The 56834-nt window shown below is 73.4% G+C and carries 50 protein-coding genes (1 of these 50 running past the window's edge); 28 read left to right on the forward strand and 22 right to left on the reverse strand.

The genetic code is table 11. The features are described from left to right. Positions 1-108: 108 nt before the first annotated feature. On the reverse strand, positions 109-1674 hold the full coding sequence (locus ACFY2K_RS36355) for a purple acid phosphatase family protein (protein ID WP_375883610.1): 1566 nt from the start codon (positions 1672-1674) through the stop codon (positions 109-111). A gap of 328 nt (positions 1675-2002) precedes the next feature. On the opposite strand from ACFY2K_RS36355, the gene ACFY2K_RS36360 reads away from it, so the two are divergent. Next, positions 2003-2716, forward strand: a complete 714-nt coding sequence (locus tag ACFY2K_RS36360; RefSeq protein WP_380521612.1) for a transglycosylase family protein — start codon at positions 2003-2005, stop codon at positions 2714-2716. A gap of 101 nt (positions 2717-2817) precedes the next feature. Here ACFY2K_RS36360 and ACFY2K_RS36365 read toward each other — a convergent pair whose 3' ends face one another. The 3 genes from ACFY2K_RS36365 to ACFY2K_RS36375 form a co-directional block, all read right to left on the reverse strand. Further along, positions 2818-4752, reverse strand: coding sequence for an amino acid transporter (locus tag ACFY2K_RS36365; protein WP_380521614.1), 1935 nt, complete (start codon positions 4750-4752; stop codon positions 2818-2820). Between the two features lie 294 nt (positions 4753-5046). Beyond that, positions 5047-6645, reverse strand: coding sequence for a multicopper oxidase family protein (locus tag ACFY2K_RS36370; RefSeq protein WP_380590149.1), 1599 nt, complete (start codon positions 6643-6645; stop codon positions 5047-5049). 118 nt (positions 6646-6763) lie between these two features. Then, the gene (locus ACFY2K_RS36375; protein ID WP_387716947.1) at positions 6764-7225 is read right to left on the reverse strand and encodes a DUF6153 family protein; all 462 of its coding nucleotides are present in this window, start codon (positions 7223-7225) and stop codon (positions 6764-6766) included. Between the two features lie 238 nt (positions 7226-7463). Between ACFY2K_RS36375 and ACFY2K_RS36380 the strand changes: the two genes are divergently transcribed. From ACFY2K_RS36380 to ACFY2K_RS36400, 5 genes are all read left to right on the forward strand, one after another. After that, positions 7464-7871 (forward strand): hypothetical protein, encoded by a 408-nt coding sequence (locus ACFY2K_RS36380; RefSeq protein WP_375883598.1) that lies wholly within the window; start codon positions 7464-7466, stop codon positions 7869-7871. Positions 7872-7873: 2 nt separating this feature from the next. After that, complete coding sequence (locus tag ACFY2K_RS36385; RefSeq protein WP_380521621.1) at positions 7874-9565, forward strand: alpha/beta hydrolase; 1692 nt, start codon at positions 7874-7876, stop codon at positions 9563-9565. Then, the gene (locus tag ACFY2K_RS36390) at positions 9562-10089 is read left to right on the forward strand and encodes a hypothetical protein (RefSeq protein WP_380521623.1); all 528 of its coding nucleotides are present in this window, start codon (positions 9562-9564) and stop codon (positions 10087-10089) included. Before ACFY2K_RS36385 ends, ACFY2K_RS36390 begins: the two co-directional genes overlap by 4 nt. 173 nt (positions 10090-10262) lie before the next feature. After that, positions 10263-10670 carry a hypothetical protein gene (locus tag ACFY2K_RS36395; protein WP_380521625.1) on the forward strand — a complete coding sequence of 136 codons (408 nt, stop codon included), beginning with the start codon at positions 10263-10265 and terminating at the stop codon, positions 10668-10670. A 3-nt stretch (positions 10671-10673) separates the two neighbouring features. Then, positions 10674-12356 (forward strand): alpha/beta hydrolase, encoded by a 1683-nt coding sequence (locus tag ACFY2K_RS36400; protein WP_387716950.1) that lies wholly within the window; start codon positions 10674-10676, stop codon positions 12354-12356. Positions 12357-12433: 77 nt separating this feature from the next. On the opposite strand, the gene ACFY2K_RS36405 is transcribed toward ACFY2K_RS36400, so the two are convergent. Further along, positions 12434-13321, reverse strand: coding sequence for a LysR family transcriptional regulator (locus tag ACFY2K_RS36405; protein ID WP_387716952.1), 888 nt, complete (start codon positions 13319-13321; stop codon positions 12434-12436). Positions 13322-13466: 145 nt separating this feature from the next. Here ACFY2K_RS36405 and ACFY2K_RS36410 point away from each other — a divergent pair, with 145 nt between their 5' ends. The 4 genes from ACFY2K_RS36410 to ACFY2K_RS36425 all read left to right on the forward strand — a co-directional run bounded on the left by ACFY2K_RS36410 (position 13467) and on the right by ACFY2K_RS36425 (position 16514). Then, positions 13467-14558: a YncE family protein gene (locus ACFY2K_RS36410; protein WP_387716954.1), complete on the forward strand. Its 1092-nt coding sequence runs from the start codon at positions 13467-13469 to the stop codon at positions 14556-14558. 105 nt (positions 14559-14663) lie between these two features. After that, positions 14664-15272 (forward strand): hypothetical protein, encoded by a 609-nt coding sequence (locus ACFY2K_RS36415; RefSeq protein WP_380531248.1) that lies wholly within the window; start codon positions 14664-14666, stop codon positions 15270-15272. A 112-nt stretch (positions 15273-15384) separates the two neighbouring features. Beyond that, positions 15385-16035 carry a hypothetical protein gene (locus ACFY2K_RS36420; RefSeq protein ID WP_387716956.1) on the forward strand — a complete coding sequence of 217 codons (651 nt, stop codon included), beginning with the start codon at positions 15385-15387 and terminating at the stop codon, positions 16033-16035. A gap of 74 nt (positions 16036-16109) precedes the next feature. Further along, positions 16110-16514 carry a YccF domain-containing protein gene (locus ACFY2K_RS36425; RefSeq protein WP_375883580.1) on the forward strand — a complete coding sequence of 135 codons (405 nt, stop codon included), beginning with the start codon at positions 16110-16112 and terminating at the stop codon, positions 16512-16514. Positions 16515-16666: 152 nt separating this feature from the next. Here the strand turns inward: ACFY2K_RS36425 and ACFY2K_RS36430 are convergent, their stop codons facing one another. The 3 genes from ACFY2K_RS36430 to ACFY2K_RS36440 all read right to left on the reverse strand — a co-directional run bounded on the left by ACFY2K_RS36430 (position 16667) and on the right by ACFY2K_RS36440 (position 19336). Further along, entirely contained in the window at positions 16667-17275 is a 609-nt protein-coding gene (locus ACFY2K_RS36430) for a class F sortase (RefSeq protein WP_387716958.1), read from the reverse strand. Further along, complete coding sequence (locus ACFY2K_RS36435; RefSeq protein WP_387716960.1) at positions 17202-17933, reverse strand: hypothetical protein; 732 nt, start codon at positions 17931-17933, stop codon at positions 17202-17204. The genes ACFY2K_RS36430 and ACFY2K_RS36435 overlap by 74 nt, the downstream gene beginning before the upstream one ends. Before the next feature lie 893 nt (positions 17934-18826). Next, entirely contained in the window at positions 18827-19336 is a 510-nt protein-coding gene (locus ACFY2K_RS36440) for a hypothetical protein (RefSeq protein ID WP_387716962.1), read from the reverse strand. On the opposite strand from ACFY2K_RS36440, the gene ACFY2K_RS36445 reads away from it, so the two are divergent. Beyond that, positions 19311-19706 (forward strand): sortase domain-bontaining protein, encoded by a 396-nt coding sequence (locus ACFY2K_RS36445; RefSeq protein ID WP_380590174.1) that lies wholly within the window; start codon positions 19311-19313, stop codon positions 19704-19706. The genes ACFY2K_RS36440 and ACFY2K_RS36445 overlap by 26 nt on opposite strands. A 79-nt stretch (positions 19707-19785) precedes the next feature. On the opposite strand, the gene ACFY2K_RS36450 is transcribed toward ACFY2K_RS36445, so the two are convergent. The 7 genes from ACFY2K_RS36450 to ACFY2K_RS36480 form a co-directional block, all read right to left on the reverse strand. Further along, complete coding sequence (locus tag ACFY2K_RS36450; protein WP_387716964.1) at positions 19786-21417, reverse strand: AMP-binding protein; 1632 nt, start codon at positions 21415-21417, stop codon at positions 19786-19788. 139 nt (positions 21418-21556) lie between these two features. Beyond that, positions 21557-21796 (reverse strand): chaplin, encoded by a 240-nt coding sequence (locus tag ACFY2K_RS36455; protein WP_375883566.1) that lies wholly within the window; start codon positions 21794-21796, stop codon positions 21557-21559. 92 nt (positions 21797-21888) lie between these two features. Then, a complete protein-coding gene (locus ACFY2K_RS36460) occupies positions 21889-22257 on the reverse strand; it encodes a hypothetical protein (protein WP_380590180.1) in 369 nt (122 codons plus the stop codon). Next, positions 22254-24839: an Hsp70 family protein gene (locus ACFY2K_RS36465; protein ID WP_387716967.1), complete on the reverse strand. Its 2586-nt coding sequence runs from the start codon at positions 24837-24839 to the stop codon at positions 22254-22256. The genes ACFY2K_RS36460 and ACFY2K_RS36465 overlap by 4 nt, the downstream gene beginning before the upstream one ends. Positions 24840-24870: 31 nt before the next feature. Beyond that, positions 24871-25623, reverse strand: a complete 753-nt coding sequence (locus ACFY2K_RS36470) for a nucleotide exchange factor GrpE (RefSeq protein ID WP_387716969.1) — start codon at positions 25621-25623, stop codon at positions 24871-24873. Next, positions 25620-26045 carry a hypothetical protein gene (locus tag ACFY2K_RS36475; protein ID WP_375883557.1) on the reverse strand — a complete coding sequence of 142 codons (426 nt, stop codon included), beginning with the start codon at positions 26043-26045 and terminating at the stop codon, positions 25620-25622. Before ACFY2K_RS36475 ends, ACFY2K_RS36470 begins: the two co-directional genes overlap by 4 nt. A 132-nt stretch (positions 26046-26177) precedes the next feature. Continuing rightward, positions 26178-30422, reverse strand: a complete 4245-nt coding sequence (locus ACFY2K_RS36480; protein WP_387716971.1) for a hypothetical protein — start codon at positions 30420-30422, stop codon at positions 26178-26180. A gap of 229 nt (positions 30423-30651) precedes the next feature. Between ACFY2K_RS36480 and ACFY2K_RS36485 the strand changes: the two genes are divergently transcribed. After that, on the forward strand, positions 30652-32427 hold the full coding sequence (locus tag ACFY2K_RS36485) for a hypothetical protein (RefSeq protein WP_387716973.1): 1776 nt from the start codon (positions 30652-30654) through the stop codon (positions 32425-32427). Between the two features lie 71 nt (positions 32428-32498). Here ACFY2K_RS36485 and ACFY2K_RS36490 read toward each other — a convergent pair whose 3' ends face one another. From ACFY2K_RS36490 to ACFY2K_RS36505, 4 genes are all read right to left on the reverse strand, one after another. After that, positions 32499-33533 carry an ABC transporter ATP-binding protein gene (locus tag ACFY2K_RS36490; RefSeq protein WP_387716975.1) on the reverse strand — a complete coding sequence of 345 codons (1035 nt, stop codon included), beginning with the start codon at positions 33531-33533 and terminating at the stop codon, positions 32499-32501. Further along, positions 33530-35068: an ABC transporter permease gene (locus ACFY2K_RS36495; protein ID WP_387716977.1), complete on the reverse strand. Its 1539-nt coding sequence runs from the start codon at positions 35066-35068 to the stop codon at positions 33530-33532. The genes ACFY2K_RS36490 and ACFY2K_RS36495 overlap by 4 nt, the downstream gene beginning before the upstream one ends. After that, entirely contained in the window at positions 35065-36117 is a 1053-nt protein-coding gene (locus ACFY2K_RS36500) for an iron ABC transporter substrate-binding protein (protein ID WP_380527520.1), read from the reverse strand. Before ACFY2K_RS36500 ends, ACFY2K_RS36495 begins: the two co-directional genes overlap by 4 nt. Positions 36118-36507: 390 nt before the next feature. After that, on the reverse strand, positions 36508-38754 hold the full coding sequence (locus tag ACFY2K_RS36505; protein WP_387716979.1) for a heavy metal translocating P-type ATPase: 2247 nt from the start codon (positions 38752-38754) through the stop codon (positions 36508-36510). A 235-nt stretch (positions 38755-38989) separates the two neighbouring features. On the opposite strand from ACFY2K_RS36505, the gene ACFY2K_RS36510 reads away from it, so the two are divergent. The 7 genes from ACFY2K_RS36510 to ACFY2K_RS36540 all read left to right on the forward strand — a co-directional run bounded on the left by ACFY2K_RS36510 (position 38990) and on the right by ACFY2K_RS36540 (position 43645). Then, a complete protein-coding gene (locus ACFY2K_RS36510; RefSeq protein ID WP_387716981.1) occupies positions 38990-39928 on the forward strand; it encodes a hypothetical protein in 939 nt (312 codons plus the stop codon). A 390-nt stretch (positions 39929-40318) separates the two neighbouring features. Beyond that, positions 40319-40735, forward strand: coding sequence for a peptidoglycan-binding protein (locus ACFY2K_RS36515; RefSeq protein ID WP_380527514.1), 417 nt, complete (start codon positions 40319-40321; stop codon positions 40733-40735). 25 nt (positions 40736-40760) lie between these two features. Continuing rightward, positions 40761-41177 carry a peptidoglycan-binding protein gene (locus tag ACFY2K_RS36520; protein ID WP_380527511.1) on the forward strand — a complete coding sequence of 139 codons (417 nt, stop codon included), beginning with the start codon at positions 40761-40763 and terminating at the stop codon, positions 41175-41177. 25 nt (positions 41178-41202) lie between these two features. Next, entirely contained in the window at positions 41203-41595 is a 393-nt protein-coding gene (locus ACFY2K_RS36525; RefSeq protein ID WP_380527510.1) for a peptidoglycan-binding domain-containing protein, read from the forward strand. Positions 41596-41679: 84 nt separating this feature from the next. Beyond that, complete coding sequence (locus ACFY2K_RS36530; RefSeq protein ID WP_380644724.1) at positions 41680-42771, forward strand: peptidoglycan-binding protein; 1092 nt, start codon at positions 41680-41682, stop codon at positions 42769-42771. Positions 42772-42860: 89 nt separating this feature from the next. Next, positions 42861-43232: a peptidoglycan-binding protein gene (locus ACFY2K_RS36535; protein WP_380527505.1), complete on the forward strand. Its 372-nt coding sequence runs from the start codon at positions 42861-42863 to the stop codon at positions 43230-43232. 47 nt (positions 43233-43279) lie between these two features. Then, a complete protein-coding gene (locus ACFY2K_RS36540; RefSeq protein WP_380527503.1) occupies positions 43280-43645 on the forward strand; it encodes a peptidoglycan-binding protein in 366 nt (121 codons plus the stop codon). Between the two features lie 85 nt (positions 43646-43730). On the opposite strand, the gene ACFY2K_RS36545 is transcribed toward ACFY2K_RS36540, so the two are convergent. Continuing rightward, on the reverse strand, positions 43731-44126 hold the full coding sequence (locus ACFY2K_RS36545; protein WP_387716985.1) for a hypothetical protein: 396 nt from the start codon (positions 44124-44126) through the stop codon (positions 43731-43733). Positions 44127-44495: 369 nt separating this feature from the next. Between ACFY2K_RS36545 and ACFY2K_RS36550 the strand changes: the two genes are divergently transcribed. The 7 genes from ACFY2K_RS36550 (at position 44496) to ACFY2K_RS36580 (ending at position 52232) form a co-directional block, all read left to right on the forward strand. Further along, positions 44496-46448 carry a PhoX family protein gene (locus ACFY2K_RS36550; protein WP_387716987.1) on the forward strand — a complete coding sequence of 651 codons (1953 nt, stop codon included), beginning with the start codon at positions 44496-44498 and terminating at the stop codon, positions 46446-46448. A 78-nt stretch (positions 46449-46526) separates the two neighbouring features. Then, on the forward strand, positions 46527-48371 hold the full coding sequence (locus ACFY2K_RS36555) for a peptidoglycan-binding protein (protein ID WP_380594383.1): 1845 nt from the start codon (positions 46527-46529) through the stop codon (positions 48369-48371). A gap of 251 nt (positions 48372-48622) precedes the next feature. Continuing rightward, the gene (locus ACFY2K_RS36560; RefSeq protein ID WP_387716989.1) at positions 48623-49837 is read left to right on the forward strand and encodes a hypothetical protein; all 1215 of its coding nucleotides are present in this window, start codon (positions 48623-48625) and stop codon (positions 49835-49837) included. Beyond that, entirely contained in the window at positions 49830-50597 is a 768-nt protein-coding gene (locus ACFY2K_RS36565; protein ID WP_387716991.1) for a hypothetical protein, read from the forward strand. Before ACFY2K_RS36560 ends, ACFY2K_RS36565 begins: the two co-directional genes overlap by 8 nt. 101 nt (positions 50598-50698) lie before the next feature. After that, entirely contained in the window at positions 50699-51223 is a 525-nt protein-coding gene (locus ACFY2K_RS36570) for a hypothetical protein (RefSeq protein WP_387716993.1), read from the forward strand. 299 nt (positions 51224-51522) lie between these two features. Continuing rightward, the gene (locus ACFY2K_RS36575) at positions 51523-51840 is read left to right on the forward strand and encodes a heavy-metal-associated domain-containing protein (RefSeq protein WP_387716995.1); all 318 of its coding nucleotides are present in this window, start codon (positions 51523-51525) and stop codon (positions 51838-51840) included. Between the two features lie 110 nt (positions 51841-51950). Continuing rightward, positions 51951-52232, forward strand: a complete 282-nt coding sequence (locus ACFY2K_RS36580) for a metal-sensitive transcriptional regulator (protein WP_380527486.1) — start codon at positions 51951-51953, stop codon at positions 52230-52232. Positions 52233-52357: 125 nt separating this feature from the next. Here the strand turns inward: ACFY2K_RS36580 and ACFY2K_RS36585 are convergent, their stop codons facing one another. Beyond that, positions 52358-52960: a TetR/AcrR family transcriptional regulator gene (locus ACFY2K_RS36585; RefSeq protein WP_380527483.1), complete on the reverse strand. Its 603-nt coding sequence runs from the start codon at positions 52958-52960 to the stop codon at positions 52358-52360. A 113-nt stretch (positions 52961-53073) separates the two neighbouring features. Between ACFY2K_RS36585 and ACFY2K_RS36590 the strand changes: the two genes are divergently transcribed. Next, the gene (locus ACFY2K_RS36590) at positions 53074-54693 is read left to right on the forward strand and encodes an FAD-dependent oxidoreductase (RefSeq protein ID WP_387716997.1); all 1620 of its coding nucleotides are present in this window, start codon (positions 53074-53076) and stop codon (positions 54691-54693) included. A gap of 183 nt (positions 54694-54876) precedes the next feature. After that, entirely contained in the window at positions 54877-56097 is a 1221-nt protein-coding gene (locus tag ACFY2K_RS36595; RefSeq protein WP_387716999.1) for a cytochrome P450, read from the forward strand. Between the two features lie 77 nt (positions 56098-56174). Here the strand turns inward: ACFY2K_RS36595 and ACFY2K_RS36600 are convergent, their stop codons facing one another. After that, on the reverse strand, positions 56175-56834 hold the 3' portion of the coding sequence (locus ACFY2K_RS36600; RefSeq protein ID WP_380527476.1) for a Dyp-type peroxidase. Its footprint extends 540 nt past the window's final position; 660 of the gene's 1200 nt are visible here — the last part of the coding sequence; its start codon lies beyond the right edge, outside the window; it ends in the stop codon at positions 56175-56177.

Here is a 56834-nt window from a genome sequence, read left to right on the forward strand (position 1 = left end):
GGGCCCAGGCGAGGAGCAGCCACAGGCCGGCCCGGCCGGGGCGGTAGCCGTAACCGACGGTGACGTCCTGGACCAGGCCCCAGCCCCCGGCGTGCAGGCGACTACCGCCTACTCGTCGTCGTCGGACCAGCCGTCGCTGCGGTCGCGGTACAGCGTGAACCGGTCGTACAGCACCGGTGTCGGCAGCGGGTTGGCGGCGGTGGCGGGCACCGAGTGGTAGTAGGAGACGGTGATGGTGGTGCGGTCGCCGGGGTAGCGGCCCGGGTCGACGTCGAAGACGGCGACGCCGTACGGGTACTTGGTGTCCGGGTCGGTGACCGCGGACCAGTGGGCCTTCTCCTTGGCGTCCGGGTCGGCCTTGAAGGTGAGCCGCTGGGTGCGGACGCTGGCCTGGCGGACGCCGTCCGCGTCGGGCGGGAGGTACACGTCGTCGTGGCCGGCGGTGCCGCCGCCGCCGAGGATGAGGTGGACGGTGCCCTCGGAGGTGTCGATCTGCCGCAGGTCGTCGTCGACGACGGCGGGGGTGAGCAGCCCGCCCGGCTCCGTGCCGCGCACGGGGTGGGTGCGCTCGTAGTCGTGGTCGTGGCCGGCCAGGACGAGGTCGACGGAGTAGCGGTCGAGCAGCGGCAGCAGCTGCTCCCGGATGCCCATGTCGCCGCCGTGGCTGGCCGCGGAGGAGGACATCGCGAACTGGTGCAGGTTGACGACGATCCAGTCGACCGCGCTGCCGTGCCGGGCGCGCGACAGGACCCGCTCCAGCCAGCGGAGTTGGGCGCCCTCGCTGTAGCCGCTGATGTAGATGGACTGCCCGGTGGCGGGGTCGAGGCTGGCGTCGTCCTCGACGGCGATCTCGTTGCCGTCCAGGCTGACGAACAGCACCGAACCGACCTGGAAGCTGTACCAGTTGCCGCAGTGGTCGCGGGTGCCGTTGTCGGGCAGTTCGAAGCGGGTGAGGTACGAGGCGTACCCGAGGTCGCCGCCGCCCGCCTCGACCTCGTGGTTGCCGGGGGCGGGCATCCAGGGGCGGTTGGCGGCGGACTTGGACAGGTTGTTCATGAACGCGTTCCAGGCCTGCGGCTGGAGCTGCGGGTTGTTGTTGGCGTAGGCGAGGTCGCCGTTGAGCAGGTGGAACAGCGGGTTGAACTGTTCGACCTGCCGGACGGCGGCGGCGCCGTGGATGGAGGACTTCGCGAACACGTTGTCGCCGGTGCCGAGGTCGCCGAAGCTGGTGAAGCGGAAGGCGGCGCGCCCGCGGGCGGGGGCGGTGCGGAAGGTGCCCCGGACGGGCTGGGCCCCGTCGTGCAGCACCTCGTACACGTAGGTGGTGTCGGGGCGCAGCCCGTCCAGGCGGGCGTGGTGGGTGAAGGTCTCCACCTTGTTGAGGCCGTCGACGTAGCTGCGGCTGCTCGCGTCGACGCTGCGGCCGGCGCCGCCGCGCGGGGTGCCGATCCGCACCCGGGGGCGCTTCACGGAGGCGCCGGTCGCCCAGGAGACGGTCATCTCGCGGGAGGGCTCGTTGCCCCACTGGAGGTGGACCTGCTCCGGTCCGGGGGTGCCGGCGACGGCCGGCTGGGTCCACAGCAGGGTGGACGCGGGCAGCGCGGCGAGCGCGCCGGCCACCGTCCCCGTCCGGAGGACCGTTCTGCGCGAGGGTTGTGCCGGGGAATGTGCCACTGCCGCCTCCTGGGCTACGAGAAACGCCCAGGAGGCTCGCAGTCGGACGGTACGGCCGCACCACCATCAACCGTGCGGACGGCGAACGGCAGTTGAACGCTGGTCCGGACCAGCTGCCCGGCGGACCGGCCTCCGGGAACCGGGTACGCGCGGAGGTCCCGGGCAGGGGGTACGGCCGGATGGCCGCGGGCCGCCGGGGTGGTGCGGGACGGCCGAGCGGGTGACCTCCCGGTCGTGTCGGCGGCGGCGCGCCCGGCTCGGCGTGCGTCGGTTGGAACGCGCCGTCTCCGGGCGGTGCACGCCCTGTCCCCGGACCTGAGAGCCGCCCATGCCTCCCACCGCGCGCCTCCGCCGCCTCGTTCCCACCGCGCTCTGCGCCCTCGCCGTGGCCCTCGCCGCCCCCGCGGCCCACGCCGCGCCCCCGGGCGGCGACAGCGGGGCCGACCCGGGCGGGAGGACGGACGGCGGCCGGTACGACTGGGAGCGGGTGGCGGACTGCGAGAGCAGCGGCAACTGGCACATCAACACCGGCAACGGCTACTTCGGCGGCCTCCAGTTCGACCGGTCCACCTGGCGGGAGAACGGCGGCCTGGCCTACGCCCCGCGCCCCGACCTCGCCAGCCGCGAGGAGCAGATGGCCGTCGCCCAGCACCTGGCCGAGCGGCGCGGCCTCTCCCCCTGGCCGGTCTGCGGCTCCCACGCCCTGGGCGGCCGCGCCCACGGGACCGCCGCCCCGGACCGGGACGAGGCCCGCGCCGAGGCCCGTGGCCGGACCCAGGACCGGACCGGCGACCGGACCCATGACGAGGAGGCCGCCGAGGCCACCCGCGACCACGGGCGCGACGCCGTCCTGCCGCCGCCCGCCCCCGGCTCGGCCGTGGACGGCCGGTGGACCGTCCGCGAGGACGACACCCTGGACCAGCTCGCCGCCACCCTGCGCGTCCCCGGTGGCTGGCCGGCGCTGTACGAGCTCAACCGCGCCACCGTCGGCGAGGACCCGGACCTCATCCAGCCCGGCCTGGTCCTGCGGCTCCCGTCCTGACCTCCTGAACTGACCCCCTCCTGAACGCCGACGGCCCGCCCGGTCCTGGAGGACCGGGCGGGCCGTTGCGCAGCGGGCGGGCCGTGGCGCGGGCGGCGGCGTCAGCCGACGTGGACCCGCGGACGCTTCGTCCGGTCCGGCTCCGCCTCGCGCAGCACCTCGCGGGTGACCGGCGCGACCTCGCCCTGACCGAACAGGATGAAGCGCAGGAACTGGGCGAAGGGGTGCCCCTCGGTCCACTCGAAGTACAGGTGCGGCCGCTGCCCGGTGCGGTCCCGGACGGTGAGCGCCAGGGCGGCGATCGCGTTCGGGATGCTGGAGCTCTCCAGGGTGAGCACCCGGTACCGGTTGTGCAGCACCTCGCCGCGGACGGTCAGCTCGGACTCGAAGTCCGAGGCGTCCCGGACGGTCACCTCGACGAAGACCAGGTCGTCCTCGCCGGGGATGTCGTTGTCGGCGCGGATCTGCCGGATCTTGTCGCGGTACTCGGCGACGTCCCGGTTGGTCGGCTCGTTGGCGATCAGGCGCAGCGGGCGGTGGGCGTAGTCGCGGATGAACCGCTCGGCCGTCTCGTCCAGCAGCACGTCGGTGACGCGCAGCTCGAAGGCGCGCTTGAGGCGGGAGAGCAGCGACACCAGGATGATGCCGGCGATGAAGCAGGCGCCGATCTTGACGCCGTCCGGGCGCTCCATGGTGTTGACCACGGTGGTGTAGAGGAAGACCGCGGCGATGACCCCGAAGGCGACGGTCCAGCCGCGCTGGCGCTTCTTGTACGCGGCGATGGTGACGGCGATGGCCGCCGAGCTGATCAGGACCAGCACACCGGTGGCGTAGGCGCCGCCCTGGGCGTCGACGCTGGCGTCGAACAGCCAGGTGATCAGGAAGCCGACGACGGTCAGCACGATCACCATCGGGCGCACGGCGCGGGCCCAGTGCGGGGCCATGCCGTAGCGCGGGAGGTAGCGGGGCAGCAGGTTGAGCATGCCCGCCATGGCGGAGGCGCCGGCGAACCAAAGGATCGCGATGGTCGACAGGTCGTAGACGCTGCCGAAGGCGCCGCCCAGGTACTCGTGCGCCAGGAAGGCCAGGGCGCGGCCGTTGGCCTGGCCGCCGCTCTCGAACTCCTTGGCGGGGATGAGCAGGGTGCAGATGAAGCTGGTCGCGATCAGGAAGCTGCTCATGATCACGGCGGCGGTGGTGAGCAACTTGCGGGTGCCGCGGATCCGGCCGACCGGGTTCGCCTCGGTGTCGTCCGCGTCGCCCTTGATGTGCGGCATCACGGCGACGCCGGTCTCGAAGCCGGACATGCCGAGCGCGAGCTTCGGGAAGACGACGAGCGCGACGCCGATCATCACGAACACGTTGCCGTGCTGGGTGGTGAGCGCGTTGGACCAGTCGGTGACGACGTGCGGCGCCTGGACGATCTTCCAGATGCCGACCGCCACGACCACCACGTTGAGCGCCAGGTAGACCCCGACCAGCCCCACGGCCAGGCCGATCGCCTCGCCGAAGCCCTTGAGGAAGACGGCACCGAGCAGGGCGACCAGGATCAGCGTGATGACCATCTGCTTGCCGCCGAGGGCGCCCGTCAGATGCGGGTTCTCGACCAGGTGGGCGCTGGCGTCGGCGGCGGAGAGGGTGATCGTGATGATGAAGTCCGTCGCCGCGAAGCCGAGCAGCGCGAGGACGAACAGCTTGCCCTTCCAGAACGACAGCAGCCGCTCCAGCATCGCGATCGAGCCCTCACCGCGCGGGCTCTCCTGGGCGACCCGCCGGTAGACCGGCAGCGCGCCCAGCAGGGTGACCAGCACCAGCACGATCGTGGCGATCGGCGACAGCAGTCCGGCCGCGAGCGCGGCGATGCCCGGCTGGTAGCCGAGCGTCGAGAAGTAGTCCAGACCGGTCAGGCACATCACGCGCCACCACGGCTGGCCCGTGTGCGCAGCGTGACCGGCCTCGGCGGCGGAGTCCCCCGACTCCGCGCCGTCCTGCTGCGCCTTCGCGGCGGCGTCCCTGGCGGCCTTCTCCGGGGACATGTCCTCCAGGAGCCAGCTGCGCAGCCGTATTCGCGCCGACGACGGAGCCTCCGTCGTCGCCTCCGTCGAACCCGACGAAACCACCTTGCACCTCTTGTTTAAAGACCCCGTAAAGCGCCGTCGGGCGACGGCAGTGCGCCAGGCTATGCGACAGCCGTTAAGGAGACGTCATCGGCCCGCGTTAAGAAAACGTCATGGCTGCGCAGGTCGGAACGGGTGGCGCGGCGGGTCGGGGCCGGCGCCGGGGCGGGGCGGTGGAGCACCCCGCCCCGGCGTCTCACGGACCGGACGGGGTTACGCCCGGTAACCGAGGACCGTCATCATGCCGGTCTCCGCGTGGTACACGTTGTGGCAGTGCACCATCCACAGACCCGGGTTGTCGGCGTCGAAGTCCACCGCCAGGGTCGTGCCCGGCAGCACGATCGCGGTGTCCTTGCGGGGGCCGCCGACGCCCAGCGCGAAGCTGTGTCCGTGCAGGTGGACGGGGTGCCACATGGCGGTGCTGTTGCGGAACTCCAGCCGCACCCGCTCCCCGGCCGCGACCGGGTGGCGCTGCGCCGGGTCGTACCTGCGGCCGTTGAACGCCCAGTCGGCCCTGGCCATGCCGCCGGTGAGCTCCAGCGCCACCGTGCGGTCCGGCGCCCGGTCCGGCAGCCGGACGGCCGGATCGGCCCTCAACTGCCCGGCGGTCAGCAGCCGGCCGTCCAGTTCGGCGGGGCGGGTCGAGGCGTCCGGCGCGGCGCCGGCGCCGGTGCGCAGCACCGCCAGCGCGGCGGCGTTCTTGCCCTCGGCCAGGGCGGTCAGCGGGAAGGCGCCGTCCTTGGCGGTGACCAGCACGTCGTAGCGCTCGCCCATGCCGAGCAACAGGGCCTGGGTGGTGGCCGGTTCGACCGGGAAGCCGTCGGTGTGGGTGACGGTCAGCTCGTGGCCGCCGAGGGCGACCCGGTAGGCGGTGTCGCCGCCCGCGTTGATCAGCCGGAGCCGGATCCGGTCGCCGGGCTTGGCGGTGAAGGTCTCGGGGGCGGTCGCCAGGCGGCCGTTGACCAGGTGGAAGGGGTAGGCGACGTCGCCCGCGTCGCCGCCGAGCAGCGGGCTGGTGGCGCCCATCAGCATCCGGGACGGGCCGTCGGCTGCGGCGGGGGTGCCCGACATGCCCGGCATGCCGTGCCCCGAGTGGTCCATGCCACCCGTACCGCCCATGTCGCCCATGCCCTTGGCGAGTTCGGCGAGGACGGCGTCCGGGGTGCTGCCGTCGACCCCGTCCACCCAGTCGTCCAGGACGACCACCCACTCCCTGTCGTAGCGCAGCGGCTCCTTCGGGTCCTCGACGATCAGCGGGGCGTACAGGCCGCGGTCCTGCTGGACGCCGGAGTGCGGGTGGAACCAGTAGGTGCCGGGGTGGGAGAGGGCGAAGCGGTAGTCGAAGGAGGCCCCCGCCCGGACGGGGTCCTGGGTCAGGCCCGGCACGCCGTCCATGTCGTTGCGCAGCGCGAGGCCGTGCCAGTGCAGCGAGGTGGGCTGCGGCAGGTGGTTGGCGAGGGTGAGGGCGAGGGTGTCGCCGACGGTGGCGCGCACCTCCTGGCCGGGCAGGCGGTCGCCGTAGGCCCAGCTGCGGACAGTGCGTCCGCCCAGGTCGAGGGTGGTCTCGGTGGCGGTGAGCGCGACCTTGCGCTCGGGTCCGGGCTTGCGCCGTGCCTCGGCGGCGGCGACCTCGGGACCGTTCGGGGCGACGAAGCCGGCGGGGGCGGCACTGCCGGTCATCGGGGAACGGTCCATGGACGAGTGGTCCATGCCGCTCATCGGGTCCGAACCGGCGGAGCAGGCGGTGAGCAGGCCGGTCCCGGCGGCGGCGAGCGCGGCGCCGAGGACGGTACGACGGGTGGGTGTGCGCATGGCGGAGTGCACCTCGTACAGGGGTGGTGTGGACGTACAGGACGGCGCGTCGGCCGTTCCGTGCGCGGGCGCGCAGGCGCGATGGCGCGTGCGCGGGCACAGGACGGCGGGCGCACGCCTACTGACGCAGCACCGACAGTCTGCTGAGGAGGAGCCGCCCACCCCCGGGCGGCGGCAGTGCGCGGACGGCCCGCAGCAGCCGGGCCCGCACCTCGGCGGCGGCGTCACCGCTGCGGCGCAGCAGCGGGCCGACGACCAGCAGCACCACGCCCCAACCGACCAGCACGGCGAGACAGACCGTCATCGGGTCCATGCCGTCGGCGGTCGCGGGATCAGCAGTCGCGGAATCGGCAGTCGCGGATTCGACGGCCGCGGAATCGACGGCCGGCCCATGGTGGTCCGGCAGCTGCTGGACCACCGCCACCCGGGGCCCGTGCCCCTCCGACCCGCCGTGCCCGCCGTGTCCACCACTCGGGTGCCCGAGCGTGTGCATCGTCACGATGCCGAGCAGCAGCGCGGCGAGCAGCAGCAGGCGCAGCACCCCGGGCACCGGGGCGCCGTACGGCCGCTGCTGCGCCATGCCCCGCCTCCCGTCCGCCCCACCGTGTCCGCTTACCCCCGCAGGGTATCCCGAGCTGCGACCGGGCTACGACCGGGCCGTGCGCCGGGGGCCGCCACCGGATCGTTCGAGCCCATACCACATCCCCCCGGGTTCCGGCGGACTTTCCGTGTACAAGATCCGTTAACATGCCCGGCAGTTACGCACGATCCCGGGCCGGGAGGACGCCGCGGTCCGGAACTGACGGGGGAACGAAGAGATGGCAGTACCTGACGCGGGACTGGAGTTCAAGGTCAAGCCGGGCGAGCTGGACGGTTGCGGGCAGAGCGCGCAGCACATCGGCGGCCTGATACCGGGCGAGACCGCCAAGATCACCGATCCGTGCAACACGGCCGCCGGAGGCCTCAAGGGCTTCCTCACCGCCGGCGCGATCACCAGTTGCAGCACCAGCTGGAAGACCCTGCTCGACAAGCTCGGCGGCGACATGGGCGACGTCGGCACCAAGCTCGGCACCTCGGCGACCTACTACCGCCAGGCCGAGCAGAACGCCCACAACAGCATGCGCAACCCGAACGCGCCCGCCTCGAACGGCACGGAGCCGGACCCCTTCGACACCGCCGTCGTCCCCGGCCCGGTCAAGCCGCGCAGCGCGAAGGCGGCCGAGTAGCCATGGACATCAAGACCCTGCACGACGCCGACGTCATCGGCATCACCGGCGCGAAGAACGCCTTCGACACCCTGGCCACCGCCTTCGGCCAGCACATCGAGAACTGGCAGCACGAGGTCGTCGACCGGCTGAACCACTCCGAGTGGACCGGGACGGCCGCCGGGCACGCCAACACCCGGATCCAGGACCTGGGAAACGAACTCCAGGCCGCCAAGCAGGAACTCGGCCTGGTCAGCCGGGCCCTGCAGGACGCCTACGACGGCTTCGCGGCCGCCCAGGCCCACCTGATCAACGCCCTGGACGACGCCAAGACCCACAAGCTGACCGTCGCCGCGGACGGTGGGATCACCTGGGAGAAGGACCCCAACTCCCCCAACTTCGCGGGCACGGACGCCGAGGCGCAGGCCAAGCAGATCCAGGCCCGGATCACCGCCGCCCTCAACGAGGCCGACCACGCCGACCAGACCATCAACACCCGGCTCGGCCACCTCGCCACCAACGCGAGCAACGGCACCGGCCTGGACTCCGCCACCGCGAAGGCCGACCAGGCCGCCGCGGACGCCCTCGGCCAGATCCCTCCCGCCGGCACCGACCCGAACAGCGTCAAGGCCTGGTGGAACGGGCTGACCGACGAGCAGCAGCACCGGATGGTCCTCAACCACCCCGACCAGATCGGCAACCTCGACGGCATCCCCGCCACCGGCCGGGACGAGGCCAACCGGATCAACCTGGCGCGCGGCAAGCAGGACGTCCAGCACCAGCTCGACGCGCTCGGCGCCGCGCCGCCGGCGACCGTGGGCAACGGCAGGTTCATCCGCCCGAACCCCGCCTACACGGACTGGCAGCACAAGCACGACGAGCTGGCCGACAAGATGAACGGCATCAACGCCATCGAGAGCCGGCTGAACACGCCCGTCGACGCCCAGCACCCGCCGACCTTCCTGATGGGCTTCGACACCAACGGCAAGGGCCACGCCATCGTCGCGGTCAACAACCCCGACACGGCCGACAACGTGTCGACGTACGTCCCCGGCACCGGCGCCCGGCTCGGCAGCATCAACAGCGACATCAACCGCTCGGACGCGATGGTCGCCTCCGCCAACGCCGCGGGCACCGGCAAGACCACCTCGTCGATCACCTGGGTCGGCTACGACGCACCCCAGAACATCATCCCCGAGGCCGCGGACGACACTTACGCGAAGAACGCGGAGGACAAGCTGGTCGGCTTCGAGAACGGACTGCACGCCACCCACAACGGGGCCATCGGGAACAACACCATCCTGGCCCACAGCTACGGCACCACGGTCGTCGGGTACACCATGCGCGACCACGGCCTCCCGGTCGACAACGCCGTCCTGATCGCCAGCCCCGGCGCCGGCGTCGAGAACGCCAAGGACCTGCGGATCGACCCCTCCCACGTGTACGCCGCGCAGAGCCCGGCCGACGCGATCGGCTGGGCCGCCGCCACCGACCCCGGCGGGATGGGCGACAACCTCTGGGACAACATCAAGACCGACTTCGGCTTCGGCGACGGCGACCACCACCTGATGTACGGCCGGCAGACCACCGCCCCGCAGTTCGGTGCGAACGTGATGCCCGTCGACCCCGACGCCGGCCACTCCGACTACTGGAACAACGGTTCACCCACCCTGGCCGCCATGGGCCAGGTCATCGCCGGAAAGCCCAACTCATGACCGCCACCGCACCCGTCCCGCTGATCGGGCGGGTCACCGCCGCGGCCCTCCTGGCGGTCACCGCCACGGCCCTGAGCGCCTGCGGGGCCGACACCCTCCAGGAGCGCGCGCAGCCCACCATCACCCTGGACCAGGCGAAGACGCAGATCGACGGCTACCTCGCCGCCGTCCAGGCCCGACTGCCGGTCCAGCCGGTGTCCTCGCCGCCCGCGTTCAGCGATCTGGAGTGCGACGCCAACGACATCGGCCCGCACGGCCGGAAGCAGACCAGCCGGGTCCGCGACCTCGGTGACGTGCCGTCGGACGCCAAAGCCAGGACGGTGACCGCCTTCCGCGACTACCTGACCGGACAGGGCTTCCAGGCCGTGCCGGAGCCGACGGGCTCCCACATCGACCGGATCCGGCTGAGGAACCCGCAGAACCAGTTCCTCGCGATCCTGAACGGAACCTCCGACTCCGGCCACGACCTCACCCTCCAGGTCGGCTCGCCCTGCGTCTGGCCCGACGGCACGCCGGCCAAGTAGCCCAACTCCCCTTCGGGGCCGCACCTTTACCGAGGTGCGGCCCCTTCGCACACGCCCCGGTCGAACCCCTTTTCCGTTCTCGACGATCCGCTAGCATGCGTCGTCAGTTGTCGCTCGGACCGGCCCGGCGACCCGTCCGGCCACCGGTCCGGAACTGACGGGGGAACGAAGACATGGCAGAACCCGATGCGGGTTTGGCGTTCAAGGTCAAACCGTCCGAGCTGGACGGCTGCGGACAGAGCGCGCAACACATCGGCGGTCTCATACCCGGCGAGACCGCGAAGATCACCGATCCGTGCAGCCAGGCCGCCGGCACCCTGCAAGGCTGGCTCACCGCCGCCGCGTTGACCACCTGCGGCAGCAGCTGGAAGACCCTGCTGGACAGGCTCGGCGGCGACATGGGCGACTTCGGCACCAAGCTCGGCACCTCGGCGGCCTACTACCGGCAGGTCGAGCAGGACATCCACACCAACATGATCCACCCGGACACCCCGGTCCCGACCACCAAGGAGCCCGACCCGTTCGACACCGTCGTCATCCCCGGCCCGGTGGGACCGCGCAGTGCGAAGGCGGTGGAGTAGCCGATGGACATCAAGACGCTGAACGGCGCCGACTTCGGCAACCTCGCCACCGCCAAGGGCGCCTTCGACACCCTCTCCACCGCCTTCGGACAGCACGTGGAGAACTGGCAGCACGAGGTCGTCGACCGGCTGACCCGATCCGAGTGGACCGGGACGGCCGGCGGCCACGCCCAGACCCGGATGCAGACGCTGCACGACGAACTCCAGGCCGCCCAACAGGAGATCGGGCTCATCAGCCGGGCCCTCCAGGACGCCTCCGAGGCCTTCGTCGCCGCCCAGACCCACCTGTCCAACGCCCTCAACGACGCCAAGGCCCACAAGCTGACCGTCGCCCCCGACGGCGGGATCACCTGGGACAAGGACCCCAACTCCCCCAACTTCGCGGGCACGGACGCCGACACCCTGGCCAAGGACATCCAGAGCCGGATCACCGCCGCCCTCACCGAGGCCGACCACGCGGACCGGACGATCAGCAGCCGACTCGCCCACCTCACCACCAACGCGACCAACGCGACCGGACTCGACTCCACCGTCGCGAAGAACGACACGGCCGCCGCGAACGCGCTCCACCAGGTCCCCGCCGCGGGCACCGACCCCAACAGCGTCAAGGCCTGGTGGGACAGCCTGACCGACGAGCAGCAGCGGATGATGGCCCTCACCCACCCGGAGCAGATCGGCAACCTCGACGGCATCCCCGCCACCGGCCGCGACCAGGCCAACCGGATCACCCTCGCCAAGACGCACGCCGACCTCCAGCAGCGGCTCGACGCCCTCGGCCCGGAGCCCGACTCGGTGGTGGGCACGCCGTACGGCGCCGTCGAGCCCCCGGACCACAAGCTCTGGAAGCAGGAGCACGACGGGCTCGTCGACCAGCTGAACGGCATCAAGGCGATCGAGGACCGGATGAAGGTCCCCGTCGACGCCAACCATCCGCAGACCTACCTGCTCGGCTACGACAACGCCGGTCGCGGCCACGCCATCGTCGCGAGCGGCAACCCGGACACCGCCGACAACGTCTCGACGTACGTCCCCGGCACCGGAGCGCGGCTCGGACACATCGGCAGCGACATCGAGCGCTCGGACGCCATGGTCGCTGCGGCCAACGCCGCCGGCACCGGGAAGACCACCTCCTCGATCACCTGGATCGGCTACGACGCCCCGCAGTCCCTCGCCGATGCCACGGACGACCAGTACGCGAAGGACGCGGAGAAGAAGCTGGTCGGCTTCGAGAACGGATTGCACGCCACCCACAACGGGACCATCGGCAACAACACGATCCTCGGGCACAGCTACGGCACCACGACCATCGGCTACACCATGAAGGACCACGGGCTCCCGGTCGACAACGTCGTCCTGATCGCCAGCCCCGGCGCCGGCGTCGACTCCGCCAAGGACCTCCGCATCGACCCGTCCCACGTGTACGCGGCGCAGAGCCCGTCCGACATGATCGGCATGGCCGCCGCCATCGACCCCGGCGGAATGGCGCAGAACGTCTGGGACAACACGGTGAGCAACCTGCCCTTCGTCGACGACGACGACCACCACCTGATCCACGGCCGCCAGACCACCGTGTCCGACTTCGGCGCGAACGTCATGCCGGTCGACCCCAAGGCCGGGCACTCCGACTACTGGAACAACGGCTCGCCGACGCTGGCCGCGATGGGGCGGGTCATCGCGGGCACGTAGCGGCCGCCTCCTCGGCGGTCCGGGGCCGCAGCCGTTCACACCGGGTGCGGCCCCTGCCGCCGTCCCTGCTCCTGCCGCTACTCCTGCCGCACGGCCGCCGCCAGGTGCGCACGGAACCAACGGTGGGCAGGATCGGCCGAGTTGCGCGGGTGCCAGGCCATCCCCATTTCCAACGGCGGGAGTTCGAGCGGGATCGGGAAGGTGCGCAGGCCCAGCGCCTCGAAGGCCTCCGGCAGCCAGTCCGCGGCCCCGAGCGTCACCAGGTCGGAGTCCCGGGCCAGCAGCATCGCGGCGGTGTGGCTGGGCACCACCACCGCGACCCGGCGGCGCAGGCCGCGCTCGGCCAGCGCCGCGTCGATCGGCCCGAGCCGCTTGCCGCGCCGCGAGACGCCGATGTGGTCGGCGGCGGCGAACCGCCGGGCGGTGATCCGCCCGTCGAACAGCGGGTGCCCGGCCCGCGCCACGCCGGCCACCGGCGCCGTCACCAGCGGCCGGGTGCGGATCTCCGGGTCCAACTGCCCCAGCACGCCGACCTCGACGTCCACCCGCCCCTGACGCAGGCCCGGTCCGCCCTCCAGCGACTCCGGCAGGAACAGCACGTCCACGCCCGGGGCCTCGGCCCGGATCCGCCCGGTCAGCCGGCCGGCCGCCCGGACCAGCACCGCGTCCGTGCTCTGCACCGTGAAGGTCCGCTCCAGGTGGACCGGGTCGAAACCCGCCCCGGGCCGCAGCACGTTGTCACAGCCCCGCAGCAACTCCGCCACCTCCTCCCGCAGTTCCAGCGCCCGCGGGGTCGGCACCAGCCCCTGCCCGGCCCGCACCAGCAGCGGGTCGCCGACCGCGCGGCGCAGCCGGGCCAGCATCCGGCTCGCCGCCGCCGGCGAGGTGCCGAGCCGCTCGGCGGCCCGGGTCACGCTGTTCTCCTGGAGCAGGGCGTCCAGCGCCCGCAGCAGGTTGAGGTCCATCAGTGGGCTCCTGAGCTTCAGTTTTACGTCCGGGGCAATGATCCCGTGCCGATCCTTGCATGGCTCGACCGGCCTGGGGCGAGCACAGTGGGAACCGTTCACGAAGCACCCGCCGGCACCCACCGGCCACCCACCAGGAGTTCCCGTGCCGAACACCCCCCTCGACGCCCGCGCCCACCTCGACGCCCGCGCCCAGCTCGACGCCCGCGCCCACCTCGCCGGCGACGTCCTCGCCGTCGTCAGCCAGAGCGGCCCGACCGTCTCCTTCTTCGACGCCGCCACCGACGCCCTGCTCGACACCGTCGAGGTCCCGGCCCAGCCGCACGAGTTGTGCTTCGACCCGACGCAGCGCCTGCTCTGGTGCACCAGCGCGTACCGCTCCGGCTACTACAACGCCCACGACGGCCACAGCACCGAACTGACCGTCATCGACGCCGACACCCGCACCGTCGTCGAGGTGATCGACCTCGCCCCCGAGCACGGCCCGCACGGCCTGGCCCTGGACCCGGTCCGCGGCCGGCTCTACGTCAGCGTCGAGGCCTCGACGGACCGACCCGGCGGCGTGGTGGTCGTCGACACCGCGACCCGCCGCCCGCTCGGCCGGATCGACACCGACGCCCCGGGCCCGCACTGGTTCGCCATCTCCCCGGACGGGCGCACCGGTTACGCCACCAACAAGGAGGCCCCGTACGTCTCCGTGGTCGACCTCGACCGCGGCACACTGACCGCCAAGATCACCGTCCCCGGCAGCGAGGGCCTGGCCGTCTCCGCCGACGGCGCCCGGGTGTACGTCGGCGGGCCCTACCTCGGCTTCGCCGGGAAGCCCGACGCCGCGCCCGGCATCCGCGTCCTGGACACCCGTACGGCCTCCGTGGTCGACGTGCTGCCCACGGGCTCCGCCGTCCTGCCGGTCCACCTGACCAGCGGCGGCCGCCTCCTGGCCGGCGAGATCCACGCCACCACCAGCCCCGACTCGCCGCTCGGCCGACAGGACCCCGGCTGCCTCACCGTCTTCTCCGCGGCCACCCACCGCAGGCTCGGCTCCGTCGAGGTCGGCCGCTTCCCGCTGACCATCACCTCCTCCCCCGACGGCCGGTTCGGCTACGTCGCCTCCGTCGTCTCCTCGACCGTGGACGTCGTCGACCTCGACACCCTGACCCCGGTCACCCGCCTCACCGTCCCCAAGCTCGCCGAGCCCGGCGCCCACGGCCTGGCCTACCTGCCCCGCCCGGCCTGACCCCTCCCGGCTCCGTGCTCCGGGCCGCGGCAGGAGTCTTGCCGCCGCCCGGTGCCGGGCGCATCCTGGGGCCCACCCGTCGTACCGGGAGGGAGAGGGGACAGGATGCGACGCCGCCTCGGGGCGCTCTGGTCGACGCTGGCACTGGTGACGGCGCTCGGCCCGGCCACCGCCTGCGATCCGGCCCTCGACCCCGGCACCTACCGCCACCCGGTGCCGCTCCCCGAGGCCGCCCCGCCCTCCGCCCAGTGGATCGCGGACCTCGTCGGCGGGCTCAACCTGCCGCCGCAGTGCCCGAAGCCGGCCCTGGCGACCATGGTCGTCCTCGACACCGACGGGCGGACCCGGGCCGTGGCCCTCTGGCTGCCGGACAACCTCGACGTCTGCTACGCCGTCGTCAACCACGCGGGCGTCACGCCCACCACCGTCTGGTTCGCCGCCATCGCCGACCTCGTCCCCCGCACCCCGATGCCCGCCGACACCACGGCGGGCGTGGACTCCTACGCCTTCACGGCCTACCGCGGCCAGGTGGACGACATCACGGTCTCCGGCGACCCGGACCACCTCGTCAGCCCCGTCCGGCGCCGCACCCTCGACCTCGGCGCAGGCGACCTCGTCACCTTCGCCGCCTACCACTACCGGATCCCCCCGACCGGCCGCCCGCTCACCCTCACCCTCTGCACCCCCACCGGCACCTGCCGCGACGCCCACTGACGCACCGTCACCTCCGTGCGGGACCGGGACGGTTCCGTGACCCCGCAGCGCCTTGTCGGCCACCCCGCCCTGGCCGACCCTGGATCCATCGGAGCGCTACAGGGGGTACGCGATGAAAGGCCCTGCGGGACTGGTGAGTTCGGTGGCCGTCCTGGCCGCCGTGACGGCCTGCGGAGTCTTCGCCGACGACGGGCCGCCACGCCACGCAGTGGTGCTGCCCGAACCGGCGCCGCCGTCCGCCCAGTGGATCGTCGACGCCGTCGACCGGCCGGGGCTCCTGGTGAAGCAGTGCCCGAAGCCGACCCTCGCCACCCTCGCGGTACTCGACGACGACGGGCACTCCCGAGCGGTCGCGTTCTGGTTGAAGGACAACCTCGACGTCTGCTGGGTACACCTCGGCGACCCGTGGGACGGAACCGAGTTCATCCCGATCGACGATCAGACCAGGGACACGGAGCTGGTGGCGAACGGGGTACTGGGGCCGGAGCAGTACCTGTTCACCACCTTCTCCGGCCGCCAGGACGACGTCAAGGTGACCGGCGACACCGACCACGTCGCCGCCCCACCCCGCTTCCGCGCGGTCGACCTCGGTGGCGGCAGGTTCGTCACCTTCGCCGAGTTCCGCCTCCTGTCGCCCACCCACGGCGAGGACCTCACGGTGTACCTCTGCCCCACCTCCGGCGACTGCCACTACACGAGCCCCTCCGCCACCGAGTTCCCCGCCCTCCCGACCCCCGAGTCATCCCCCAAGAGCACCCCCTAAGGGAGTGAACGCGCACGCCAGAGGGCATGGCAGGTCGTGGCAGTCAGTCCGTCGAGCGTGAGAAGGTAACGCGCATGAAGCCCATCAATTTCGTCCTCAACGTCATCTGGCTGCTCTTCTGCGGCATCTGGATGGCCATCGGGTACGTCGTCGCCGGAATCATCTGCTGCGTGCTGATCGTGACCATCCCGTTCGGCATCGCCTCGTTCCGGATCGCCGGCTTCATACTGTGGCCCTTCGGACGGACGACCGTCGAGCGGCCGGACGCCGGGGCGGCGTCCTGCGTCGGCAACGTGATCTGGTTCGTCTTCGCCGGGTGGTGGCTGGCGATCGCGCACCTGGTGACCAGCATCCCGCTGTTCCTGTCGATCATCGGGATCCCCTTCGGCTGGGCCAACCTCAAGATGATCCCGATCTCGCTGATGCCGCTCGGCCGCGAGATCGTCTCCACCGACGAGGCCTGGGGCACCCGGTACTGAGCGCCACCACCGACGCTGATGGCCGACGAGGGAGCCTCCTCGTCGGCCATCAGCGTTTGCGCTGGTCAGATCTGCGGGCATCACCCTGGACCACGAACGTCTGCGCTTCTGCCTCCACCCGCCGGCCCCGGAACCGCTGCCGAGGTGCAGGATCAGGCCGGTACCAGGTCCGCGTAGAAGATCACGTTCCCGGTCCGGTGCCCGTCCCTGATCTCACCACCGCAGGTCAGCAGCCGCAGTTCCGGCCGGTCGGTGGCGCCGTAGACCTTCTCGGTCGGGAAGGCCTTCTTGTCCACCTTCTCGATCTCGCGGACCGCGAAGACGGCCGTGGTGCCGTCCTCACGGGGCACCGCGATCCGGTCGCCGAGCCTGATCTTCTCGACGTCCTTCATCAGGGCCGGCCCGTGCCTGGTGTCGAAGTGGGCCACGAGCACGGACGCCCCCGGTTCACCCGGGGTCGGACTCCCTTCCCACCACCCCGGAAGGTCCGCCTCCTTGTCGGGATCCGGCACCCCGAGCTCGCCCTTGTCGTCGATCTTCAGATCGACCATCCTCTTCGCGTCGACACCGGCCGACCCGATCTTGAGCCCCGTCGGCCGGGACTTCGGAAGGGAGGCCGCCGCAGTGGCCGGCGACGCGGTAGCGGTGCTGACGATCTCGGGGGCGGCGGGGAGCACAGGGCTGTCCCTACCGCCGCAGGCGGTGAGCAGGGCAGCCGCCGCGACGGCGACCGCAACGACGGTGACGCGGGTTCGGGTCATGGGTGTCCTCCGGGCAGGCATGGAACGGCCGCCGGGCGGGGGGGAAACCCACTCGCGCGGCGGCCGTCGATCGAGGGATCAGACGTTGCTGCGGCCGCGCCACAGCAGCACGAAGCCGAGGCCGGCGGCGCCCGACGGCGGCCGCACCGGCCCCGCCGTACACCAGCTCGGCGCTGTCACCGGTGCCGACGCCCTCGGCACCGGCCTTCACGCCGCCCTTGGGCGTGACCGCCGCCTTCTTGCCACCGGGCTGGCCCTTGTCGCCGGGCTGACCCTTGTCACCCTTGTCACCAGGCTGACCCTTGTCACCCGGGGCGAGCTTGGTGGCCGTCACCTTGCCGTCGGAGGCCAGGGCGAAGCTGTAGTGACCGTGCTGGCCGGTGGAATCGCCGGGGTTGGTCAGCGTGAGCTGGATCTTGCCCGAGGCATCGTGGATCTTCGCGGTGTACGCCGTGATCTTGCCCGTCCGGGTAGAGACGACCTGCTCGTGGACGTCGGCCACATAGCCGTCGGCCAGCTCCTGCGTGTTCGGCACCTCCTCGACCGTCAGGATTCCCTTGGAGTCCATGGTGAAGTCGTAGTTGTGGAGGCGGCCGGTCCTCACACGATCGACCCTCAGCTCGATGGACTCGCCAGTCAGGTCATAGGTGATGGTCACCCCGATCGGATTGTCGCTCTTGTACCGCGTGCTGTAACCGTCGGGCAGGTCGTGGGACTTTGCCTTCGACGCGGCCTGCAGTGCGTTGGACGAAGGGGCGTGCCCGGTGTCGGCGGCGTGGGCTAGGGCCTGTCCGGCGGATCTTGGCAGATCAGCGCGCGGCGTTGGGCGCCCGGCTGGGCGTGCGCCCGAGTCGGCCTCGTACTGGACGTACTTGGGCGATTCGGGCGTGCGTCCAGGCGGGATGCCCGGCGTCGCGCGCCTGGCAAGATCCGCCGGACAGGCCCTAGGCCCAGGGGGAGGGACAGGGCCGCCGTGGCACCCACGACGGTGACAGCAACTCGGAGAGCGGAACGCATTTTTCGCGAATCCCCTTGTCTCGCTGACCGAGATCAGCGACTCATCGGATGAATTTCGGGAAGCGTACGTTCGACCAAGGAGAGACAAGTAATACGCCTGAACGGGCCTTCAGGTACAAGACCAACCGCCCGCCGGGAGTTCACTTCAGTGGATTCACCAAAGGTGACCGAACCCGCCCCAGAAGGTCCTGCAGTCCTGAAACCGTTGGGGTTCTGAGTTATTGACCTTGCGTGGGTGAGCCGCCTGGGGACGCTCTGCTCTTGTCGCCGTCGGCACAGGAGGTGGAGCGGCAGGCCGTGGTGGAGCATCGACCCTGTGAGCTCGGGCTTGCCGGCCAGTTCTGGACGCCCTCACAGGTCGGCTCCGACCGAGTCGCGTCGCCGCAGCCCTCATCTGGCTCGGCAGACTCCTCACCTGAGATGACTCCCAAAGGCAGCTGTGGGGGCAACAAAGGTGAATGGGGATTCATCCTCTGTCGACGATGTATCGATTATTCTCCGGCCGCGTGGACGATCGATCCTCGCCCGGACCTCTCAGTCGAGAGGAACGGTGGCGCGGACGTGCCAACCGTCCTGGTGCGGGCCGGCACTGACAGTGCCGGCCAGGCTCTGGATGCGCTCGGCAAGGGCGAGAAGTCCGGTGCCACCTCCGGTGCGGTTGCGTGTTCGTAGGGCCTTCCTGCCGCCGTGGTGGGCCACGGACACCGACACAGCGCCGACAGAGGAACGGGTGGCCGAAACCGAGAACCGGGTAGCGCGGGAAGAATGTCGGCGGATGTTGGTGAGTGCCTCGAGCACCAGCCGGTAGACGGCGTCCTCAACCTCGGGCGGGGCAGCGCCGATCACGATACGGTCGATCAGGTCCGCCAGGCCGAAGGCCCTCGTTATCGACCTGCCCCCGGAGCCCAAGGTCACCAGCACCTCGGCCGCTTCGACCCCCAGTGCCGTCGCACGGGCGATGCCGAAGGCGCGCCCGACCGGGATGAGGATCGAGGCGGCCGGTGTCGACAGCAGGAAGATGGTCGACCTCGAGCTCGACGCCACGGGCGAGCTCGGTGTCCCGGATCCCGACACCGACGCGAACAGCCCCGGCTGGTGGACCGGGAGCGTCACCCCGGGTGAGACCGGGATCGCCGTCCTGGTGGCGCACTTCGACACCAGGCACGGCCCTGCGCTGATGAAGGACGTCGAGAAGGTCGAGCTGGGCGACACCGTCGTCGTCCGGCGCGAGGACGGCAGCACCGCGGAGTTCAGGATCCGTGAGATCCAGAACGTGAACAAGAAGGACTTCCCGACCGACAAGGTCTACGGTGCGACCGACCACGCCGAACTCCGCCTGCTGACCTGCGGCGGCGGGATCGAGCACGGACACCGCACCGACAACATCATCTTCTACGCCGACCTCGCCGCGTAACGCGCGCCTCCCACGGGCGGCGGATCGGCGACGCCGCGGCCCGTCCCCGCCCGGGGGCGGGCCGCGGGCGTTCCCGGGGTCAGAGGCCGAGGATGCGCAGCGCCTGCGCGCGCATCTCGACCTTGCGGATCTTGCCGGTGACGGTCATCGGGAACTCCTCGACCACGTGCACGTAGCGCGGGACCTTGAAGTGGGCCAGCCGCCCGGCGCAGTAGGCGGCCACGGCCTCGGCGGTGAGCGGCTCGGCGCCCTCGCGCATCCGGATCCAGGCCATCAGCTCCTCGCCGTACCTGGGGTCGGGGACGCCGATCACCTGGACGTCGAGGACGTCGGGGTGGGTGTAGAGGAACTCCTCGATCTCGCGCGGGTAGAGGTTCTCCCCGCCGCGGATGACCATGTCCTTGATCCGGCCGGTGATGGCGAGGTAGCCGTCCGCGTCCATCACCGCGAGGTCCCCGGTGTGCATCCAGCGGGCCGCGTCGACGGCCTCGGCGGTGCGCTCGGGCTCGTTCCAGTAGCCGAGCATGACGGAGTAGCCGCGGGTGCACAGCTCGCCGGGCTCGCCGCGCGGGACGGTGCGGCCGGTGGCCGGGTCGACGACCTTGACCTCCAGGTGCGGGCCGACCCGGCCGACGGTGGAGACCCGGCGCTCGACCGGGTCGTCGGTGCGGGTCTGGGTGGAGACCGGCGAGGTCTCGGTCATGCCGTAGCAGATCGACACCTCCGCCATGCCCATCCGCTCGATGACCTCCTTCATCACCTCGGCCGGGCAGGGCGAGCCCGCCATGATGCCGGTGCGCAGGCTGCCCAGGTCGTAGCGGTCGAAGTCCGGGTCGGCGAGTTCGGCGATGAACATGGTCGGCACGCCGTACAGCGAGGTGCAGCGCTCGGCGGCGACGGCGGCCAGGGTGGCGCCGGGTTCGAAGGAGGGGGCCGGGATGACCACGCAGGCGCCGTGCGAGGTGGCGGCGAGGTTGCCCATGACCATGCCGAAGCAGTGGTAGAAGGGCACCGGGACGCAGATCCGGTCCTGCTCGGTGTAGTCGAGCAACTCGCCCACGAAGTAACCGTTGTTGAGGATGTTGTGGTGCGAGAGGGTGGCGCCCTTGGGGAAGCCGGTGGTGCCCGAGGTGTACTGGATGTTGATCGGGTCGTCGGGGGCCAGCTCGCCCTGGCGGGCGGCCAGCGGGGCGGGGTCGGCGGCGCGGCCGGCGGCCAGCACCTCGTCCCAGGCGGGGCTGCCGAGCAGCAGCACCCGCTCCAACCCGGCGCAGCGGGGCCGGACTTCGCCGATCATCCCGGCGTAGTCCGAGGTCTTGAAGCGCTCGGCGGCGACCAGCAGCCGGATCCCGGCCTGGTTCAGCACGTACTCCAGCTCGTGCGCCCGGTAGGCCGGGTTGACGGTGACCAGGACGGCGCCGAGCTTGGCGGTGGCGTACTGGGTGAGCGTCCACTCCGCGCAGTTGGGGGCCCAGATGCCGACCCGGTCGCCCTTGGCGATGCCGAGCTCCAGCAGGCCGAGGGCCAGCGCGTCGACGTCGGCGGCGAGTTGGGCGTACGTCCAGCGGCGGCCGGTGGGGCGGTCGACCAGGGCGTCGCGGTCGGGGAAGGCGCGCACCGCGCGGTCGAGGTTCTCCCCGATGGTGTCGCCGAGCAGCGGGACGGCCGAGGCCCCGGAGGCGTAGCTGCGCTGGGCGGGCGGTGTCGGCACGGGCGGGCTCCTGGGTGCGGCGGTGCGGGACAGGGGACCATGCTCGCGGTCCCCGGCCCGCGCCGCCACCCCCGAACGGGGGTACCGGCACGGCACCGGGGCCGCCCGTCGGCTGCGACGGACGGCCCCGGTGCGCGGGTCAGGCGTTGATGCAGGTGTTGCCGAAGGCCGGGTTGAGGATGCTGATGACGCCGATCGAGTTGCCGCAGACGTTGGCCTCGAGGTTGATCGGGATCTGGATCTGGTTGCCGGAGAGCACACCGGGCGAACCGAAGGCGACACCGTTCGCGGTCGCGCCGCTGGCGGCGGCGGTGCCGGCACCGGCGATGACGGCCACCGCGGCGAGCGCGGTGGCGGCGAGGGTGGTGCGAATACGCATTGCGTCACTCCTTGAGAGGGTGGCGGAACTCCGTGTGACGATCACACTCGCACCGATCGAACTCCACGGCAGGCCGGAAGCGGCCGAATTGGTCAGCCCGAGGGCGTGTCGCCCTCCCGCCGACCCTCCCGCAGGCCCTCCCCCGGCTCCGCACCCGACCCGCCGAACCCGGACACGCTCAGTGATCCCAGCAGCTCCCGGGCCGGTTCCAGCCCCGGTTCGGCCTCCAGCGCGCGGTGCAGCAGGCCGAGCGCGAGCGCCCCCTCCCCCGCCCCCAGCGCCGTCAGGGCCCGGTTGTAGTCGATCCGACCGGCGTAACGCAGCCGGAACAGCACGCCCAGGTCCTCCCGGCAGGACGGGCAGCCCAGCGACCGCCGGTCCGCCGGGACCTTGCACAGCGGGCAGCGGACCTCCGGCTCCTCGGGCGCTCCGGGCACGGCAGGTACGTCGGGAGTGGTCATCGCGGACCGGCCTCCTCCGGGCGCACCGGGCCGAGCGACTCGGCGGCCGGCTCGCTGCCCAGTTCCCGCTGCGCCTGGGCGTACAGCGCCAGCAGGTTCGACATGTGGGTGTTGACCGCCTCCATGTTGGGCGCCTCCACCGCCTCGTCCAGGCCGCGCAGCTCCGCCATGATCCGCTGCCCGAGGGCCGGCGACACCATGTTCTGGTTGACGTAGATGTTGCACATGGTGAGCATCCGGAAGGTGTGGCCGAGCGAGTCGCACAGCTCGTCCGCCTTCTGGGCCGCGCGCATCGCGCCCTCCCAGTCGGCCGCCTCCCGGCGCAGGCGCAGCTCGGCGGCCACCGAGCGCAGCCGGTCCAGGTCGCTCGGGTCCAGGTGCTTCTCGCAGTAGTGGATGAACAGGCTCAGGTAGGCCTCCGAGCCGCGCACCCAGCGCTGCGCCTTGAGCTGGCGCTGCGCCCGCTCCAGCGCCTCGTCCACCGACCGGCCGCGGGTCTGCCCGGCCGCCAGGTCGTCCAGGGCGTCCATCAGCCGCTGCGCCTCGCGCATCTCAGCCTCGGTGAGCTCGCCGCCCCAGCGGTCGGTGAAGGACTCGATCTGCCGCTGCTGCTCCTCGACCTGCACCTTCAACTCGGGGTCGAGGGTGACCCGCTCCAGCTTGACGGTCTTCTCGGCGCCGCCCTGGATCCGCACCGACAGGGTGATGGTGCGGTCGCGGTCCAGGCCGAAGGAGACCTCCACCGGGGTGCGGCCGCCGAGGCCCTCGGGCAGGCGCAGGGTGAGGTGGCCGATCAGCTCGTTCTGCTGGGCGATCTCGTGCTCGCCCTCGTAGACGGCGATCTCCAGCCGTTGGCGGCCGCTGCCGGAGACCACGAACTCCCGGCCGACCGGCGAACTGGTCGGGTAGCTGGTGTTCTTGGGGATCATGACGGCCAGCCGGCCGTCGTTGAGCTCGATGCCGAGGTTCTTCGGGGTGATGTCGAAGGGGTTGGTGACCTGCATCAACTCGCCGCAGCCCGCACAGACTTCGCTGCCCGGTGGGTTGACGGTGGCGCAGGAGGAGCAGCGCAGGCCGACGTCCTCGGCGGCGGTGGAGGCCACCTTGGTGTGGCCCGGGGCGGCCGAGTTGAGCGGCTCACCGCACAGTTCGCAGGCGGTGACGCCGGGGGCGGCCGGGGTGCCGCACTGCGGGCAGTTGTCGGCGCGCAGCGCGGTGGTGGCCTGGGACTGCTGCGGGATCCTCGCGCCGGAGCCGGCCGAGCCGTCGGCGGACGAACCGTCCATCTCCTGGGCGCACTTGGGGCAGGCCGACGCCCCGGCCTCGACCGGGACGTGGCAGGTCGGGCAGGAGACCCGGTCGCCGCCGAGCAGGGAGGTCGCGCAGTTGGCGCAGTTGGAGGCCGAGAGGTCCCCGGGGGCCCGGCACTCCGGGCACTCCACCTCGCCGACCAGGGCGCACTGCACGGCCGCGCCGAGCGCCACGCACTGCATCGGGTTGACGCCGCGCTTGATCCGGCGGGTGCCGAACACCTCGCCGAGGCGCCGCTCGACCAGCGGGATCGCGGTCGAACCGCCGACCAGCACCACCTCGTCGACGTCCCCGACGGTCAGGTTGGCCTGCATGATCGCCTTGTGGGTCAGCTCGATGGTCCGCTCGATCTGGGCCTCGATCAGCTCCTCGAAGCGGGCCCGCTCGAACTCCGTCTCCAGCACCAGCTGTCCGGCGCCCAGGCCGGGCAGGATCACTTCGGAGGACTGCTGGTTGGACAGCTCGATCTTGACCGTCTCGGCCGTCGAGGCGATCTTCGGGCGGTCCCGCAGGTCCGGCTGGTAGTCGGAGCCGTACTCCTCGCGGATGTCCTCCAGCAGCGCGGTGGTGATCGCCCGGTCGAAGTCGTCGCCGCCCAACAGGTTGTCGCCCTCGATGCCGAGCACCGAGACCGAACCGGGCACCAGCAGCAGGATGGAGATGTCGAAGGTGCCGCCGCCGAGGTCGTACACCAGGACGGTGCGGCCCTCGTCCCCGGCGTCGCTCGCCAGCCCGTACGCGAGCGCGGCGGCGGTCGGCTCGTTGATGATCCGCAGCACGTGCAGGCCGGCCATCCGGCCCGCCTCCTGGGTGGCGGCCACCTGCCGCTCGCCGAAGTACGCGGGGACGGTGATCACCGCCCGGTGGAAGGGCTCCCCGAGACGCTGCTCGGCGTCCTGCTTGAGCCGGTGCAGGATGATCGCGGAGATCTCGATCGGGGTGTAGGAGCGGCCGTTGAACCAGACGTTGACGTCGCCGTCGGTGCCCGCGGTGACCTTGTAGTCGACCTCCTTGAGCGCCGCCTGGACCTGCGGGTCCTTGAACTTGCGGCCCATGAAGCGCTTGACCGAGCGGATCACGTTCGCGCCGTCGATGGCGATCCGGCTGCGCGCGGTCGAACCGACCAGCAGCTCGCCCTTGCGGCCGCTGCCGACCACGGAGGGCGTGGCCTCCTGGTTCTGCCGGTTGAAGATGATCTCCGGCGCGCCCCGGCGCAGGTGGGCCACCACGGAGTTGGTGGTACCCAGGTCGATGCCGAGTGTGCGGTACATGTCGTTCCCCTCTTGCCCCTCGTGGTCCTGGCTACTTCTTGCGTTTGGCGCGCTTGGCCGGCCGGCCCGGCGCCTTGGCGTGCCGACGGACCCGGGGCGGCACCGGCCTGGCGGCGGGGTCGGGCGCGGCGGCCGTCGGCTGCTCGGGCTCCTTCGGCTCCTCGCGCTGCTCCGGCTCCTCAAGCCCGATCCGCGCGCTGCGCGGGTCCTCGACCGGCACCGGCACCGACTCCGGCACCGACTCCGGTGCCGACTCCGCTGCGGCGACCACCACTTGGGCCCGGCGCAGCACCTCCTGCTCCCAGAAGAAGCCGGTCACCACCGTCTGCAGCACCGTCTCCGGCGCCACCCCCGGCCGCACCTCGGTGCCCACGATCTCGGTCAGCGCCGGGTCGGCCGCCAACCCCTCCAGCCGCATCGGCCGGACCCCGGCCTTGGCCAGCCGGCCGAGCAGCCGCCGACGGGTCGCCTCCAGCCCGGCGCCGCGGCCGAGCGCCACCAGCTCGCGGTCCAGCCCGAGGGCGGTCAGCGCGTCGTCCACCTCGATCAGGACGCCCAGCAGTTCCCGCTGCTCGGCCCGGGCCTGCTGCTTCTGCTCGGTCAGCTTGTTGCCCAACAGGGAGGACCGGAAGAGCAGTTGGGTGAACTTGGCCTCCAGGTCGACGGCCTCCGCACCCGGCGGGACCTCCAGCGGCCGGTGGCCGTCGAGCAGGGCTGCGGTCGGTACACCGGCCGGTGCGGTCGGTGCGGTCGGCCCGGCGGGTGCGGTCGGTGCGTCGGTCATTGCGGGACCTCGATCTGGGGCAGCACGGACAGGTCGGCCGCGTAGCGGGCGGGGACGGGCGGTTCGGGGTCGGCGCCGCCGGGGGCGGGCTCGGCGAAGTCGGCGGCGGCCTCGGCCCGGTGCAGGGCGAGCAGGGCCGGGGCCGGCGGGAGGCCGGGGCGCTCGATCACCAGCAGCGGTTCGGCCAGCGCGGGGGCGAGCAACTCGGCGGCCTGGTCGACCGGTTCGGGCGGCAGCGGCTGTTGGAGGTCCACCTCCAGGCGCCGGTCCGGGTTGCGCAGCAGGGCCGCGGCGTCCTGGATCTGCTGGCGGCTGTACCGGCCCGCCTTGAGCGCCTTCCCGACCGAGAGGTTGATCTCGCGTACCCCGGCCGTGAGCGGGATGCCCAGGACCTCGTACGGCGACGGTTCGTGCAGTGGCATGGCGGGCGGTCTCTCTCCTCACGGTCCGGACGGGGCAGGGGGGGTTGGGGGTAGAGGGCTGGGCGGTGCGGTCGGTGCGGACGCGGTGCACGGGTTACGACGGCGCCGGCCGTCCGGCGGTTGCGGGGCCGGTCAGTAGCGGCGGCCGAGCTTGTTGATCCGGTCCGCCAGGGCACGCAGTTCGCGGTCGTGGGGATTGTGCTGGAGGGCGAGTTCCATCGCCCCCTGGGCCTCCAGGTGGTTGCCGGCGTTGGCCCGGGCGACGGCGAACGAGCTGAGGACGATGCCGAGTTCGGTCTTGAGCTTGGCGGTGTCCTCCGGCGCGACGGCGAGTTCGAGCGCCTCGCGCAGCAGGCCGATCGCCTCGACGTAGAGGCGCTCCTCGTAGAACGAGATCGCCCGGCTGCGCCAGACGCTGACCATCAGGCCGCGGATCTCGGCCGAGTCGTCGTAGGACCTGGCCTTGTGGAGCATCGCGGCCTGGGCCTGGAAGGTGCTGTTCTGCATGTGGTCGATGACGTGGTTGGCGAGCAGCACCGAGACCCGGCGGCCCGCCTCGCTCGCGGCGTCGCCCTCCCAGTCCGGGTCCCAGACCAGCGCCTCCAGCATCCGGGCGAGGGCGCGGGCGCTGTCGTCGACGAAGGCGGCGGAGCGGGCCAGTTGGCGCAGCACGAAGGCGAGGCCCCGGCGGTTCTCGGGGTCGTCGTCGAGTTCGATCAGCCGCTTCCACGTCCCGACGGCTTCCTGGAGTTCCGCGTCGGAGGCGTCCACCCGGCTGAGCTGACCGGCCCGGTTGCCGAGGGCGGCGCGCAGGAAGTGCCGGGCGGTCGGGTCGCCGGGGGCGAGCTCGGCGCTCTTGGCCAGCAGTTCGAGGGCGCGCAGGTAGTCCTTCTCCTCGTTGTTGATCTTGCGGGCCCACTGGGCGTAGGTCGCGCCGAGGTCGCCGCGCACCTCCGGGTCGTCCGGGGCCAGCGCGAAGGCCTTCTCCAGCAGTCCGGCCGCGCCCTCCTGGTCGTCCACGCTGCTCTTCAACAGGGCGCGGGCGGCCCGGACCCCGGACTCGGCGGCCACCTTGGCCACCTCGACGGGCAGCACCAGGCCGGGGACGCTCCGGGCCCGGGTGAGGCAGTCCAGCGCCTCCCGCCAGTCCTGGTTGCGGTGGTGCTCCCGGGCCTGGCTGACCAGGGCCGCGCCGAGCAGCGACTGCCAGGCGGCGCCGCGCTCGCCCTCGGCGACCGCGTCCAGCGCGGCGACGGCGGCCGCCTGCCGGCCCTGGAGGTGCAGGTACTGCTGCGGGCCGAGCGCGCCGAACAGGCCGAGGGCTCGGCCGAGCGCGGGCCCCGAGGCGGCCCCGGGGCCGCGCCGCCAGGCGCCGACGGCCTGCTGGTAGGCCTCGCCCCAGCCGGCCAGTTCGGCGCGCAGCAGCCGGTCCAGGCCCGGGCCGAGGACCAGCCGGCGGGTGGGGCGCCCGGGCAGGGCTATCCGGACGTCCTCCTGGGCGAAGGCGTCCGCGGCGTGGGACTCCATGCCCAGGCGCAGCGTCCACGCGGTGGTCTCGTCGCCGCTGCGGCCGGCGGCCCGGTCGAGGACGCGCAGGTCCTCGCGGAGGCGGTCGGTGAGCGCGGTGCGGGCGGCGGCGGTGCGCTGGGGGTCGGCCTCGCGGCCGGTGGTCCGGGCGGTCTCGGTCCAGAGCTCCTCGCGGTGCAGGGCGGCGACCAGGCAGCCGATCGTCCAGGCCCAGGCCTGCTCGTCGGCGGCCTCGGCCACGGTCCCGTCGGCCGCTCCCGTCGCCGTCGCCCCGGTGGCGGCCGCGAAGCGGTAGCCGGCCAGCCCGAGGGCGTGCAGCAGCCGGGGGTGGGCGGGGTCGTCGAGCAGCAGCGCGCGGTAGGCCCGGTAGGCCTCGCGGTGGCGGCCCTCGACGGCGTGCTGGTGGGCCTCGTGCTCGCCGAGCAGCACCAGCGCGGCGGCCGCCTGCGGGTGGCCGGGCGCGAGGGCGAGGGCCCGGCGCAGGTCGCCGGCCGCCCGGCCGTGCTGCTCGGCCGCGAGGGCGGCGCCGGCCCGGCGGACCAGGACGGCCGCCCGGGCCGGGCCGGCCTCCTCGGGCAGATCGGCCAGGGCCTCGTCGAGGCGGCCGAGTTCGGCGCGCAGCAGGGCGAGGTCGAGCCGTACCGGTGCGGCGGCGGCGCCGTCGCCGAGCGCCTCGGCCCAGCCGGCCAGGACGGGTTCGGCCTGTTCGGGGGTACCGGCCCGGCGGGCGCAGTCCAGGAGGGCGCGCAGGGCGGGGCCGGTGCAGTGGGTGCAGCGGGGCGAGGCGGATCCGGCCGGGGCGTGCAGGTGCTCGGCGCAGGCCTCCCGCCCGCAGCCTCCGCAGGCGCCGGTGGCGGGGCGGGCGCAGGCCGCGCAGTCGCCGACCGGGTCTGCGGCGGAAGCGGCCTCGAAGGAACCGGCCTCGGGGGAACCGGCGGCGGACCCGGCCGCGGGGGCGGTGAGGAAGTGCCGGTACCAGTCCAGTGCGGCGGCCCAGTTGCCGGCCCGTTCGGCGAGCAGGGCGCGCAGCCGGGCGAGCGCCGGGTCGCCGGCCGGGTCGGGGTCGAGCGGACCGAGCAGGGCGATGGTCTGCACCGGACGGCCCGCCAGCAGGGCGGCGGCGGCCAGGTGGTAGCGGTCGCGGGGCGCGGCGGCGGGGTCGAGCAGCGCGGTGACCCGCTCGGTCGCGCCCTCGGCGAGGGCGAGCGCGGCACGCAGCCGGGACTGCCGGTGGGTGAGCGCGCCGGGCAGGGCGTCGGCCAGGGCGAGCGCGGCGGCGGCGGCCTCGCGCGCCTCGGCGCGGTCGCGGCCGGTGACCAGCAGGTGGGCGGCCTCGCGCAGGGCGGCCTCGCGCAGCGCGGACCGGTAGCCGGGGGCGCCGGGGTGTTCGGCGGCGGCCCGCTGCCACAGGGCGCGGGCGGCGGCCGGGTCGGCGGCCAGCCGGGTGCGGGCGAGCCGGTCGCGGGCCAGGGCCTGGCGGACGTGCAGTTCGGGGTCGTCCAGGGGTTCCCAGCGGGCGAGGGCGCCGGCCGGGTCGCCGGTGCGGGCGAGGGCGAGGCCGTGGTGGTAGGCGGCGATCCGGCTCCAGCGGGAGTCGGGTTCGGTGTCGGCCTCGGCGCGCAGCAGCGGCTCGGCCTCGGCGGCCCGGTCGGCGGCGGTCAGGGCGGCGCCGAGCCGGACCCTGGCGGGGCGCCAGTCGGGGACCTGGCCGAGGCCGGTGCGGTAGTCGGCGGCGGCCTCGGCGTGCCGCTGGGCCCGTTCGTGGACCAGGGCGAGGCCGAACCGGGCCGGGGCGAAGGAGGGTTGGACGGTGAGTGCGGCGGTGAACTGCTCCCGGGCCTGGTCGTCGGCGCCGAGCAGCAGGGCGAGCCGGCCGAGGGCGTAGCGCGGGCGCGGGTCGCCGGGGGTCTCGGTGGCGGCGGCCGCGAGGTCGGCCCAGGCGGCGTCGGTGGCGCCGAGGCGCTGCCGGGCGAGGCCGCGGAAGAGCAGGCTGTCGGTGCGCAGGGCCGGGCCGCGGCCCCAGGGGCCGGGGTCGCCGGGGCCGCGGCGCAGGGCTTCGTCGAAGGCGGCGGCGGCGGGTTCGTCCCGGTGCGCGGTGAACAGCTGGGCGCCCCAGCGGAACCAGAGTTCGGCGCCGCCGCCGGGGGCCGCGGCGGCGAGCAGCGGTTCGGCCTGCTCGGCGCGGCCGGTGGCGTTCAGCAGGGCGGCCCGGGCGAGGACCGGCCAGTCCTGGCCGGGCAGGGCGGCGAGGGCCCGGTCGGTGGCGTGGTCGCGCTGCTCGGGCGTGCCCTCGCGGCAGAGGTGCTGGAGCCACCGTACGGTGCGGGCGACGGCGACGGCGTCCTCGCCCGAATCGGTGCCGGTGGCGCTGCCGGTTTCGGTGGCGGTGCCGGTGCCGGTGGCGCTGCCGGTGCCGGTGGTGGCGGCGGCCCGGAGGTAGGCGAGGACCGGGCCGAGGTCGCCGTCCGGGGCCTGGGTCCGTTCCTCGGCGAGCCGGCGCAGGCTCCAGCGGGGCAGTTGCCGGGCCGGGTCGGTGAGCAGCGGGAAGGCCTCGCGGTGCAGGGCGAGGGTGGCCTGCTGGTCGCCGGTGGGGATGGTGGCCTCGGCCTGGCCGAGCAGGGCGAGGCCGCGCTGGGTGCGCAGTTCAGCGGGCCCGGTGGCGAGTTGGCGGGCCAGCCGGGCGTAGCGGCGGCGGGCCTGCGGGGCCTTTCCGGCGGCGAGCTGTCCGGCGGCCGCGGCCAGGGCCTTGGCGACTCCGGCCGGGTCCAGGGTGGTTCGCCTACGGGCGAGCAGGACGGCGGCCGCCCCGGCCAGTGCCACCACGATCAGCAGCACCGCAAGCTGCAGCATGCACCGTCCCCCTGTGCCTCGATGTCGTCCCGCTCCATGATCAACATTCCCCGTACGACCATGAGTTGACGTTGTTTCGTGATGTTGCTCGGGCGCCCATCAGAATAGGCCCTCCTCCGGTCGGACGAACAGAAATGCGCACTATCCTGGGCAGCGCGCAGGCCGTACGGCAGTCGCGCGTCCGCAGTGGTGAGGAAGCGTCGGGGGTCGCGTGTCAGAATCTCGTTGGGTGCCCGGGCTCCGCTTCGGGCCCGAGTTCGACCCCGAACAGTACGAGCTGCTGGAGTTCCACCACCGGGGCGGCGAGGCCGAGGTGTGGCGGGCGGTGCGCACCGGGCACAACGGGATCAGGGAACTCGTCGCCGCGAAGATCATGCTGGAGCGCGACCCGTCCGAGGTGCGGCGCTGGCTCGGCCGCTGGGACGACGTCTCGCACAACGCCCACCGGCTCGGCGTCACCGACCTGGTGGTGCCCAGCTTCCTGCTCGGCCCCTCCCCGCACCGGCCCGGCGCGGCACCCTCCGGCGGGCTGCTCGGCTACCAGATCTCGCCCTGGGTCGACGGCGTGCCGCTGCACACCTGGGCCCGGGCCCAGCGCGGCGGTCCGGCCGCGATGGCCGAGGTGCTGGCCCGGCTGTGCCGGATCGTCGACGAGCTGCACCGCAAACGCTGGGTCCACCGCGACATCTCCCCCGCCAACGTGCTGGTGGACGGCCAGGGCCTGGTCAAACTGATCGACCTGACCTTCCTCGCCCCGCTCGACCACACCCTGACCGTCGCCGTGTTCACCCCCGGGCACGTACCGCCGGAGGCCGAACAGGTCGGCGGCTTCCCCACCACCGCCAAGGACCTCTTCGCGGTCGGCACCCTCGCCCGCACCCTGCTGCTGCCCGACCACGGCCGGCTCGACCACCGGCTCGCCGCCGAACAGGCCCGCGCCGAGCTGCTGGCCGCCGGTTACGGCGAGGAACTGGCCCGCTGGGCCTGCGAACCGCTCGCCCGCGAGCCCGACCGGCGCCCCGCCCCGCTCGGCCCCTGGGCCGCCCGCGGCCGCGAACTGCTGCGCGCCCACCGCCCGGTGGCGCGCACCGCGGGCCTGGCCGTACTGCCGGACCGGGCCGGCCGGCCGCTGGTGGTCACGGCCGGCGCCGACGGCACCGCGCTGGCCGGCCCCGGACGCACCGGCCACCGGCCGCCCGCCGGCCAGGGGCCCGGTGCGGTACGGGAGTTGGCGGCGGGCTGGGCCGGGCGCCAGGGCGAGCTGGTGGTCTGCGCCGAGGACCGCTCCGGCACCCTGTGGGTCGGCACCGCGGCCGGCTGGTGGGAGGCCGCCCGCGGGGTCAGCGGCCTGGCCGGGGCGGTCGGCGCGGCCGGGGAGCTGACCGTCTGGACCGCCGCCGCCGGCGCCCTGCGCTCCTACCGCTGGGCCCCCGGCCTCACCCTCACCGGCCAGGAGCACCCCGGCTGCCCCGCCGACCGGGTGCTCGCCGCCGAGGAGGAACGGCCCGGCGCCTGGCTGGTCCTGGTCGAGCACCGCGAGCGCGTGCTCAGCTGGCGCCCGGGCTCCGGCTCACCACCCGTCCCGCTCGGCCCGCCCGGCACCCTGCGCGCCGGCGCGCTGGCCCGCGCCTCCGCCGGACCGCAGGCCGCCACCCTGCGCACGGACGGCTCCGCCCAGTTGCACACCCTCGGCTCGGCGACCGCCACCGCCACCGAGATCGGCGACGGGGAACCCTCCCTCGGCATCGCCATGGTCGGCCACCGCGGCGGCCCCACCGTCGCCCTGGCCGGCGCGGGCGGCGTCCGGCTGCGCCTGCCGCCCGGCGGAGCCTCCCGGCGCCCCCGCTGGTGGCGGCCGACCCTGCGCCCCGCCACCCGGGTCGCCCTCGCCATGGGGGACGACTGGCGCCTGTGCCTGGCGGCCGTGGTGGAGGGCGAGTTGCAGGTCTGGCAGGAGGACGCGGCCTACCGCTGGCAGGCGGTGGACCTACCCGAGGGGCCGTAGGCGCCACAGGTACGCGGCCGGTCGGCGAGGTGCGTGCCCAACCGCCCGGCCGCCCGGCGCTGCCCGGACGCTCACTCCCCCGGCAGCAGGTGCACCGGCCCCGCGGCGGCCAGGTAGGCCTCACCGCCCACCGGCCACGGACGGTCGGCGGAGACGATCAGCACCTCGGGCAACCCCGCCGCGCCGGGCCGCAGTTCGACCCGGTGGTCGTGGCCCCGGAAGTCGCTGCCGAGCACCTTCGCCGGGACGGCGCCCGCCACCGGCTCGGCGGTGAGCCGCAGTTGGCCCGGCCGGAGCAGCGCGAGCGCGCCGCCGGAGTCGACCGCGGGGTCGGCCAGCGGAAGGGCGCCCAGGGCGGTCAGCGCCTCGACTCCCCTGGCCTCGGCCGGGATCAGGTTCGCCTCGCCGAGGACGCCCGCGACGGCGGCGTCGGCCGGGCGGTGGTAGAGCTCCTCGGGGCTGCCCGCCTGGGCGATCCGGCCGTCGCGCAGGACGGCGACGGTGTCGGCGAAGGAGAGCGCCTCGTCCTGGTCGTGGGTGACCAGCACCGCCGTGGTGCCGGACTGCCGCAGGGCGGAGGCGACTTCGCGGCGCAGGTCGGCCCGCAGGGCCGCGTCCAGGGCGGCGAACGGTTCGTCGAGCAGCAGCAGGCGCGGGCGGGGCGCCAACGCCCGTGCCAGGGCGACGCGTTGCTGCTGGCCGCCGGAGAGCTGGTGCGGGCGGCGCTCCCCCAGGCCGGACAGGCCGACCAGGTCGAGCAGTTCGGCGACCCGGGCGCGGCGCTGCGAACGGGGCAGCCCGAAGCCGATGTTGGCGGCGACGCTGAGGTGCGGGAAGAGCGCGCCGTCCTGCGGGACGAGGCCGACGCCCCGCTGTTCGGCGGCGAGCCTGCGGCGGCCGTCGTCGAGCACGCGGCCGTGCAGCACGACCTGCCCGGCGGCGGCCGGGTGGAAGCCGGCCAGCACCCGCAGCAGGGTGGACTTGCCGCAGCCGGAGGGGCCGAGGACGCAGGCGAGCGCGCCGTCCGGCACGGTCAGGTCGATGCCGTGCAGGACGGGGTTGCGTCCGTGGGCGGCGTGCAGGTCGACGACGGAGAGTCCGGTCATCGGGGGCTCCCGGATGTACGGCGGGTGAGCAGCAGGACGGAGGGGACGGACAGCGCCACCATCAGGGCCGCGTACGGCGCCGCCGCCCCGTAGGCGAGGCCTCTGGTGTAGACCCAGAACTGGGTGGCCAGGGTCTGGGTGCCGGTGGGGCGCAGCAGCAGGGTGGCGGTGAGTTCGGTGGACGCGGTGAGGCCGACCATGGCGACGGCGGCGCCGAGGCCGGGCAGCACCAGCGGCAGGGTGACCCGGCCGAGGACGGCGAGCGGCCGGGTGCCGAGCGAGCGGGCGGCCTCCTCGACGCCGGGCGGCACCTGGGCGAGGGCGGCGCGGACGGCGGTGAGGGCCAGCGGGAAGAACAGCAGGACGTACCCGAGGACCAGCATCGGCGGCTGCTGGTAGAGCGGCCGGGCCCAGCGGACGGCGAAGAAGACCACCGCGAGGGCGACCGCGATGCCGGGCAGCGCCCGGGTGAGGTAGGCGATCCGCTCGACGGTGCGGGCGGGCCGGGTGCCGCGCCGCCAGCCGTACAGGGCGACGGGGAGGGCGGCGGCCGTGGCGACGACGGCCGCGCCGAGCGCGTAGCCGAGGGTGGCCAGGGTGGCGCCGAGCACGGAGGCGGAGGGCAGGGTGGTGGAGCTGCCCTTGACCAGCCAGTACGCCAGCGCGTACAGCGGCACCCCGAGCGAGACGCCGACCAGTGCGGCCAGCGCGCCGAGGGCGGGGGCGGTCCAGCCGCCGAGCCGTACGGGCACGGCGGGGCGGGCCAGGGCGCCGTGCCGGGTGGTGCGCGCCCGGCGGCCGGCCCAGGCCTCCAGGGTGACCAGCAGCAGGGCGAGGCCGACCAGCACCAGGGTGAGCAGGGAGGCGGAGGCCGCGTCGAAGCCGAGCTTGTACTGGGTGAACACGGCGGTGGCGAAGGTGGTGTAGCGCAGCATCGCGAAGGCGCCGTACTCGCCGAGCAGGTAGAGCGAGACCAGCAGGACGCCGCCGGCCAGGGCGGGCCGGGTGAGCGGCAGGGTGACCCGCCACAGGGTGGCGAGCCGACCGCGGCCGAGCGAGCGGGACACCTCCTCGGCGGCGGCGTCGCCGTGCCGCAGGGCGGCCGCGACCGGCAGGAACACCAGGGGGTAGAGCGAGCAGGTCATCACCAGGACGGCGCCCCAGTAGCCGTGGACGGAGCGGAACAGCGAGACCCAGGAGTAGCCGCGGACGAACTCCGGTACGGCGAGCGGCAGGGCGAGTCCGACGGTCCAGGCCCGGCGGCCGGGCAGGGTGGTGCGCTCGACCAGGTAGGCGGCGCCGAAGCCGAGGACGGCGGTGGCGAGGGTGACGGCGGTGGCCAGGCCGAGGGTGTGCCAGAGCAGGGTGGCGATCAGCGGGCGGCCGAGCAGCCGCCGGGCCTGCTGCCAACCGGCCTGGGCGGCCTGGGCGGTGACGAAGCCGAGCGGCGAGGCGACCACCGCGACGACGGCGACGGCGACGGGGGCGAGCAGGCCGCCGGCCCGCCACCGCCACCCGGGCAGGGGGGTCGTCACTGGAGCAGTCCGGCGTCCTGGAGCAGGGCCAGGGCCTGCTTGCCGTCGCCGAGCGCGGCCGGGTCGGCGACGGTGCCGAGGCCGGCCAGGGCGGGCAGTTCGGGCTTGCCCTGGACACCGGTGACCAGCGGGTACTCGTAGCTGGCGGAGTCGGCGATGACGGTCTGGGCGGGCGCGGAGGCGAGGTAGCCGAGGAAGGCCTGGGCGGCGGCCTGGTGCTTGCCGTGCTTGAGGATCCCGGCGCCGGAGACGTCGATCAGCGAGCCCGGGTCGCCCTTGGGGAAGTAGTGCAGGGTCGCGTGGGTCCCGGCGGCGCCCTTCTCGTCGCGCATCCGGTAGAAGTAGTAGTGGTCGATGACGCCGCCCTCGACCTCGCCGCTGTTGATCGCGGCGGAGAGGGTCTCGTTGCTGTCGTAGACCTTGGCGTTGTCCTTGAGGCCCTTGAGCCACTGCTTGGTCGCGTCCTCGCCCTTGGCCTTGAGGACCTGGGTGACGACCGGGGCGAAGTCGGTCTCGCCGGGGGCGATGCCGAGGCGGCCCTTCCACTCGGGCTTGGCCAGGTCGAGCACGGAGGCGGGCGGCGCGGTGTCGGCGGCCTTGCCGGTGCCGGCCAGGAAGGCCGAGCTGCGGGCGGAGACGCCGACCCAGTCGCCGTTGCCGGAACTGTCGGCGGCCGGGACGGACTTGAGGGTGTCGGGGGCGACCTTGGCGAGCAGGCCCTTGTCGTCAAGAACGGTGAGCGCGGGCGGGTTCTCGGCGTAGAAGACGTCGGCCGGGGAGGCGTCGCCCTCCTGGAGGATCTGGTTGGCGAGCTCGGCCTCGTCGCCGGAACGCAGTTCGACCTTGATGCCGGTGCGCTTGGTGAAGTCCTCGGTGAGGGCCTTGACGGTCTGTTCGTGCTGACCGCTGTAGACGGTGACGGTCTGGCCGGCCGCGGCGGTGGCGCTGTCCGCGCCTCCCGTCCCGCCGGAGCTGCCGCAGGCGGTGAGGGCGAGGGCGCAGACGGCGACGAGGGACAGGCCGGCCAGGGGCCGCACGGTACCGGGCATGGTGAGGGTCCTCCGGAAGGGCAGGGGACGGCCGCCGGGGCCCTCGGAAAGCGAGGGTCGGCGGCCTGACGGCACGAGAACCTAAGGCAGGAAAGGCTTGCCTAACAAGTGTCGGAGCGTCACATCTCGGCCCGGTCGCGGCGGGGTAGGACTTCGGTGAGCGGACTCCCAAGTGCGGACAAAACAACCGCCAAGCACGGGTCACAGGTGGCAAATGCGGACGAATCGGACCCCTGGCGCCCTGGACTCACCGTCACGATGAGTAACGAACCCGGGAGCGCCCCGGACGGCCGAGGGCCCCGGAACCGGGTGACGGTTCCGGGGCCCTCGGCCCTGCGGCAGCGGCTCAGCGGCGACGGCTCAGCGGCTCAGCGGCGGCTCAGCGGCGGCTCAGCGGAAGCGGCGCAGCCGGAGGCTGTTGCCGACCACGAAGACCGAGGAGAAGGCCATCGCCGCCCCGGCGATCATCGGGTTGAGCAGGCCCGCGGCCGCCAGCGGCAGGGCGGCGACGTTGTAGCCGAAGGCCCAGAACAGGTTGCTCTTGATGGTGCCGAGGGTCCTGCGGCTGAGCCGGATGGCGTCGGCGGCGGCCAGCAGGTCACCGCGGACCAGGGTGAGGTCGCCGGCCTCGATCGCGGCGTCCGTCCCGGTGCCCATCGCCAGGCCCAGGTCGGCCTGGGCGAGCGCGGCCGCGTCGTTGACGCCGTCCCCGACCATCGCCACGACCCGGCCCTCGGCCTGCAGCCGCTTGACGGTGTCGACCTTGTCCTGCGGCATGACCTCGGCGATCACGTGCTCCGGGGCGATGCCGACCTCGGCGGCGACCGCCCCGGCGACCGCCCTGTTGTCGCCGGTCAGCAGCACCGGGGTGAGCCCCAGGGCCCGCAGCTTCGCGATGGCCTCGGCGCTGGTCGGCTTGACCGCGTCCGCCACCTCCAGGACGGCCCGGGCCTCGCCGTCCCAGCCGACCGCGATCGCGGTGCGACCGGCCGACTCGGCCGCGCGCTTGGCCTCGGCGAGGCTCTTGGGCAGGTACTGCGACCACTCGTTGAGCAGCGCCTCCCGGCCGGCCAGCACCGCACGGCCGTCCACCACACCCTGGACGCCCAGGCCGGGCACGTTCTCGAAGCCCTCGACGGCGGGCAGTTCCCCGGCCCTGGCGGCGGCGGTGGCGATGGCCCGGGCGATCGGGTGCTCGGAGGCGTGCTCCAGGGCGCCGGCCAGGCGCAGCACCTCGGCCTCGGTGACGCCCTCGACGGCGTGCACGGCGAGCAGGGTCATCTGGCCGGTGGTGACGGTGCCGGTCTTGTCCAGGACGATGGTGTCGACCTTGCGGGTGGACTCCAGGACCTCCGGGCCCTTGATGAGTATGCCCAGCTGGGCGCCGCGGCCGGTGCCGACCAGCAGGGCGGTCGGGGTGGCCAGGCCCAGGGCGCACGGGCAGGCGATGATCAGCACGGCGACGGCTGCGGTGAAGGCGGCGGTCCAGCCCTCGCCGGTGCCCAGCCAGTAGCCGAGGGTGGCCACCGCCAGAGTGATCACGATCGGCACGAAGACCGCGGAGATCCGGTCGGCGAGGCGCTGGGCGGCGGCCTTGCCGTTCTGGGCCTCCTCGACCAGCTTGGCCATCCGGGCGAGCTGGGTGTCGGCGCCGACCCTGGCGGCCTCGACCACCAGCCGGCCGCCCGCGTTGACGGTCGCACCGGTGACGGCGTCCCCGACCCCGACCTCGACCGGGACGGACTCGCCGGTCAGCATCGAGGCGTCCACCGCGGAGGCGCCCTCGACCACGGTGCCGTCGGTCGCGATCTTCTCGCCGGGCCGCACCACGAAGCGGTCCCCCACGGCGAGTTCGGCGATCGGGATCCGCACCTCGGCGCCGCCGCGCAGCACCGTCACGTCCTTGGCGCCCAGTTCCAGCAGCGCCTTGAGAGCGGCACCGGCGGTGCGCTTGGAGCGGGCCTCGAAGTAGCGACCGGCCAGGATGAAGGCGGTGACGCCGGCCGCCGCCTCCAGGTAGATGTTCGAGGCGCCGTCGCTGCGGGCGATGGTGAACTCGAAGCCGTGCCGCATGCCCGGCATCCCCGCGTCACCGAGGAACAGCGCCCACAGCGACCACAGGAACGCGGCGCCGGTACCGAGCGAGACCAGGGTGTCCATGGTCGCGGCGCCGTGCCGGGCGTTGGTCCAGGCCGCGCGGTGGAACGGCCAGGCGGCGTAGGTGACGACCGGGGCGGTGAGGGTGAGCGAGAGCCACTGCCAGTTGTCGAACTGCAGGGCCGGCACCATCGCCATCGCGATCACCGGGACGGCCAGGGCGACGGCGGTGAACAACCGCTGGCGCAGCGGCGCCAGTCCGTCGGCGGGCTCGCCCGGCTCGGCGCCCTCGCCGCCGGCGGCGGCCGGGGGCCTGGGCAGCGCGGCGGTGTAGCCGGTGGCCTCGACGGTGGCGATCAGGTCGGCCACCTCGACCTCGCCCTCGAAGGTGACCTTCGCCTTCTCGGTGGCGTAGTTGACGCTGGCCGCGACGCCGTCCATCCGGTTGAGCTTCTTCTCGATCCGGGCGGCGCACGAGGCGCACGTCATTCCGCCGATCGAGAGTTCCACCTCCGTGGAGGCGGGTGCCTGCGTGGTCATCGTTGCTCCTCGTGACAGTTGTTCCGCCTGGTCCGTCCGGCCGGGCCGTCATACCCTGGAGGGGTATCGGGCGGCGCCGGGTTCATTTATACCCCTGGGGGGTAGGGAGGGCAAGCCCTGGGCCATACCCCCCATGGGTATTTTTCCGCGGCGGGATCGGCTTGACCTGATACCCCCATGGGGTATTCACTCAGGGCACTCCTTCCCCTTCACCCCGACCGAGGAGAACCCCGCCGTGAACACCGCCCTGCGCATCACCGCCTTCACCACCGGCCTCGCCGCCGCCTTCGGCCTCGCCCTCGGCGTCGGCCACGCCACCGGCACCGGCACCGGCACCGCCGTGACCAGGCCCGCCGCCCACGCCGGACACGACGCAGGGGGCGGGCCGGCCGACCCCGACCGCCTCCCCGGCGGCCTCCAGGTCTCCGAACGCGGCTACACCCTCAGCCTCGACCAGCCCTTCGTCACCGCCGGCTCCCCCACCGACCTGCGCTTCCGCATCCTCGGCACGGACGGCAAGCCCGTCACCGCCTACCAGCAGCAGCACGAGAAGGAACTCCACCTGATCGTCGCCCCGCGCGACCTCTCCACCTTCCAGCACCTGCACCCCGTCCTCGCCGCCGACGGCACCTGGAGCGCCCCCACCGCCCTCCCCGCCGCCGGCGAGTACCGGGTGTTCGCCGACTTCACCCCCGCCGGAGCGAGCGAGGGCCTCACCCTCGGCGCCGACCTCCACGCCGCCGGCGACCTGCGCCCCGCCCGGCTGCCCGACACCGGCCGGACCGCCACCGTCGACGGCTACGCCGTCACCCTCGGCGGCGACCTCACCCCCGGCCGCAGCAGCCACCTCACCCTGGACGTCAGCAAGGACGGCGCCCCGGTCACCGACCTCCAGCCCTACCTCGGCGCCTACGGCCACCTGGTCGCCCTGCGCGCCGGCGACCTCGCCTACCTCCACGTCCACCCGGACACCACCACCCCGGGCCCCGGCATCGGCTTCACCACCACCGCCCCGAGCGGCGGCAGCTACCGGCTCTTCCTCGACTTCCGGCACCAGGGCACCGTCCGCACCGCCGCCTTCACCGTGACGGCCGACGGCAGCGCGGCGCCCGCCCCCGCGGCGACCACGGCGACCACCGCGACCCAGGAGCCGGCCGCCGGCCACCAGCACTGAACAGCCCCGCGTCCGGACGTGCCGGGCGACCCCTCCCACGGGGTCGCCCGGCACGTCCGCGTTCCCCGGAACCCGGGCCCGCGCCCCACCTCACGTCCCACGGAGCGGGGCCGCACCGTGGGACACATCCCTGGGACTGATGGGACGTCGGAAGACCTTCCGGACGGCCCACGGAGTCCGGCAGAGTACGGCAGCGTCCCCGCCGCAGCAGGGTGGCCGCGCGCCGACGGCGCCCACCCGATCCGACGCGTACCGGCAGCACCTCCCGGCCTTCGCCGAGGCCGGTCCCGCGCGGCGGAGCCCGCCCGGGCCCCACGCCCCGTACCGCCCGGGGGCCGTACGTGCCCGACGGCACGCCGCCCCCGACCACCGTCCCGCAAGGAGAGTCCCATGACCCTGAAGACCATCGGCCGCACCGTGGTGGCGGCGGCCCTCGCCGGCTCGGCGCTGCTGGGCCTGTCCGGCACCGCCAGCGCTGCCCAGGGCGCGCCGTACATCGGCGACGGCTACCCCAACAGCCACCAGGCCGTGTGGTGCGTCCAGCACAACCTCAACCGCTTCATCGACATCACGACCAAGGCCAACCGCCCCGCGCGGCTGGACGAGGACGGCTACTGGGGCCCGAAGACCAAGGCCGCCGTCCAGTGGATGCAGACCGACGCCATGGTCGGCGGCCAGTGGCTCCAGTCCGACGGCATCGTCGGCCCGCTCACCGGATCCCTGATCGTCGGTTACGGCTACCCCGACTCCGTCGGCAGCCCCAGCGCCCCCTGCTGGCAGTACATCCCGACCGTCGAAGGCCCCTGATCAACCGGCGCAGGAGGACTGACGCATGAGCAAGAGGAACTTCGGCCGCGCCGCGGCGGCACTGGCCCTGGCCGGCTCGGCGCTGCTGGGCCTGTCCGGCACCGCCGACGCCGCCCAGGGCGCGCCGTTCATCGGCGACGGCTACGCCAACAACACCCACGCCGTGTGGTGCGTCCAGCACAACATCAACTACTTCCTGAACCGCACCACGCAGGCCGACCGCCCCGCGCCGTTGGCGGAGGACGGGCTCTGGGGCCCGCAGACCAAGTCCGCCGTCCAGTGGCTGCAGGCCCACACCTTCATCAGCGGCCGGTCGCTCCTCCAGGACGGCTACGTCGGCCAGCTCACCGGGAACGCGATCATCAGCGACGGCGACCCGTACTACGTCGGCAGCTACGACGCCTACTGCTGGCAGTACATCCCGACCACCTACGGCCCCTGACCACCCGTACCGCGAGGAGCAACCCATGACCGCGAAGTCCTTCGGTCGCGCCGTGCTGGCGGTGGCCATGGCCGGAACCGCCCTGCTGGGCCTGGCCGGCACCGCCGCCGCCTCCGAGTCCGCCGGCTACATCGGCGACAACCAGACCAACGACTCCACCGGCGTCTGGTGCGTCCAGCACCTGCTCAACGACGTCGCCCGGGCCAACAACCGGGCGACCATCGACGAGGACAGCATCTGGGGCCCGAAGACCAAGGACCAGGTCCAGTGGTTCCAGTCCTTCGTCCACGTGAAGCCGGACGGCATCGTCGGCCCCTTCACCGGCGACAACCTCCTCTACCGCGGTGATGCGCAGTACGGCGGGAAGCACGGCGCCTGCTTCCCCTACATACCCAGCGACTCGGGGCTGTTCGAGTAGCACCCGCCCGTCGAGCACACCGGGCGTCAGGGAGGCCGATCACCGGCCGCCCTGGCGCATCATCACGGAATCGGAGACCCTCCTGTGAGCAGCACCCCCCTCCCCGCCCGGCGCCGGTTGTCGCTGGGCCTGGGCCTGGGCCTGGCCCTGGCGTCCGCGCTGACCGGCCTCGGCGCCTCCACCGCCTCCGCCGCGACCCCGCCGGCCCCGATCCCGATCACCTCCCCGTCCTGCCCGGCCAACCTCCAGCAGGGCGAGGCCGACGGCTGCGTCACCCAGCTCCAGGCGGAGCTCAACCTGACCGGCGCCCACCTCACCGTGGACGGCCAGTTCGGGCCCGCCACCGACGGCGCCGTGCGCACCTTCCAGGGCGCGCACAGCCTCACCGCGGACGGCATCGTCGGCCCGGCCACCAAGTCGGCGCTCGACACGGCGGCCACCGCCGCCTCCGGCACCGTCGACCTCCGCACCCAGTGCGGGAACCTGCAGACCGGGGCGAGCGGGCAGTGCGCCTCGACCCTGCAGACGATGCTGAACACCTTCAACGCGGGCCGCCTCGTCGTGGACGGGCAGTTCGGCCCCGCCACCGACACCGCCGTACGCAACTTCCAGGCCGCCCAGGGCCTGGCCATCGACGGCATCGTCGGCGCCGGCGTCAAGAACGCCCTCTACACCGCCACCCCCGCCCCGCTGCCCAGCGGCCCGATCGACGCCACCAAGGTCCTGAACGCGGCCAAGTCCTACCTGGGCGTCCCGTACGTGTGGGGCGGCGGCCACTCGCTGCGCGGCGAGGGCCCCGGCCCGTCGCTGGGCACCTGCGACGGCTACACCGGCTCGATCCAGCCCTGCCCGGCCAACACCACGGCCGGGATGGACTGTTCGGGCCTGGTCCGGGCCGCCTTCTGGTTCGGCGCCGGCATCGACCTCGCCAACGGCGGCGACACCACCGACCAGACCCTGGACAAGCACCTCACCCCGATCACCGAGGACCAGCGGCAGCCGGGCGACGTCGAGTACTTCGGCACCGACGCCCACAACACCCACCACGTGGTGCTCTACGCCGGCACCGACTCCGCCACCGGCGCGGACATGATGTACGAGGCCAAGGAGACGGGCACCGACGTGCACTACGTCACCCTGCGCACCGGCGGCTACTGGTACCACGTCACGGCCTGACCGCCCGGGGCCGTTCACCCGGCCCGGCCGGCAGGGGCCCCGCCGTCCCACCCCGACCATCGACCTGACCTTTGTGAAGGACAACACCCATGCGTACCAAGCTCGCTGCCATCGCCGCCGGAGCCGTCATGCTCACCGGCCTCGGAATCGGCACCGCCACCACCGCGTCCGCCAGCACCCCCGCCGTGTGCACCCAGTACGGCTACTACAGCGACAACGAGGCGCAGGTGAGCCTCAACGACAGCGGCCCGGAGATCAAGGCGCTGCAGTGCGAGCTCAACTACAGCGTGCGCGGCGCCGGTCTCAAGGTGGACGGGATCTTCGGCAAGAACACCCTCGCCGTCGTGCAGAAGTTCCAGAAGTGCGCCGGTCTCGACCCCGACGGCATCGTCGGCCCGCTGACCTGGAACAGGCTGGACAACCAGAGCGACATCGACACGGCGGCGAACTACATCTGCTGACCCGGCCCGACCGAGTCCTCCCCGTCACGCGTACCGAAGGAAGAACCATGCGCAACAAGCTCGCGGCCGTCGCGGTCGCCACCCTCCTGGCCGCCGGCTTCGGCGTGACCACCGCCGGCAGCGCCTCGGCCGCGACGTCCCCGAGCCAGCTCTGCGGCGGCTACAGCACCAGCGAGCCGGAGCTCTCCCAGGACGACAGCGGTGACGCGGTCAAGGCCCTACAGTGCGAGCTGTACAACTCCCTCGCCTACCAGGGCCCGGACGTCGACGGGTACTTCGGCCCCAAGACCCTCGCCGCGGTGCAGAAGTTCCAGACCTGCACCGGCCTCAAGCCCGACGGCATCGTCGGCCCGCTGACCTGGGCCAAGCTGGACTACCAGGCCAACTACGGCTCCCGCCCGGTCTGGTGCTAGGGACCGTCGTGGACTGACGAAACGCCCGGCCGGGACCTCCCGGCCGGGCGTTCTCGCGTACGGCCGGTCCGCGGCTCGCGGCCGCTCAGCCAGTGAAGGGGAAGGGCGGCAGGACCCGGCACACGGAGTCCCGGGGCTGCCCGGGTTGCAGCGGCGCGGGGGATCCCATCCCGGTGACGTAGAGCCAGGTCAGGACGGCCGCGGCGGCGAGCAGGGCCGGCAGGCGGTACCGGCGGCTGCTCGGCCGGCGGCCCAGCAGTGCGCCGAGCGCCAGGAGCGCGACGAGCACGACCGTCCACCAGGACACCGTGGCCGTCGCCAGGTTCGGGTTCGGCTCGTGGTCCTGGACCAGGCAGTGGTGCCAGGCCGCGAGGACGCGGCTGTTGCCGAACAGCGTGCCGCCCGTGGCCAGGACCAGGGCGGCCGCCGTCCAGGCCGCCCGCCGGATCCAGCCGCTCCGCCGCTCCCGCGCTGACCGCATGCCGCCTCCATGTGCTCTTCCGTCCGTCCGGAACCGTGGATCGCCGGATTCCGGTACCACGATGCCCGTCGGCCCGGCTCCGGTTCCCGTCCCCGGCGTCCCCGCCGTCCCACGCCGTCCCGGGATGGGGCGCCGGAGCATCTGAGACGGATTCAGGATGGCTACGGGGGTCGAACTCGATCTAGGTTCAGGTCCGCGAGACCCGCGGCGATCCGTTCGCTCCGGCCGACCTTTCGCTCCGGAGGGCCTCGCGCTCCGGCCGACCGGCTGTCGCCGCGCGGCCCCCGAGCACGGGACGCGGCGCACGCACCCGGTCCTCTTCAGCCCCGCACCCCGCCCCGGCGGGCCGACTTCCCTTGGGTGGCGACCATGCCAGATCACGACACTCCGCAACCGGAGGCAGCACCCCGCCGCACGTTCGACGACGTGGTGGCCGCCGGCCTGTCGCGCCGTCAGGCCCTGACCGGCGGCACCATCGCCCTCGCCGCGTTCCTCGGCCTCTCCGCGTCCCCCGCCTCCGCCGCCCCCGCCGGGCAGCCGGGCACGGCCGGTGCGGCGGCGCACCCGCTCGGCTTCACCGCCGTCCCCGCGAGCAGCGCCGACGCCGTCACCGTGCCCGCCGGGTACTCCGTGCAGGTGCTCGCCCCGTGGGGGCAGGCCGTGCGCGAGAGCGGCCCGAAGTGGCGCGCCGACGGCGGCAACACCGCGGCGGAGCAGGCCGAGCAGGTCGGTTCCCACCACGCCGGCCTGCACTTCTTCCCGGGCACCGACGACTCCCACGGCACCCTGGTGCTCACCCACGAGTCCACCGACGCCGCCCTGCTGTACGGCCGCACCGGCACGGCGGCCACGGACGGACAGGTGAGCAAGGAACAGGTCGCCAAGGCGCTCGCCGCGCACGGCGTCAGCGTGCTGGAGGTGCGCCGCACCGGCGGCACCTGGCAGCTCGCCGACTCGCCGCGCAACGTGCGCGTCACCGGTGCCACGCCCGTCACCTTCTCCGGACCGGTGGGCGCCGACCACCCGGCCCTGCGGACCGGCACGCCCGCCACGGGCACGCTCGGCACCGGCGCGCACGGGGTGACCCCGTGGGGGACGTTCCTGGCGGGCGAGCGCAACACCGCCGGCTACTTCGGCACCGACGACAGGACGTGGCGGGCGACCCGCGCCCAGAAGCGGGCCGGCCTCGGCGCCCGCGGCGACGGCCACGGCTGGCACCGCGCCGACGCTCGCTTCGACCTCGCGGTGAACGGCAACGAGGCCAACCGGTTCGGCTGGGTGGTGGAGATCGACCCGGCCGACCCGCAGGCGGCACCCGTGAAGCGCACCGCGCTGGGCCGCTTCCAGCACGTCGGGGCGAGCGTGACCGAGTCCGCCGGCCGGGTCGTCGTCTACAGCGGCGACGACGAGAACGGCGGCTACCTCTACAAGTTCGTCGGTTCGGACAGCTGGTGGCGGCTGCGCTCCCAGGGCCGCAGCCCGCTGGACCACGGCACCCTGTACGTCGCCCGGTTCGAGGACGACGGCACCGGCCGCTGGCTGCCGCTGACCCACGGCCAGGGCCCGCTGACCGTCGCCAACGGTTGGGCCGACCAGGCCGACGTCCTGCTGCGGGCCCGGCTGGCGGCGGACTCGCTCGGCGCCACCCCGCTGGAGCGGCCCCAGCAGACCTCGGTGAGCCCGGACGGGACGGCGTTCTGCGCGCTCGCGAACAGCCCGGGCCTCGGCCACTGCGCCGCCGGCCCGAACGCCCACCGGGCCGCGGTCAGCCCGCGCGCCGAGAACCCGTACGGCCACGTGATCCGCTGGCGCGAGGACGGGACGGCCGACCAGGGCGACGGCCGGGCGACCGGCTTCCACTGGCAGGTCTTCGTGCTCGCCGGCGACCCGGCCCACGACCACCAGGTCCACCTGGACGCCGCGGGCATGTTCGCCTCGCCGAAGAACCTGTGGTCCGACGCCGACGGCCGGCTGTGGATCGGGACCGGCATCCCGGCCTACGACCAGAACCGGGCCGAGACCGGCCACGAGCACCTGGGCAACAACGCCATGCTGGCCGCCGACCCCGCCACCGGCGAGGTCCGCCGCTTCCTGACCGGCCCGCGCGGCGCCGAGATCACCGGCGTGGTCACCACCCCGGACCGCCGCACCATGTTCGTCAACGTCCAGCACCCGGGCGAGCACACCCTCGCCTGGGGCACGCCCACCCAGGACGATCCCCGCGTGGTCAGCAACTGGCCGGACCACGACGCCGGCGGCCGCCCGCGCTCGGCCGTGCTCGTGATCCGGCGGACGGACGGGGGCGTCATCGGGGCCGCGTAGCGCACCCGACGCCCGACTCACCCGACGCCCGCCCCGCCCGTCCTGTCAGCAAGCCCAGCACGACTTCCGGAGAACCAGATGGTCACCATCATCTCGCGCAGTGAATGGGGCGCCCAGCCGCCCAAGACAACCGACTTCGGTCCCTTCTCCCCGTGGGTCGGCGGCATCGTCATCCACCACGAGGGCGGCGGGCACAAGTCCGTCGATCCCCACAGCCAGTGCGCCGCACTGGTCAGGAAGATCCAGGACGAGTCGATGCACCACGGCCTCACCCAGGACATCCGGGAGTGGACCGGCAACGGGGAGCCCGAGTACGACGACATCCCGTACAACTTCCTGGTCTGCAGGCACGGTTCCATCTACGAGGGGCGCGGACTCAACTACCGGTCCGGCGCGAACGGCACCGAGTCGCCCGGGGCCAACTCCGACTACTACGCCGTGATGGGCCTGATGGGCGCCGACGACGACGTGACCCCGGAGATGGTCGCGGGCATCAGGACGCTCTGCGGCTGGCTGCAGAACGAGAAGGGCGCGGGCCTCCGGATCGTCGGGCACACGGACGTCCGCACGGTGACCCACACGGACTGCCCCGGGAAGCTCTACCCGTACGTCAAGGACGGCTCCTTCATCGAGCGGGGCTCGGGCACCGGTGCCGGCCCCGACTCCGACACCCTGCACATCTACTCCCGCGCCCAGTGGGGCGCCCGCCCGGCGAAGGACATCACGCCGGTGGCCATCGGCGACCGCACCGGGTTCACCGTGCACTACTCGGACGGGCCGACCACCCAGACGCTCCGGTCGATCCAGAACTACCACATGGACTCCAACGGCTGGTCCGACATCGGCTACAACTTCCTGGTCGACACCAGCGGCCGGATCTTCGAGGGCCGCGGCTGGTACCTCCAGGGCGCGCACGCCTACGGGGCCAACACCACCCACATCGGCGTCTGCTTCATCGGCGAGAGCGGCGACGCCACCGACATCGCGATGTCCGCGATCCGGTCGATGTACGAGAAGGCCTGCGACATGGCCGGCCACGTCCTCACCAAGACCTACCACGGCATGCTCCCCGGCAACTCCACCGACTGCCCGGGGGCGCAGCTGCGCGCCTGGGTCCAGAACGGCATGCCGGCGCAGGTCCGCCCGATCGACTGGGCGGGCAGCGGCTACACCCCGCCGCCCACCGACTCCAGCGGCGCGAGCGGCGGCGGCATGACCCAGGTGCGGTCGGTCTCCGCCCAGCAGCAGGCGGTCAACGGCCTGGGCTACAGCCCGGCACTGGACGTCGACGGCGCCTGGGGGCCGAAGACGGACGCCGGCGTGCGCTGGCTGCAGAACAAGGTCGGCGTCACCGCCGACGGCCTGTGGGGGCCCGGTACCGAATCGGCGTTCAAGGCCTTCGGGGGCGGCTCGTCCGGCGGCGGCCCCATGACGTCCGTGCGCTCGATAGCGCGCCAGCAGCAGGCCGTCAACGACATGGGCTACAGCCCGGCGCTGGACCTCGACGGCGCCTGGGGGCCGAAGACCGCCGCCGGCGTGCGCTGGCTCCAGGGCAAGGTCGGCACCAACGCCGACGGCCAGTGGGGCCCGGCCACCGAGTCCGCGTACTTCGCGTACATCGACGACGGCGCCGGCCTCACCGTCGACGGCCAGTTCGGCACCCTGACCATCATGGCCGTCCAGCGGGTCTGCGGCTCCACCCCGGACGGCCAGTGGGGGCCCGACTCCAAGCGTTCGCTCCAGCACCACCTCAACGTGTGGGGCAACGCCGGACTGGTCGAGGACGGCGACCCCGGCCCCGCCACCTACCGGGCGCTGCAGACCTTCCTCAACGCCAGCGGCGCCGGCCTCACCGTCGACGGCCAGTGGGGCCCGGCCACCATCAGGGCCCTGCAGAACGCCCTGAACCAGGGACGGTTCTGACCCCGGGGCCCGTCCCGTACCGCAGGCGCCGGGCGATCCTCGCGGATCGCCCGGCGCCTCGCTTCGTCCCGGTCCGCGATCCCGAGAACCCCGGCGGCCCCGCGTTCGTCCTCCCCTCCGAGGCATGGGTGTCCTTCGTCGCCGCCGTCGCGGCCGGCGAACTCCCCACCACCTGAACATGCCTGCGCGAGAAGTCGGCCCGCCCGACGTCCCGCGCACCTCCCAGGGCAGCGAACGGCAGGTAGCGACCGATGGACACGACGACGGACACCACGGGCCACGGCGAAGCACGCTTGGACGATGCGCACAACGTCCTGGTCGCACCGCCGACGGTGCGCAACCTCGACTTCTTCGGGGCGACGATCGGGCCCGAGGACCTCGCCTCCACCGACCTCACCGGGAAGACCCTCTACCTCGCCGGCGACATCTCCGCCCTCGACGGCCGCCGACTCGCCCCCGCCGCCCGCGTGTTCGTCGTCCGGGAGCTCTCCACCGACCACGCCGACGCCCCCTGGCCCGTCGTCGGCCTCGGCCGGGTCCCCGTCCGGGTGCACGGCGCCGGCGTCTACTACCCCCGCTTCTTCGAGCCCGAGGCCGACCACTTCCACCGGGTCCGTGCCGAGCACGCGTTCCAGTCCCTGACCGAGTCCGACAAGCCCGGTTCGGCCCACCGCAGCGGGATCTACCTCACCCCCGTCACCCGCGACGGCGACGACCTGCACTTCCGGCTGCTGCGCTGCTCCACCAACCTGTCCGGCCCGACCGAGAACTTCGGCCCGACCGACACCGACATCGTCGACGCCCTGAACCGCGAGGCCGCCACCGTCTTCCGCGACCACGCGCCGCTGAACCACGTCCTCGCGCAGACCTACCACAACACCCGGGCCACGCCCGGGCGCAAGCAGTCCAAGGCCAAGATCTCGTCCCACGCCGACAAGACCAAGGACATGCCCGCGGACGGCATCATGGCCTTCTGCACCTTCTACGACGGCCTCGACGAGCTCCAGCCCCTGGCCGACGACCCCTTCGACCACGGAACCGGGCGCACCAGCGGCCTGACCAGGCTCCGCTTCCGCCTCAAGGACTCCGCCCGCGAAGCCCACGGGGACGCCCTCCCGACCCAGTTCGAGCTGACCCTCCACCCCGGGTCGGTCTTCTTCGTGCCGCTGTCCACCAACCGCCTCTACACCCACGAGATCCGGCCCTCGGCCCTGGACGCCGGGCTGCTCCCGACCCGACTCGGCTACGTGGTGCGCTGCTCGAAGACCGAGGCCCTCCACCGGGACGGCCGGACGTTCCTCAAGTCCGCCGGTGAGCTGGTGGAGTTGGAGCCGCCGACCGGGACCGGGACGGACGAGCTGCGCGGGCTGTACGCCGAGGAGAACCGGAGCTGGGCCTTCGTCGACTACGGCGACCGGTTCCGGTTCAGCATGAACACGGGGGACTACCGTGCCCCTCGTGCCTAGCATCGCGGACCAGGTCCGCTCCTACGCCCTGCCCGCCGAGCCGGAACTGTTCGCCGAACTGTCCGGCTCGGCCCTCCTGGAGGAGCTGGGGAAGGGCCGCCGGGGCACCACGCTCACCAGGCCCGACGGGACGGGCGGCGTGCCCCTCGTCCGCACCACCACCCGGTACGCCCACCCGGCACAGCGCTTCCGCCCGGTCCACGAACGGCTGGCACGGCGGATCCAGGAGCACGCCGGGCTCCCGCTCGCCTTCGACAACGCCCTCTTCGAGAGTTACACGAACGCGTACACGACCATGGGCGCCCATTCCGACCAGGCCCTCGACCTGGCCGAGGGCTCCTTCATCGCCGTCTTCTCCTGCTACCGGGACCCCGACGCGGGCCCGCCGAGGAGGCTGATCGTCGAGTCGAAGGAGCCGGTCGGCGGCGAACGGTTCGAGCTCCCGCTCACCCACGACGGCGTCATCGTGTTCTCCGTCGAGTCGAACCGCCGCCTCCGGCACCGGATCGTCCTGGACAAGCCCGTCCCCGCGACGGACAACGTGTGGCTGGGCCTGACCTTCCGCACCTCGAAGACCCTCCTCCGGTTCGGCGACGACGGGCACCCGTACCTCCCCCAGGGCGCCCGCCTCACCTCGGCCGACGAGGAGCAGCGCCGCGCGTTCTACCATTTGCGGCGCCGCGAGAACCAGGAGACGGACTTCGTTTATCCCCCGCTGACGTACACCGTCAGCGAGAGCGACCTGCTCCCGCCCGTCTGAACCCGCGCACCAGGCCTCAGTGGTGGCCGTGGTGCTGCTCGTGCCCCGTCGGTCCCTCCGTCTCCGGCGCCCCGCCCATCATCCGCAGCAGCCCAGAACCGATGACACCACTGCTGCGCCGAGTCATCAGGGATGTGGTGGTGCTGCTGGCCGTCGCGCTGCTGCTCCTCTCCTACTCCGCCGGATGGTGGTCCGACCCCGCCGCCGGCACCGCCGCCCCCATGGTCACCGCCACCCGTCCGGAGACGGAGGTGGCCCTTCCGGCCGTGGCGGCCGCCGGGGACGCCACCGAGCCGTACCCGCCCAGCACGGTGTCCCTCGCGGTCGGACAGCGGCTCGGCGTCAGGACCACGGGGGGCGCCTTGTCGAAGCTCTGGTACCTCAGCTCGGCCGGCGACGGCGCCGTGCTGCAGAGCGGCCCGGACTTCGTCCTCACCCCCTGCTCGACGAATCCGCCCGTACCCGGCTGCGCCCCGGAGTTCGACCGGACCTTCACCGCCCTGGGAGCCGGGACCACCACGCTGACCTGGGCGTTCGGCAACGCGTGGGACTGCCGGCCCGACGCACCGAACCGTGCGGAGCTGAGGTGCGACGTCACCAAGAGCATCCAGGTCACCGTCCACTGACGCCCGGCTGCTCCTCCCCCGCGCCCAGGGCTTGACCTCGTCGAGGTCGACCGCGCCCGGGGCACGCCTCCTGGGCTGCTCGCCCCGAAGATCCATGACGTGCCGGACATCCCCCGTGCATCTGTCGCACTCCCCTACCGGCGACTGCAGCCACGCGTCCGTCGGACGGCGAAGGGGATCGGCGCCTCTCTACGTACCCTAGGGGGGTATGGTATGTTCATCATCGAAGCAGCCGCCCGGGCCACTCCGGAAGGCGTCGCCCGCACTGACGACGAACGCACTGACGACAGGAGCACACCATGAGCGAGACCACCGTCACCGTCGAGCCGTCCGCCATCGAGGGCTCCTGCTGCGGCTCGTGCGGCACCGGCGCGGCCGCGGCTCCCGCCGCCACCACCGCCGAGCGCACCGTCCTCCAGGTGGCGGGCATGACCTGCGGCCACTGCGTCGGCGCGGTGACCGCCGAGCTGGAGAAGGTCGCCGGCGTCACCGGGGTCACGGTCGACCTCGCCACCGGCCGGGTCACCGTGGACAGCACCGCCCCGCTGGCCGACACCGAGCTCGCCGCCGCCGTCGACGAGGCCGGATACGACCTGGTCGGCCGGGTCGACGCCTGACGCCCCGTCGGTCCGGGCGTCGGCCCCGCGCCCCGTCCGGACCGATTTCCGCCCCACCGCGCCCCGGTAGAGTGAGGGAACTCCTCACCGCACGGGAACCGGAGGCGGCCATGGCCAGCTACAGCCCCCACAAGGACGACTCCCTCAAGCGGCTGCGCCGCATCGAGGGCCAGATCCGCGGCCTGCAGCGCATGGTCGAGCAGGACACCTACTGCATCGACGTCCTCACCCAGGTCTCCGCGGCCAGCCGCGCGCTCCAGTCCTTCGCGCTGCAACTCCTGGACGAGCACATCGAATGCTGCGTCCGCGACGCCATCGCCGAGGGCGGCCAGGAGGCGAACGCCAAGATCCGCGAGGCCAACCAGGCCATCGCCCGCCTGGTCCGCTCCTGACCCGGACTCGAACCCGGGCCCACCCGCACCGACGCCCTCCGGCGGCACACCGCCGCCGGAGGGCGTTCGTCATTACGGGGTAGGGGTATCCGCGGGCATCCGAGGGCATCCGGACCCGGCGGGCCCTACCGGCCGACCGGCGCCCCGAGCAGCGGCAGGACGATCTCGTCCAGCACCTCGTCGATCACCCGGTCGGCCGGCACCGAACCGCCCATCAGGAAGGCGTCGCGCAGCAGGTCCAGCGGCAGTGAGACGACCCGCGGGGTGAGCCGGGCCGGGTCGACCTCACCCCGGTCGGCGGCCCGGTGCATGATCGCGGCCAGGGCGTCCACCGGCCCCGGCGCACGGAGACCCAGGTGGAAGACGAGGCGCAGTTCGGGGACGCGCATCAGGTCGACCAGGAAGCCGTGGACGGCGTCGGTCGGCAGGTCGTCGAAGCGGTGCAGCAGGCCGCCCAGCAGGATCGCCAGGTCGGTGCGCAGGTCGCCGGTGTCCGGGGGCTCCCGGTAGTCGGGGGCGTTGCGGCCGAGGGCGGCGACCACGAGTTCCACCCGGTTCGGCCAACGGCGGTAGAGCACCGGCTTGCTGGTGCGGGCGCGGGCGGCGACGCCGTCCATGGTGAGCCGGTCGTAGCCGTGCTCGGCCAGTTCGGCCCAGACGGCGTCCAGGATCGCCCGTTCCAGTTCGTCCCCGCGCCTCCGCGGGGCGCCCGCTCTGCCGCTCGCCACCGGTTTCCGCACCCGACCCTCGTAGATACGTTGCGTTTCCTATCGAGGGCAGTCTACAGTCGGAAACAGGAAACGCGCCGTATCTTATGACCGAATGGACAGGGGCGTCCGCCATGCGCGCTGCACTCTCGCACGACTCCACACCCACCACCGACGTCCTGATCGTCGGCGCCGGCCCGGTCGGGCTCACGCTGGCCATCGGGCTGGCCCGGGCCGGCGTCGACTGCCGGATCATCGAGCGGGACGACGCGTTCCGCACCGCCGGCGTCCGCGGCAAGGGCGTCAACCCGCGCACCCTGGAGGTGTTCGACGACCTCGGCGTGGCCGCGCGGATCCTCGACCGGGGCGTGCTCAACCTCGGGATCCGCACCTACGAAGGCGCCCGGCTGGTCCACGAGTTCGACCCCGGGGCCACCCGGCTGCCGACCCCCGACCGCCCGTACGCCGGCACGCTGATGATCGCCCAGCACCAGACCGAGGCCGTCCTGCGCGACCGGCTCGCCGAGTACGGCGTCAGGGTCGAGACCGGCAGCGAACTGACCGACTGCGTCCAGGACTCCGACGACTCCCGGCACGCCGACGACGCCCGCGACACCGCCGGCGTGCTCGCCACCGTCCGACAGGGCGACCGGACGGCGCAGCTGCGCGCCCGCTTCCTGATCGGCTGCGACGGCGGCCGCAGCACCGTCCGCAAGCTGGCCGGCATCCCCTTCCTCGGCGAGACCTGGGAGGAGGAGCGCTTCCTCATGGCCTCGATGGACCTGGACGGCCTGGACCCCGACCACATGCACCTCTGGAACCACCCGAAGTTCGGCGGCGGCGCCATGGCGATCGTCCCGATGCGGCAGGACGGCAAGTGGGCGGTGCACGCCGCCGTCGACCCGGACGAGCACGGCGAGCTGCCCGCGCCCACCCTGGAGACCTTCCGCCGGCTCTTCGCCGAACGGGCCGGGCTGCCCGGGGTCCTGATGCACGAGCCGATCTGGTCCACCGTCTGGCGCCCCACCGTCCGGCTGGTCGAGCGCTACCGCGACGGCCGGGTGCTGCTCGCCGGGGACGCCGCCCACTGCCAGTCCGCGGCGGGCGGCCAGGGCATGAACACCGGCATCCAGGACGCCCACAACCTGGCCTGGAAGCTCGCCGCCGTGCTGCGCGGCGCGCCCGAGGAACTGCTCGACAGCTACCAGGAGGAGCGCCGGCCGATCGCCCGGGCCAGCCTCGACGCCACCTCCGCCCATCACAAGGCGGCGTTCCAGGGCGGCGGCGCCACGGTGATGGCCGAACAGTTCCGCACCCTGACCGTCCAGGACACCGACCTCACCGGGCTCTCGATCGACTACCGCGGCGGCCCGCTCGGCCGGGACCTGGACGACACCACCGGCATCCGGGCCGGCGACCGGGCCCCGGACGCGCCCTGCACCACGGCGGACGGCACGCCGGTCCGGCTGTTCGACCTGTTCCGCGGCCCGCACTTCACCCTGCTGGCCTTCGGCGCCCACCCGGCCCCGGCCGACCCGTCCGCCCGACCCGCGCTCCAGGGCCTACAGGACTTCCCGGACCTCCCCGGCCTGCGGGTCGCCGCCGTCCGCGACCCCGACGGCCACGCCGCCCGCGCGTACGGCCTGCGCGGCGACGCCGTGGTGCTGGTCCGACCGGACGGGTACGTCTCGCTCACCGGCACGACCGTCGACCGGACCACCCTCGCCGAGCACCTGCGGGCCTTCGCCGTCTGACCCGACCGCCCCGGCTCGGCGCGCACCCCCGGGCGGGCGGGCAGGCGTCGAGACCGCCCGGGGAGGGGTCGGGGGCGTAGCATCGGGCCGAAACGGGAAAACCCTCAGAAGGTTCCAATTCCCGCAGAAAATATGACAGTTGGACGCCCGTGCCCCGCAGCGCCGCCGACCCCGAAGGGTTCCATGTCCTCCCCCGCAGCCGACACCGCAGCCACCACCGACACCACCACCACCCCGCTCCCGCCGCTCCACCGGCTCCCCTTCACCCCCGCCCAGCCGCCGCACCCGACCACCCTCCCGGACGGCACCCCCGCCTGGCTCGTCACCCGCTACCACGACGTCCGGCAGGTCCTCGGCGACCCCCGTGTCACCCGGACCGACCTGCATGAGGTCGGGGCCGTCGGCGCCCTCTCCGACGTGGCCGCCAACCCCGCGTCCCTGTTCAACCAGGACGGCGCCGCCCACCGCAGCCTGCGCGCCACCATCCAGAAGGCCTTCACCCCGCGCTCCATCGCCGCCTGGCAGCCCTTGATCGCCGACGCCGTCCAACAGGCCGTGGACGCGGTGGTCGCCGCCGGGCCGCCCGCCGACCTGGTCACCGCCCTCACCCGGCCGGTGCCGTTCACGGTCACCGCGCGGCTGATGGGGCTCGACGACACCGGACCCGAGCGCGTGGACGAGGAGCAGCTGCACCGCTGGGGCCTCGCCGTCCTCGCCCAGGGTGGCGACGCCGCCGAGGACCACAGCGGAGCGATCGCGGAATTCAGCTCCTACACCGTCGAGTTGATGGAGCGCCGACGCCGCGATCCGGGGGACGACCTGGTCAGCCGGATCGTGGTCGCCGCCGATCAGGACGGCAGCGTCCCGGAGGAGTCGCTGGTCCACCTCGTCTGCGGGCTGGCCGCCAGCGGCAACGAGAGCATCGTCGGCATCCTCGGCAACACCCTGGCCTACCTCCTCGGCGAGCGCCCCGACCACTGGCCCCGGCTCGTCGACCCCGACATCACCGAACGCACCACGGAACGCCTGCTCCACTTCATCCCGCTCGGCGACGACGAGGCCACCGTCCGCCGCGCCACCGGCCCGATCGAACTCGGCGGTGCCACCATCCCGGGCGGCGCCGTCGTCGCCATCAGCCTCGGCAGCGCCAACCGCGACCCCGCCGTCTACTCCGACGGCCTCGACGCCGACCTCGACCGGCCCCTCGACGCCCCCACCCTCGCCTTCAGTTCCGGCCCGCACTACTGCATCGGCGCCTGGCGGGTCCGCCTCGAACTGCGCGAATCGCTCCGTCGGCTGGCCACCGCCCTGCCCGGCCTGCGCCTCACCACCCCGCTGGAGCAGCTGAGTTGGCAGCTGGGCAGCACCACCCGCAGCCCGGCCGCGATCCCGGTCGCCTGGTGAGGCCGTCCGTCCGACCGCCTGCCCGACCGCGCGCCCCGTCCCCTCACCCCCACAACCCCGTCACCCCCACAACCCCGTCACCCCCACAACCCCTCGCCCAGCACCCCACCCTCCCGCACCCCCGGCAGTACGTAGGCCACCGCGGAAGCCGTGTGCACCAGGAAGGGGTTGAGCGCGTCCTTGGCCGCCAGCCGGTTCTGCACCCGGGTGAACTGCGCCGGGTCCCGCACGAAGGCGCAGAACAGCAGCCCCCGGTCGTCGGGGGCGTCGTCGTAGCTGTAGCCGCGCCGCAGCATCCGGGCGCCGGAGTCGAGCCGGGGGCTGCTGAGCCGGACGTGGGCGCTGTTGGGGATGACGTACGAGCCGTCCGGGTTCTTGGCGTAGATGTCCGGGTCCTCGTGCTCGGCCGTGCCGGTGAGCGGGGCGCCGTCGCCGCGCCGGCGGCCCATCGCCAGGTCGCGCCGGTCCTCCGGGAGGGCGGCGAACCCGGCGGTGTCCATCCGGATCCGGCGGTAGACCAGGACGGTGCCGTGCTCGTACGGGCCGGGCGGGCCCCAGACCCACTGCTGGGCCTCGGCCGGGGCGGGGTTGGCGGTGCCGTCCTTGTAGCCGAAGAGATTGCGCGGGGTGGTCCCCGGGGGCGTGCGCGGCAGGAAGCCGGGCTGGCTCCAGCGCACCGTCGCGCCCGCCGACTTCGCCGCGCCGCCGAGGAGTTCGGCCACCACGGTGAGCGGCCA

The organism is Kitasatospora sp. NPDC001309 (assembly GCF_042896295.1).
Taxonomy (GTDB): domain Bacteria; phylum Actinomycetota; class Actinomycetes; order Streptomycetales; family Streptomycetaceae; genus Kitasatospora.

Bases quoted from the DNA above. Each gene is read 5' to 3' on its own strand.
- ACFY2K_RS36360 (WP_380521612.1), top strand. From the start codon at position 2,003: ATGCCTCCCACCGCGCGCCTCCGCCGCCTCGTTCCCACCGCGCTCTGC.
- ACFY2K_RS36365 (WP_380521614.1), bottom strand. From the start codon at position 4,752: ATGTCCCCGGAGAAGGCCGCCAGGGACGCCGCCGCGAAGGCGCAGCAG.
- ACFY2K_RS36370 (WP_380590149.1), bottom strand. From the start codon at position 6,645: ATGCGCACACCCACCCGTCGTACCGTCCTCGGCGCCGCGCTCGCCGCC.
- ACFY2K_RS36375 (WP_387716947.1), bottom strand. From the start codon at position 7,225: ATGGCGCAGCAGCGGCCGTACGGCGCCCCGGTGCCCGGGGTGCTGCGC.
- ACFY2K_RS36380 (WP_375883598.1), top strand. From the start codon at position 7,464: ATGGCAGTACCTGACGCGGGACTGGAGTTCAAGGTCAAGCCGGGCGAG.
- ACFY2K_RS36385 (WP_380521621.1), top strand. From the start codon at position 7,874: ATGGACATCAAGACCCTGCACGACGCCGACGTCATCGGCATCACCGGC.
- ACFY2K_RS36390 (WP_380521623.1), top strand. From the start codon at position 9,562: ATGACCGCCACCGCACCCGTCCCGCTGATCGGGCGGGTCACCGCCGCG.
- ACFY2K_RS36395 (WP_380521625.1), top strand. From the start codon at position 10,263: ATGGCAGAACCCGATGCGGGTTTGGCGTTCAAGGTCAAACCGTCCGAG.
- ACFY2K_RS36400 (WP_387716950.1), top strand. From the start codon at position 10,674: ATGGACATCAAGACGCTGAACGGCGCCGACTTCGGCAACCTCGCCACC.
- ACFY2K_RS36405 (WP_387716952.1), bottom strand. From the start codon at position 13,321: ATGGACCTCAACCTGCTGCGGGCGCTGGACGCCCTGCTCCAGGAGAAC.
- ACFY2K_RS36415 (WP_380531248.1), top strand. From the start codon at position 14,664: ATGCGACGCCGCCTCGGGGCGCTCTGGTCGACGCTGGCACTGGTGACG.
- ACFY2K_RS36420 (WP_387716956.1), top strand. From the start codon at position 15,385: ATGAAAGGCCCTGCGGGACTGGTGAGTTCGGTGGCCGTCCTGGCCGCC.
- ACFY2K_RS36425 (WP_375883580.1), top strand. From the start codon at position 16,110: ATGAAGCCCATCAATTTCGTCCTCAACGTCATCTGGCTGCTCTTCTGC.
- ACFY2K_RS36430 (WP_387716958.1), bottom strand. From the start codon at position 17,275: ATGACCCGAACCCGCGTCACCGTCGTTGCGGTCGCCGTCGCGGCGGCT.
- ACFY2K_RS36445 (WP_380590174.1), top strand. From the start codon at position 19,311: ATGGTCGACCTCGAGCTCGACGCCACGGGCGAGCTCGGTGTCCCGGAT.
- ACFY2K_RS36455 (WP_375883566.1), bottom strand. From the start codon at position 21,796: ATGCGTATTCGCACCACCCTCGCCGCCACCGCGCTCGCCGCGGTGGCC.
- ACFY2K_RS36460 (WP_380590180.1), bottom strand. From the start codon at position 22,257: ATGACCACTCCCGACGTACCTGCCGTGCCCGGAGCGCCCGAGGAGCCG.
- ACFY2K_RS36465 (WP_387716967.1), bottom strand. From the start codon at position 24,839: ATGTACCGCACACTCGGCATCGACCTGGGTACCACCAACTCCGTGGTG.
- ACFY2K_RS36470 (WP_387716969.1), bottom strand. From the start codon at position 25,623: ATGACCGACGCACCGACCGCACCCGCCGGGCCGACCGCACCGACCGCA.
- ACFY2K_RS36475 (WP_375883557.1), bottom strand. From the start codon at position 26,045: ATGCCACTGCACGAACCGTCGCCGTACGAGGTCCTGGGCATCCCGCTC.
- ACFY2K_RS36480 (WP_387716971.1), bottom strand. From the start codon at position 30,422: ATGCTGCAGCTTGCGGTGCTGCTGATCGTGGTGGCACTGGCCGGGGCG.
- ACFY2K_RS36490 (WP_387716975.1), bottom strand. From the start codon at position 33,533: ATGACCGGACTCTCCGTCGTCGACCTGCACGCCGCCCACGGACGCAAC.
- ACFY2K_RS36500 (WP_380527520.1), bottom strand. From the start codon at position 36,117: ATGCCCGGTACCGTGCGGCCCCTGGCCGGCCTGTCCCTCGTCGCCGTC.
- ACFY2K_RS36505 (WP_387716979.1), bottom strand. From the start codon at position 38,754: ATGACCACGCAGGCACCCGCCTCCACGGAGGTGGAACTCTCGATCGGC.
- ACFY2K_RS36515 (WP_380527514.1), top strand. From the start codon at position 40,319: ATGACCCTGAAGACCATCGGCCGCACCGTGGTGGCGGCGGCCCTCGCC.
- ACFY2K_RS36520 (WP_380527511.1), top strand. From the start codon at position 40,761: ATGAGCAAGAGGAACTTCGGCCGCGCCGCGGCGGCACTGGCCCTGGCC.
- ACFY2K_RS36525 (WP_380527510.1), top strand. From the start codon at position 41,203: ATGACCGCGAAGTCCTTCGGTCGCGCCGTGCTGGCGGTGGCCATGGCC.
- ACFY2K_RS36535 (WP_380527505.1), top strand. From the start codon at position 42,861: ATGCGTACCAAGCTCGCTGCCATCGCCGCCGGAGCCGTCATGCTCACC.
- ACFY2K_RS36540 (WP_380527503.1), top strand. From the start codon at position 43,280: ATGCGCAACAAGCTCGCGGCCGTCGCGGTCGCCACCCTCCTGGCCGCC.
- ACFY2K_RS36545 (WP_387716985.1), bottom strand. From the start codon at position 44,126: ATGCGGTCAGCGCGGGAGCGGCGGAGCGGCTGGATCCGGCGGGCGGCC.
- ACFY2K_RS36550 (WP_387716987.1), top strand. From the start codon at position 44,496: ATGCCAGATCACGACACTCCGCAACCGGAGGCAGCACCCCGCCGCACG.
- ACFY2K_RS36555 (WP_380594383.1), top strand. From the start codon at position 46,527: ATGGTCACCATCATCTCGCGCAGTGAATGGGGCGCCCAGCCGCCCAAG.
- ACFY2K_RS36560 (WP_387716989.1), top strand. From the start codon at position 48,623: ATGGACACGACGACGGACACCACGGGCCACGGCGAAGCACGCTTGGAC.
- ACFY2K_RS36570 (WP_387716993.1), top strand. From the start codon at position 50,699: ATGACACCACTGCTGCGCCGAGTCATCAGGGATGTGGTGGTGCTGCTG.
- ACFY2K_RS36575 (WP_387716995.1), top strand. From the start codon at position 51,523: ATGAGCGAGACCACCGTCACCGTCGAGCCGTCCGCCATCGAGGGCTCC.
- ACFY2K_RS36580 (WP_380527486.1), top strand. From the start codon at position 51,951: ATGGCCAGCTACAGCCCCCACAAGGACGACTCCCTCAAGCGGCTGCGC.
- ACFY2K_RS36590 (WP_387716997.1), top strand. From the start codon at position 53,074: ATGCGCGCTGCACTCTCGCACGACTCCACACCCACCACCGACGTCCTG.
- ACFY2K_RS36595 (WP_387716999.1), top strand. From the start codon at position 54,877: ATGTCCTCCCCCGCAGCCGACACCGCAGCCACCACCGACACCACCACC.